The sequence below is a fragment of the Streptomyces sp. NPDC048514 genome, from assembly GCF_043199955.1.
Lineage (GTDB): Bacteria > Actinomycetota > Actinomycetes > Streptomycetales > Streptomycetaceae > Streptomyces.
The window spans coordinates 341,200-397,374 of record NZ_JBICWT010000001.1 but is presented as its reverse complement, the minus strand read 5'-3'; the positions used below and the strand labels follow the sequence as shown (position 1 = coordinate 397,374).

Sequence of the window (56,175 nt, the reverse complement as noted above, 5' to 3'; positions counted from 1 at the left end):
GTGCCGTCGACAGGCGCCGGGTCCTGCGCAGTTGGCTCGATACCGCCAGCAGCGATCTTGTCGAGCGTCTCCAGGCCGGCGGCACCGACCGTGCCGAACACCGTGTAGTTCGGTCGCAGCGCGGAGTCGCCGTAGACGACGAAGAATTGCGAACCGTTCGTGTTCGGTCCGGCGTTGGCCATCGCCAGCAAGCCGCGCCCGTAAAGGCGACGGACGCCGGTCGGATCGCTCGGTGCCGGCGGCAGGTCCACCGGCAGCTCGTCCTTGTACTTGTATCCCGGCCCTCCTTCGCCAGTGCTGGTCGGGTCGCCACACTGCAGGACCTTCAGCGTCGGATACGCCGTCAGCCGATGGCACACCGTACGGTCGTAGAACCGGTGTCGCGCCAGGTGCACGAAGCTCTGGACCGTGCACGGCGCCTTCGCCCGGTCCAGACGCAGCGGGAGCGGTCCCTGGCTGGTCGGGACAGCCATATCGACGGTGCCGTGACTGGGGGTGTGCCGCGGGTCGGGCGGCAGGGGAACCGGCCGCGCCGCCGGCTCGTCCGGCGTCTGGGTGTACTGGCAGGGACCGTGCGTGGTTCGCGGCGAGGCATCGGAAGCGGAGGCGGTGGTGCTGCCCCAGGACACGACCAGCACTGCTGCCGCCAGTGCGGTCATGAGAGTTCGGTTCATCCTGCGCACCCTCCAAAAGATCGTCAGATTTCGGAGCGGTCGGAGTCTAAAGCGCGGCCCGGCGCGCGAGAACACGTCCGCAAGCCACATCCGCCCCCCGCCTTCGGGCCGCGTCCGCAGACCACTTCGTTCGGATGCGGCACAGCGCCGGCTGGCCGATCAGGGCGTCCACCCGGTGCACGAAGGATGCTCCCCGCACCCGGTCGAGCGGCCTCCCCGGTCCGCGTGGAGGCCCCGACCGAACTCTGTCGTTGCATGAGGTGATCTCGCGAGGTGGGATCCGGGCTTTGCCAGAGAAGCTCGTGAAGCGCGCCTCCGCGAGTCGACATAGTGGCCACACGCATAGCCAACCCCCAAACTATGTTGCCCCACCACATGTGCCCCTGACCTGCATTTTCCTACGGTGTGCCGACACGTACCCGTCCCCACCGCACACGAGGAAGTGGCGCACATGGCCTCCGGAACCACCGCTCCCCCACCCCCCGCCAGCCTCCCCAGAATCGTCGCCGCCAGCCTCATCGGCACCACCATCGAGTGGTACGACTTCTTTCTCTACGGCTCCGCCGCCGCGCTCGTGTTCAACAAGCTGTTCTTCCCGGGCTCCGATCCGCTCGTCGGGACGCTGCTGTCGTTCCTGACGTACGCCGTCGGGTTCGCGGCGCGCCCGTTGGGCGCGCTGGTGTTCGGGCACTACGGAGACCGGCTGGGGCGCAAGCGGCTTCTGGTGCTCAGCCTGGTGCTGATGGGCGGCGCGACCTTCGCCATCGGGCTGCTGCCCACGCACGCGACCGTAGGCTCCGCCGCGCCCGTACTGCTCACCGCCCTGCGGCTCGTACAGGGCTTCGCGCTCGGTGGCGAGTGGGGTGGTGCCGTGCTGCTGGTGTCGGAGCACGGCGACGCCCGGCGGCGTGGTTTCTGGGCCTCGTGGCCGCAGACCGGAGCACCGGCGGGGCAGTTGCTCGCGACCGGCGTCCTCTCGCTGCTCACCGCCGTCCTGTCCGACGACGCCTTCGGCACCTGGGGCTGGCGCGTTCCGTTCCTGCTCTCCGGGGTGCTCGTGCTCGTCGGTCTGTGGATCCGGCTGTCCGTCGACGAGTCCCCGGTGTTCAAGGAGGCGCTGGCGCGGGCCGAGTCCCGGAAGGCCGACGAGACGGAGACGCTGCCGCTCGTCGCCGTGCTGCGGCACCACTGGCGGGACGTGCTGGTGGCGATGGGAGCGCGGATGGCGGAGAACATCGGCTACTACGTCATCACCGCCTTCATCCTCGTCTACGCCACCACCTCGGCCGGCGTCTCCAAGCAGACCGCGCTCAACGCCGTTCTCATCGGATCCGCCGTGCACTTCGCGGTGATCCCCGCCTGGGGTGCGCTCTCCGACCGGGTCGGACGGCGGCCGGTGTACCTGTTCGGCGCGGCCGGTATCGGCCTGTGGATGTTCCCGTTCTTCCGGCTCGTGGACACGGGGTCCTTCGGCCGGCTCGTGCTGGCCGTGACCGTGGGGCTCGTGTTCCACGGCGCCATGTACGCGCCCCAGGCCGCCTTCTTCGCGGAGATGTTCGCCACCCGGATGCGCTACTCGGGCGCTTCCATCGGGGCACAGTTCGCCTCCGTGGCGGCCGGTGCGCCCGCCCCGCTCATCGCGACCGCGCTGCTGTCCGGCTACGGCACCGCCACCCCGATCGCCCTGTACGTGATCGCCGCGGCCGTGCTGACCCTGATAGCGGTGGGCGTCTCCCGGGAGACGCGGCACCGGGACCTCGCCCGGGTCGAGGGCGGAGAGGGCGAACCCCTGGCCGCGCCCGCGCCCACGGCCGCCGAGACGCGTACGCTCTGAGAGCCGCGCGGCGGCCCCTGCTGCGGCACCTCGCCGGAGCGGGCCGGTCGTCCGGACAGGACCGGCCCGGAGCGGGCCGGTCGTCCGGACAGGGCCGGTCACCGCAGTGGCCCGGGCCGGAGAAGACCCTTGTCATCGTCTGTCCGGGGTCGCCAACCCGTGCAGCCGCAGGGCCAGTTGGATCTCCAGGGCGCGGGTGGGGGTCTGCCAGTCCTCGCCGAGCAGCCGGCCGACGCGCTCCAGCCGTTGGGCGACGGTGTTCACGTGCACATGGAGGGCGTCCTTGGTGCGGGCCGGGCTCATCCCGCAGGCGAAGTACGCGTCCATGGTGCGCAGCAGTTCCGTACCGCGCCGTTCGTCGTAGGAGGTGACCGGGCCGATGGTGCGGTCGACGAAACCGGTCACGTCCCGTTCGCCAGCGAGGAGCAGGCCCAGGAAGCCGAAGTCCTCGGCGGCGGCACCGTCTCCGGGCCGGCCCAGCAGGTGCAGCGCGTCCAGACAGCGGCGGCCCTCGGCGTAGGCCTCGGCGACCGTCTCCGGATGCGCGGCCAGGCCGGTGACGGGGGCGGAAGCACCGACCGTGACCGGCTGACGGACGGCCGTGCCCAGCTGGCGGGCGGCGCGGCGGGCCGCCTCGGTGGCGGTGCCGCCGCCCAGTGGCAGCAGCAGGACGGTGCCGCCGTCGCGGGCGGCGGCGAGTCCGTGCCGGGTGGCGGCGAGGTGGGAGGCGGCGGACCACAGACGGCGGCGGGCCGCCGCCTCCTCGTCCGCGTCGGCCGCCGGGCCGTCGAGCCGTGCGGCGAGCACGACATGGGTGGCGTCCAGATCGGCGTGGAGCCGGGCGGCGCGTTCGCGCAGCAGCCGCGGGTCCCGGTCGCGGGCGTCGAGCAGGTCGTCCAGCAGTTCGCCGCGTACGCGCCCTTCGGCCTCGGCCGCGGAACGGCGGGCGAGCAGGAGCAGCGAGGTCACCATGGCGGCGCGTTCCAGGGTGCGCTGGTCGACGGGGTCCAGGGCCGGATGCCCGCGCAGGACGAGGGCACCGAGGAGTTCGCCGCCCCCGGTGACCGCGGCGATCCAGTCGCCGTCGTGCCGTACGGCGTGTCCTTCGGCGCGTGACGACTCCAGCGGTTCGGCCGGTGCCGCCCCCGCCTCCGTGAACTCGACGGTGCCCGCCAGCACTTCGGAGACGGCGCCGGCCACGTCGTGGACCCCGCCGCCGCGCAGGACGAGTTCGGCGAGCCGGTCGTGGACCTCGGAGGCGCGCTCGATGACGGCACTGCGGTCCCGGATGATCTCGTTGGCCCGCTCGAGCCCGGACAGCGCCTCGCGCGTCTCGGTGAGCAGGTTGGCGGCGTCGATGGCCGCCGCGGCGAGCGCGGCGAAGGAGCCCAGCAGGGCGATCTGCTCGCGCTCGAAGACACGGGCCCGACGGTCGGCCGCGAAGAGCACGCCGATGACGTGCGGGCCCAGCATCAGGGGTACGCCGAGGATGGCGACGAGACCCTCGTCGCGGACGCCGGAGTCGATGGTGAGCGTGTGCTGGAACCGGGCGTCCTTGAAGTAGTCGTCGGTGACGTACGGCCGTGTCGTCTGGGCGACCAGTCCGCCGAGCCCCTCCCCCATGCCGAGGCGCAGTTGCTGGAAGCGGGCGGAGACGGATCCCTCCGTCACCCGCATGTAGGTGTCGCCGCGAGCCGGGTCGTTCAGGGTGAGGTAGGCGACGTCCGTGCCGAGCAGGGAGCGGGCCCGCTGCACGATGGCCTGCAGGACGGCGTCCACGTCCCGGAGGCCCGCCAGGTCGTGGGCGGTCTCGAAGAGCGCGGACAGCTCCGCCTCGCGGCGTCTGCGGCCCTCCAGCTCCGCGCGGACGCGCAGGGCGAGCAGCTTGGCCTGCTCCAGCGCCGCTATCCGTTCGGCGGGCCGGCCCTCGGCGCGGGCGAGCAGCACGGGCTGCTCGTAGGCCTCCACGGAGGCGTCGCGGGCCAGCAGACCGAGGTACTCGGCCTCGGCGCCGCCACCGGGTGACGGCTGAACATGATCGCGGGACATGCTCACAGGATTCCGTATCGGCCGCCCGGCCCGTCAGGCCTGTGGAAAACTTCCGCGGCCGGTGCCGCCGGATGCCGGCCGGGCGCGGTCCGGCCGGTCAATGGGCCGTCCATCCGCCGTCGAGGGCCAGCGAGGCACCGGTGACGAAGGACGCCTGCGGGCTGCACAGGTAGGCCACGGCCTCGGCGACCTCCTCCGGTTCGATGAGGCGCCGGAGCGCGCTGTCCTTGAGCAGCACCTCGGAGAGCACCCGCTCCTCGGGGATGCCGTGTGCCTGTGCCTGGTCGGCGATCTGCTTCTCGACCAGGGGGGTGCGCACATAGGCCGGGCTCACACAGTTCGACGTCACTCCATGGGCCGCGCCTTCGAGGGCCGCCGTCTTGGAGAGGCCCTCCAGACCATGTTTGGCCGCCACATAAGCGGACTTGAAGGCCGAGGCCCGCAGACCATGGACGGAGGACACGTTGACGATCCGGCCCCAGCCTTGGGCGTACATGTGCGGGAGGGCACCGCGGATGAGGCGGAACGGTGCCTCCAGCATGACGGTCAGCACGGTGTGGAAGACCTCGGGCGGGAACTCCTCGATGGGACGCACGAGTTGCAGCCCGGCGTTGTTGACCAGCACATCGGCGCCGGCGGCGACGCGCTCGGCGGCGTCGAGATCGGTGAGGTCCACGACGTGCGGTACGACGGCACCCGCCGGATCGCCGACCCGTTCCGCCGCCCGGGCGAGCTCGGCGAGGCCCGCCGCGTCCCGGTCGACGGCCCGTACCTCGGCGCCCGCGGCGGCCAGCCGCAGCGCGCAGGCGCGGCCGATGCCGCCGGCGGCACCGGTGACGAGGGCGGTGCGGCCGCCGAGGTCGAGGGCGAGGGGCTGGACGTCGGGGCCGGTGCCGGGCCGGGGGGTGGACGAGGTCATGTGCTGACCCTAAGCGGAGCCCATCCCTCACCACATGTGGTGACTGCCCATACTTCAGCTGTCAGTCATAGGGTCGAACCATGTGGGTGCCTCAGACATGGCCTGCTTGATCCGAAAGAGGGCGAACTCGTCCAGCAGCGGCAGGGCATCGATCGCGAACCAACCCACCTCCAGCGACTCGTCGTCGTTGACCCGGGCCTCGCCGCCCACCGCTCGGCAGCGGATGGTGATGTCCATGTACTGGCAGGTGTCCCCGTTGGGGTAGGTCGTCGGCCTCAGGGCCTGGACGAGGACGATCCGCTCGGCGACACAGTGCACCGCCGTCTCCTCGAAGACCTCCCGCACCGCGCAGGCGGCGGGCTGCTCGCCCGGCTCGGGAATCCCGCCGATGACCGACCACCTGCACGTGTCGGTCCGCCGCCCCAGCAGCACCCTGCCCTCGTCGTCGAAGACGATCGCGGTGACCCCGGGGAGCCAGAGCAGCTCGTGGCCGATGGAGGACCGGAGCGTGCGGATGAATTCGGGAGTAGCCATGGGCCCGACCCTAACCGGCGAGCCCGCACCACCCCGGCCGGTTCGAGCGGCGTACGGCGGTCGTACGGTCACCCGTCACCCTCACCCGTCACCGGCGCGCCGGCCGCGCAGACCGGAGCCGACCGCCCAGCCGATGCCGCCGACGGCGACCAGCACCAAGGCGATCTCCGGCGCGATGCCCAGCCGCGTCGCCGGGGTCTCGGATGTGCGCAGCGGCACCTTCTGGACGAGGTAGGCGGGCACGAACATGCCGGTCTTCTGGGTGATCTTCCCGTCGGGCATGATGAACGCGCTGACGCCGCTGGTCACCGGCACGGTCACGGTGCGACTGTGCTCGACGGCGCGGACCCGGGACATGGCGAGCTGCTGATAGGTCATCTCGCTGCGGTCGAAGGTCGCGTTGTTGCTCGGTACGGAGATCATCTCCGCTCCGTGCGTGACCGTGTCCCGCACGGCCCAGTCGAAGGCCGCCTCGTAGCAGGTGGCGAGGCCGACCTTGACGCCCGCGAAGTCGAACACCCCGGGCCTGTCGCCCCGGCTGAAGTCCTGGCGGACCATGCCGGTCCAGTCCTTGTTGATCGCGCCGACGAGGCCGCGCAGCGGAAGGTACTCGCCGAAGGGCTGGATCTGCCGCTTGTCGTACGTCTGTGTGGGCCCCTTGACCGGGTCCCACAGGACCTGCTCGTTGAGCAGTCTGCCGTCCCTCTCGACGACCGCGCCGACCGAGACGGGCACGCCGACGGCCTTGGCGGCACCGCCGATGACGGCGGCCGCGTCCGGGTTGGTGAACGGGTCGATGTCGGAGGAGTTCTCCGGCCACAGCACGTAGTCGGGCTTCGCGGCCTTCCCCGCCTTGATGTCGGCGGCGAGTTCGAGCGTCTCGCGCACGTGGTGGTCGAGGACCGCGCGCCGCTGGGCGCTGAACTCCAGCCCGGCTCGGGGCACGTTGCCCTGGATGACCGCCACCGTCGCGGTGCCGTCCTCGGCGTCGTCGCTGACCAGCGCGCGGGCCGCGAGTGCGCCCGCCACCGGCACGGTCACGCTGAGCAGCGCGGCCGCGGCCGCCCCGCGCCGCACGGCCCGGGTACGGCGCCCCTCGACGATCCGACGCCCGGTCTCGTACAGGCCGAGACCACACAGCACGACCGCGAAGCCGAGCACCGGAGTGCCGCCCACCGCGGCGAGGGGCAGGAAGACGCCGTCCGCCTGACCGAACGCGATCTTGCCCCAGGGGAAGCCGCTGAAGGGCATGCGGGCGCGTACCGCTTCACCCGCGATCCACACGGCGGCCGCCCACACCGGCCAGGCCGGCAATCTGGAGACGGCGGCGACGCCCACCCCGACCAGGGCGACGAAGATCGCCTCGATGGCGACCAGGGCGAGCCAGGGGCCCGGACCGACCTCCACACCGGTCCACACCAGCAGCGGCAGCAGGAAGCCGAGCCCGAAGAGATAGCCGAGTCCGAGCGCCGCCTTCCAGCCACGGCCCCGCAGCACCCAGCCGAAGCCGGCGAAGGCGGGCAGGGCCAGCCACCACAGGGTGCGCGGCGGGAAGCTGACGTAGAGCAGCACTCCACAGAGCGCGGAGGCGGCGGCCGGGACCAGGCGCAGCAGCCGGCCGCCGAGTGCGCCGGGCTCGCGAGACGGACGGAGCCGATCCGGCTGGTCCACGGACGTTGCGGTGACGGTCACCGGGCGAGTGTACGGCGTTCGGTCCGGGCGCCGACAGCTCGGCCGGGTGCCGGCACCGCAACGGCCGGGCACGGTTGTCGCTGGTCGGCGCCCCTGTCGACCGCCGCCGGTCCGCCTGCGTCGGCTGCTCGGCGGAGGCGCCACGCCACACGGAGGACCCCCGCCTGCCGCCCGCCCCGGGCCGACCGCGTGGGGCGGCACCACCCCTCGGAGCGGGCGGCCGAGAACTACGACGCACAGGCCCGCACCTCGCGGGTGCGGCTGCACCTGGGCCGGTGGGCCAATCAGGGCCACACGTCCAGGCAAGGCCCCGTGGGCGCCCACGGTCGCACGGACGGCGCCCCGCGCGGCGCCCACGGTCGTACCGGAGGCGCCTCACGCACCCTGCCCGGCCGGCACCACCGCCCCCGATGCCGGCGCGGGAAACGCGGAACCGCGGAAACGCGGGAAACGCGGGAAACGCGGGAAACATGGACGCAGTCGCGACGATCCTCCGCATCTTGTCCACAAACGGGTCATCAGCCGTTACGGTGTGCCCAGCCTCGGCAGTGCGGCCGGCTCCGGCGCGCGGCCTTGGGCTGCCACAGGTCGGGGGACCGGGTGCGAGGGGCGGCGGGTGGGGTCGACGGGGACGAGGTCCGCGACCGGTGCGGACGCGGAGAACGCCGGACGAAACGTTTCCGACGGTGCGGGCATGATCCTGCTCGGGGCGTGCGCGGGATGGTCGCTGATCACCGCGGCGGCCCATGACGGGCGGCCCGAGGGCGTGCTGCTCGCGGTGCTCGCCGTGGCCGCCGGCTATGCCGTGGGCCGGGTCTCCGGGACGCTGCTGCCGGTGGCCGCGCCCTGCGCCGGTGCGGCGGCCGGGCTGGCGCTCGCGGTGGCGCTGCCCGACCTCTCCCCCGGCGCCCGGTACGCAGCCCCGCTCGGGCACGCAGGGGCCACCGCCGCCGTGCTGGCGCTGGCCGCCGGTGCCGCGTGCTGTGCCGCCTGGGCGACGCCCGTGCCCGCGCTGCGCCTGGGCCTGCGGGCGCTGGCCGTCGCGATCGTGCTGGCCGGAGCGGTTCTGGGGTCGCCGGCCGGGTGTGCGGTCGGCGCGGCCGTCCTGCTGTGCTCGCTCGCCGCCGGCTCGGTGACCGGCCGGGGAGTGGGCCTCATGGCTCTGGCCGTCGTCGTGGTCCTGGTCGCGGGGACGGTCTGTGCGGTCGCCGCGGACGGGTTGCCGGACGCCCTCGCCGGGGCGATCGCGGGCCGGTTCACCCCGCAGCGGGTCCAGCTGTGGCAGGACGCCCTGCGGCAGGCCGGCCGGGACAGCGGTCTGGGCGTCGGCCCCGGCCGGTTCGGCGAGGTGAGCGGCACGCCGACGCACGCCTCGCCGACCGACGGCAAACCGCATTCGGCGCTGCTGCAGCAGGCGGTGGAGCAGGGCTTCGTCGGGGTGTGCCTGCTGGCCGCCGCGTTCTGCTGGGTGCTGCACGCGCTGTGGCGCGCCCCCGGCTCCACTCCGGTCGCCCTCACCGCCGGCGCGGCCCTGACGGCCCTGGCCGTCCTCGGCATGCTGGGCGACGCGCTGAGTTTCACCGTGGTGACCGTGGGCGCAGGTCTGCTGGCCGGATGGGCGACGGCACGGCCGTGGACGAGCGCGGGCACACGAGCGGAATCGTGAGCGGCGCCCCGCACCCGCTCGCGGCCCCACGACGCCAGCCCCGCCGACGCCCCGCACCCGCTAGCGGCCCCACGACGCCAGCCCCGCCAGCGCCCCGCACCCGCTCGCGGCCTCACGACGCCAGCCCCGCCGACGCCCCGCACCCGCTCGCGGCCCCACGACGCCAGCCCCGCTGCCAGGGTTGGCTGGCCCTCTTCACGCCACCCGGACCGAGCCCGGCACGCACATGGACCACGGCTCTCGCACCACCCTGCCTCGGCCCGGCCCCAGCACTGTCCAGGCCGCGCCCGACAGGAGAACCCGACAGGAGAAGGGGACGGCGGACGTCTGCTTCACCGGGCCGATGCGCCGGGAGTCAGCGGCCCGACCCCGGTGTGACCGTCCGCAGCCGGTCCCGGATGACGTGGACCGCGGTCTCCGCGTTGTCCACGGTGATCGTGAAGGTGTGGCCGTCCCACAGGCGCAGGACGACGCCCTCGCCCCGGCGCACGACGACCGCCGTGCCCTTCTCAGGGCGCCAGCGGTATCCCCACCCACCCCAGTGCCTGGGGGTGACGAGGGCGGTGAAGTCGGCGCCGGCCACGTGGGAGAGCGGGATGCGGCGGCGGGGCAGCCCCATGTGGCCGCAGCGCACCTCGAGGCACTCCCTGTCGAGTCTGAGGTCGACGTGCACGAAGGCGAGCGTGCCGAAGATGACCAGCAGGCCGGCCGCGATGCAGCCGACGACCGACATCGCGAGGGCGGCGACACCGTTGGTCCAGGCCGAGTCCACGGCCAGCTCGATGCCGAGCGCCAAGCAGGCCGCGCCCACCAGTGCCAGCAGCCACTGGACCCGGTTGGTGGCGCGTCCGGTCCAGACGTCCGGGTACGGGGTGTCGTCGGCGTGGGGGTGGTCCCTCATGTTCACGAGGTTACTCAGGTTTGGCCCCGTGGGTACCCGCGCGTGGACGTGACTGCTCCGTGCGGCCCAGGCGGCCACCGGCTCGGGTGGCGGGTGGCCCGTACGGCGCCCCGCGCACGCCGGCGAGCGGTCCGGGCCGGGGCGAGGCGAGCGGCGCCCGTCGTCCGCGTACGGCGGCCGGCGCGGCCGGCGGCCGGCACTGCCAGTCACGGCCGGCGGCCGGATCCGTCGCCCTGGGCGGCGAACGGCCCGGTCGTCCCCGGCCGGCGGCCGCCCCTGTCAGCTGTGGTCGGCGAGTGGGCCGGTGGCGGGCAGCAGCCGGCCTTCGGCGTAGTGCAGCGCGGGCGCGGGCAGGTCGCCCTCGCGGCCGCTCAGCAGCACCGTGAGGGTCCCCTCCGCGGGGGCGTCGGGTGCCGGCAGCTCGCCGATGCGGCGCAAGGCCTGCGCGGCCACCGCTCCCGCCGAGCCGTGCAGGACGAGCGGGGCGGCGCCGGGGCGCTGGAGGACGGCGCGGATACGTTCCGCCACCAGCTCGTAGTGGGTACAGCCCAGGACGACGGTGGTCACGTCGTCCGGTGTCAGTCCGGCCGCCGCGCGGAGGGCCGCGTCGATGGCCGCCTCGTTGGCGTGCTCGATCGCCTCGGCGAGACCCCAGCAGGGCACCTCGGTCACCGGCACACCGCCGGCGAAGTCGTCGATGAGACCGCGCTGATAGGCACTGCCGGTGGTGGCGGGGGTCGCCCAGATGGCGATCGGGACGCCCCGCGCCGCGGCCGGCTTGATCGCCGGGACGGTGCCGATGACGGGGATGCCGGGCTCCAGACGGGCACGCAGGGCGGGCAGGGCGTGCACGGTGGCCGTGTTGCAGCCGACGATCAGGGCTTCGGGCCGGTGCGCCGCGGCGGCCTCGGCGACGGCCAGGGCCCGCCGGGTGAGATCCTCGGGGGTACGCGGCCCCCAGGGCATGCCGTCCGGGTCCAGGGAGAGCACGAGATCCGCGTCGGGCCGCATGCGCCGCACCGCGTCGGTTGCCGCCAGCAGGCCGATTCCGGAGTCCATGAGCGCGATCTTCACCCGGCCACGATAGACGATGCGCTCTTGCGAGCCGCTCGGGTGGGGCAGACTGCGGCCGTGAGCGCCTTCATGTGGATCACCGCCGTATCCCTTGCCGCCTGGTGCTGGCTGGTGCTGTGTCAGGGCTTCTACTGGCGTACGGACGTCCGGCTGCCGCCCCGCCGCGAACCGCGGGAGTGGCCGTCCGTCTGCGTGGTCGTGCCTGCGCGCGACGAGGCCGCCGTGCTGGCGGCCGGTCTGCCCTCGCTGCTGGCGCAGGACTATCCGGGGCGGGCTGAGGTCTTCCTCGTGGACGACGGGTCCACGGACGGCACCGGGGAGCTGGCCCGCGAACTGTCCCGGCGCCACGGCGGGCTGCCGTTGACGGTGGGCTCGCCCGGGGAACCGCCGGCGGGCTGGACGGGCAAACTGTGGGCCGTGCGATACGGCATCGGCCTGGCACGCGCGCGTGAGCCCGAGTATCTGCTGCTGACGGACGCGGACATCGCGCACGCGCCGGACAGCCTGCGCGAGCTGGTGGCGGCGGCCGGCACCGGGGGCTTCGACGTGGTGTCGCAGATGGCGCGGCTGCGGGTGGAGAGCCGGTGGGAACGGCTCGTGGTTCCGGCGTTCGTGTACTTCTTCGCGCAGCTCTATCCGTTCCGCCGGATCGGCAGAAGGGGGTCGCGTACGGCGGCCGCGGCGGGCGGCTGTGTCCTGCTGCGCTCCGGGATGGCGGAGCAGGCCGGCATCCCCGACTCCATCCGGCACGCCGTCATCGACGACGTGGCGCTCGCGCGCGCGGTGAAGGGTTCGGGCGGCCGGGTGTGGCTGGGGCTGGCCGACCGGGTGGACAGCGTGCGGCCGTACCCGCGGCTGCACGACCTGTGGCGGATGGTCTCGCGCAGCGCCTACGCCCAGCTGCGGCACAACCCACTGGTGCTCCTCGGTACGGTCGCCGGGCTCGCGCTGGTGTATCTGGTGCCGCCCGCCGCGCTGGCCGTGGGCGCGGCCGGGGGCAGCGCGCCGACGGCCGTCCTCGGTGGGCTGGCGTGGGCGGTGATGGCGGGCACGTATCTGCCGATGCTCCGTTATTACGGCCAGCCGGCGTGGCTCGCCCTGCTGCTGCCGTGCACGGCGTTCCTGTACCTGCTGATGACGGTCGATTCTGCCGTGCAGCACTACCGGGGGCGCGGCGCGGCCTGGAAGGGCCGCACCTACGCCCGTCCCGGCGCCGTGCCGGAGGAGGGCTGAGCCGGGTCACTTGCGGCCCGGCGTCCAGTTCATGCCCCAGCCGTAGGCGCGGTCCATGGTCCGCTGCGGGCTCACTCCGCGCTCCGTCACCAGATACCGCGCCTCGCGCTGGACCACGAGGTCGCCGCCCGTGTTCGTGATGAGGGCGAGTGCGCACACCGTGGAGGGCACGGTGCACTCGTCGAGCGAGAAGTCGACGGGGGCGCCGTACTGCGGCTGCAGAGTGACGGTGGCGTGCAGGTCGGCGAAGGAGCGGGCGCCTTCGTAGACGGTGACGAAGACGAGGATGCGGCGGAAGTCCCGGGCGTGGTCGAGGTTGACGGTCAGGTTCTCGCCGGTCGCGACGGCGCCGGTGCGGTCGTCGCCGTCGAGGTGGATGTACGGCGGCCGGTCCAGCGATCCGAAGGCGTTGCCGAGGGCCTGTACGACTCCCTTGCGGCCGTCGGCGAGTTCGTACAGGGCGCACAGGTCGAGGTCGACGACGCTCTGCCGGGCGCCCCACAGGCCGGTCCTGCCGGAGGACTGCTTGCGCGTCCGCCAGTTGAGGTTCACCCGCATGATGCCTGAGGTGCCGCCCTGCTTGGCCAGCGAGACGGAGGGAGCCGCCTTGGTGAGGGTCACCTTGGACAGCCGGACCGGCTGGGCGTCGGGGGCGGCGGCGGGAGGGGCCGCGGGTGGCGGTGACGCCGTCACGGCCGGCGGCACCGGGGCGGCGACCGGAGGCGGCGGCACGTTCGCCCGGGTGTTCGCGGTGGGCGGTGGCGGGTTCACGGGCGCGGTCGCGGTGGGCGGTGGCACGTTCGCCGGGGCTGCCGTCGTGGGCGGCGCGGTGTGCTGCGGTTCGTCCACGGTGATACCGAAGTCCGTGGCCAGTCCCTCGAGTCCGCTGCCGTAGCCCTGGCCGACCGCGCGGAACTTCCAGCCGCCCTGGCGGCGGTAGAGCTCGCCGAGCACGAAAGCCGTCTCCACGGTCGCGCCGGGTTCGTCGAAGCGGGCGACCCTTCGGCCGGTCGCGGGGTCGGTCACCTCGATGTAGAGGCCGGGGATCTGTCCGAACGTGCCGCCGTCCGCGGAGGCGGCGAGGACGATCCGTTCGATCGCGCCCTCCACGCGCGCGAGGTCGACGAGAAGGGTGTCGGTGACGCGCCCGCCGGCTGTGTGCTTGCCCTCGTGCCGGATCGCGCCAGAGGGGTGGGCAGGCTGGTTGTAGAAGACGAAGTCCCCGTCGGAGCGGACCTTTCCGGCGGCGAGGAGCAGCGCCGAGGCGTCGGCGTCGGGCACGCCGGGTCCCGGCTGCCAGCCCAATTCGACGCGCAGCGCCGTGGTCGGCACCGGCACGTTCGATCCCTTCGACATTGTCATGTCCGCCCCAAACTGGTCGCTTTCCCGGTGTCCCGGTGGTCCCGTCGATCCCTACCCGGCACAACGTATTCCCGGGCGCGGAGAACTCCCATGACCGGCACCGGAAGATCACCGGTCAACCGCCGGTAACCGCTGGGAACTCGCCCTTTACACGATCCAAACGCCGATCGGCGTCCTTTTTTGCCAAGTTCGCTCGGATTAGGGGTCCCAGGTCACTGCCGACACGGAAAAGAACCCTCTTATCGGTCTCCCCAACCAGCACATCGTGGGCTTAACTTATGTGCCATGACCTCCCCCCGCTCCACTTATGGTGGCGGCTACTACTCCGCCTCCTTCCCGGACACCCCGATCTACGACTCCCTCGTGGCCGAGCGAGGCACTCCGCAGATCGCCCCGATCCGGGTCCCCGCCGCCTACGACACGGGCAGCAGCCTGCCCGCCCTGCCGTCGGCACTGCCCGCCCTCCCGGCGGCCCCGTCCCCGCAGGCCCCCGCCTACGGCTATCCGCAGATGCAGCAGCCCGCACCGCTGCAGCACGCGCCCACGGCGTACATCCCGCAGCAGGCGAGCGCCCCGCGCGGATACCCCGGTCCGCACGCTCCGCAGCAGCAGCGCCCGATGGCGGCGGGTACGGGGTACGAGGCCATGCGCCCGGCCGCCCCGCGGCCCGCACAGCCCTCCTACCAGGACCCGTACAACAACCAGCAGTACCGGGGGTACTGACCGGCGCCGCCCGCGTCGTCGTCGCCCCCTGGCACGATGGCGTCCATGGGAAACGCCGAAGTGCAGTCGATCCACGTCCACCCGGTCAAGGCGTTCCGGGGCCTGTCGCCCCGGGCAGCCGTGGTGGAGCCCTGGGGCCTGGCCGGCGACCGGCGCTGGGCACTGATCGACGACGGGGGAAAGGTCGTCACACAGCGGGAGCAGCCGCGTCTCGCGCTGGCCGCCGCCGAGCCTCTGCCCGGCGGCGGTGTTCGTCTGTCCGCGCCCGGCCGGGCGTCGCTGACGGTCGCGGTGCCCGACCCGGTGACGACGGTGCCGGCCGACGTCTTCGGTACGAAGGTCGAGACGATCCCGGCAGCGGCGGCCGCACACGAGTGGTGCAGCGGCTACCTGCAGGCCGAGGTCCGCCTGGTGCACATGGACGATCCGGCCAACCGCCGCCCTGTCGATCCCCGGTACGCGCTGCCCGGCGAGACGGTGAGCCTCGCCGACGGCTACCCCCTGCTGGCCACCACGGTGGCCTCCCTGGCCGCGCTGAACTCCCTGATCGCCGCGGGCGACCACGCCCACGAGGGCCCGCTGCCCATGAACCGCTTCCGGCCCAACGTCGTCGTGGCGGGCGCCGATGCCTGGGCCGAGGACCACTGGTCGCGGATCTCCGTCGGGGACGTGGTCTTCCGCGCCGCGAAGCCCAGCGGGCGGTGTGTGGTGACCACCACCGACCAGGGCACCGCCGTACGCGGCCGGGAACCGCTGCGCACCCTGGCCCGGCACCGCAGGATCAACGGCAAGCTGGTCTTCGGCCAGAACCTGGTGCCCCTGTCGACCGGCACGATCAGGGTCGGGGACCCGGTCCGGCTGCTGGACTAGCCCACCCCGGGCGCTTCCCCGGCGCTCACCGGCGCGCCCCGGCACCTCCGGGCGGGAGCCGTGGGGGGAACCCGCGGGCGGGTCCCGGTCGTTGGGAGGGCGTGAGAATTTCGTGAGAGGCCGCGTACGTCACCGGCCGCGGCGGACGTGATGTCGCTCTCTCTTGGTTCCGGACCGGGGGCGAGCGTCCGCGGCCGGGGCTATGACGGTGTGAACAGGGGGTGGGGAGATGCGGGCAGTGCGGGGTTTGTGGCGCTGGCGGCGCAATCCGCTGCGCCGTGCGACCGATCTGGCCGAGGCGTGGCTCGCCCTCGTGGCGCTGGTGCTGATCACCCTGGCGGCGCCGGTGACCGGCTGTCTGGTGGGTGCCGCCGCTCAGGACTCGCTGCAGCGGGCCGTGCGGGAGCAGCAGCACACGCGCCACCTCGTCACGGCCGCCGTGGTGCGCGACCTGGGCGAGGCCCCGCTGGAGACCGACCCCGACACCACCTCCGGACGCGAGGTCCGCAGCCGCGTCCTGGCCGGCTGGACCGCCCCGAACGGCACCCGCCGCTACGGCATGGCGCTCGCCGGCCTCAAGTCCCCCCACCCCGGAGACCACTTCAGGATCTGGACCGACCCGTACGGCCGAATAACGACCCGGCCGCTGGACTCCCCCACGGCGACGACGCACGCGGTGCTCGCCGGGGTCGGTGCGGCCCTCGTGATCGTGGCCCTGGTCGAGAGCACTCGGCGGCTGGCCGTGTGGCGCATGGTCCGGCGCCGGTATGCGCGCTGGGACCAGGCCTGGGAGCGGGCCGGCCCGGACTGGGGCAAGGCGGGCACCGGCTGCTGACGGCCTTTCCGGCTCTGGTCAACCCACCGCGCACGCACACGCTACGGTGGACCGGCCCAAGCGCTTTCGGCGACGACCCGCGGGTGAGCGAGACCCAGGGGCGTGCGGCTTGCCGAGAACGCGAACACGCTCAGGTCCGGGAGACCGGGCACGCTCACGGGCACCGGGGCCACGCTCCGACGGCAGCGAGCCATCAGTACGACAAGGTGGGGGCACGGCAACACCATGGCACAGGGCACGGTCCAGGTGACGCACACCGGTACGTCGCGGTGGCGGCGCCGCACGGGTGAGTACGCTTCGCTCGCCGCCGCCCTGGAGGCCGCCGCGGACGGTGACGTCCTCACCGTCGCCCCCGGTACCTACCGGGAGAACCTCGTCGTCCAGCGGGCGGTGACGCTGCGCGGGCCCGAGGGCTCCCCAGGCTCCGTGCGGATCGCGCCCGTGGACGGGGTGCCGCTGACGGTGCGGGCCTCGGCGGTGGTGCAGGACCTGCACGTGGAGGGCCAGGACGCGGCCGCGCCGGCCCTGCTGGTCGAGCAGGGTGCGCCCGAGCTGATGGACGTGCGGATCGTCACGCGCTCCGCCAGCGGCATCGAGGTGCGCGGCGGCGCCCGCCCGACCGTGCGCCGCTGCACCGTGGACAACCCGGCCGGCATCGGCATCGCCGTACTCGACGGCGCGGGCGGGGTGTTCGAGGAGTGCGAGGTCGTCGCGGCCGGGCAGGCGGGCGTCGCGGTCCGTGGCGGGGCCCATCCGCGCCTGGAGCGGTGCCGCGTGCACCACGCCTCCGGCACCGGCCTCACCGCGACCGGCGAGAACTCCGCGCTGGAGGCCGTGGGTTGCGAGATCTACGAGGTGCGCGGCTCCGGGGTCCAGGTCACCCAGCGGGCCACGGCGCACCTGACGGACTGCGATGTGCACCGCACCACCGCCGACGGCGTCACGCTGGACACCGACGCGGTGCTCACGCTGGCCGACTGCCGCATCCACGACATCCCCGAGAACGCGGTCGACCTGAGGTCCCGGTCGGTGCTCACGCTGACCCGGACGTCGGTCCGGCAGTTCGGGCGCAACGGCCTGTCGGTGTGGGACCCGGGCACCCGGGTGGACGCCAACCAGTGCGAGATCTTCGACAGCACCGGCGACTACCCGGCGGTGTGGGTGAGCGACGGCGCCACCGCCGTCCTCGACTCCTGCCGGGTGCACGACGTGCCGGACGCGCTGTTCGTGCTGGACCGGGGTTCCCGCGCGGACGTGGTGGACAGCGACCTGTTCCAGGTGCGCAACACGGCCGTGTCGGTGAGCGACGGGGCGACCGCGCAGCTCGACGACTGCCGGATCAGGGAGGCGGCCACCGGCGCGTGGTTCCGCGACCACGGCAGCGGCGGCACGCTCGCCAACTGCACGCTGGACACCACCCAGACCGGTGTGATCGTCACCAAGGGCGCCGACCCGACCATCGAGCGCTGCACGGTCGACTCCCCCACGGAGGCCGGTTTCTACGTATCGGCGGGCGGCCGCGGCAGCTTCCTGAACTGCCGGGTCAGCGGCAGCGGCGGCTACGGCTTCCATGTGATCGACGGCTGCCGCACGACGCTGCGCAAGTGCCGTACGGAGCGGTGTGCGCGCGGTGGTTTCGAGTTCGCCGACGCGGGACCGGACGCCGGGACGACGGCCGGCCCGGTCGTGGAGGACTGCACCAGTGACGAGAGCGGCGGTCCGCGGCAGCCGGCGGTCCGCGAGACGGCCGTGCAGACGGCGCCGCACTCGCCCGGCCTGCCGGGTTCGATCCCCGGACAGCGCTTCGCCGAGCAGGAGCCGCCGGCCGCCGATGTGGAGCCGGCACCGGTGCGGACCTCGAAGGACGTGCTCGGGGAACTCGACGCGCTGGTGGGTCTGGAGAGCGTCAAGCGCGAGGTGCGGGCCCTCACCGACATGATCGAGGTGGGCCGGCGCCGGCAGCGGGCGGGGCTGAAGGCGGCCTCCGTCAAGCGGCATCTGGTCTTCACCGGTTCGCCCGGCACCGGAAAGACGACGGTCGCCCGGCTCTACGGCGAGATCCTCGCCTCGCTCGGCGTGCTGGAGAAGGGTCATCTGGTCGAGGTCTCCCGGGTCGACCTGGTCGGTGAGCACATCGGTTCCACCGCGATCCGCACCCAGGAGGCCTTCGAACGGGCACGGGGCGGTGTGCTGTTCATCGACGAGGCGTACGCGCTGTCCCCGGAGGACGCCGGGCGCGACTTCGGCAAGGAGGCCATCGACACGCTGGTGAAGCTGATGGAGGACCACCGGGACGCGGTGGTGGTGATCGTCGCCGGCTACACCGCGGAGATGGAACGCTTTCTCTCCGTCAACCCCGGTGTCGCCTCCCGCTTCTCCCGCACCATCACCTTCGGCGACTACGGTCCCGAGCAGTTGCTGCGGATCGTGGAGCAGCAGGCCGAGGAGCACGAGTACCGGCTGACTCCGGGCGCGTCCGAGGCGCTGCTGAAGTACTTCACCGAGATCCCGAAGGGCGCCGCGTTCGGCAACGGCCGCACCGCCCGGCAGACGTTCGAGGCGATGGTGGAGCGGCACGCGAGCCGGGTCGCCCAGGTCGCCGACCCGACCACCGACGAACTGACCCTGCTGTACGGGGAGGACCTGCCCGAGCTGCCGTGAGCGGGCCGGCGGCCCTGTCCGCCCCGGTGCGAGCGAAGGGCCAGGGCCTATCCCGGGCCACCCGGTTCCGGTCGCTGTCCCGGCAGCTCCGGATCCGGGCACAGGCGGGCCAGCAGCCGGGCCCGTTCCCGGGTGAAGACCGGGTCCGCCTGGTAGTCGGAGTGGCCGAGGATCGGGGCCGGCAGCGGGTGGTCGGCGGTGCGGCCGTAGGCGAGCGGATCACGCAGGGGCTCGTGGTCCACGTGCGGGGTGGCGTCGTCGGGAACGTGGACGGGACCGCCGATCGGGTCGGTCGGCCGGTACAGGTTGCGCCAGCAGGCGACGTCGCGGTGCAGCGCGGCGAGCGCCGGCGGGCCGAAGTGTGCGGGGAACCAGCGGCCGTAGAGGCGCTCCAGCGGGGAGCCGTAGGTCAGCAGCGCGACGCGTCCGCGCACCGGCGGCGGCAGCTGCCAGGCCGCGGCGGCGGCGAGGACGCTGCCCTGGGAATGCCCGGAGAGCACCAGGCGGCCCCCGGTGCGCTGGGTCCAGGTCGCCATCCGCCAGGTCAGGTCCGGTACCGCGCGCTCGGCGTAGCAGGGCGGCGCGAAGGGGTGGGCGGCGCGCGGCCAGAAGGTGCCGACGTCCCAGAGGATGCCGATGGTGCGGCGGGCCGAGGGGTCCTTGTAGGCGCGCCGGCCCCAGGTGACGAAGAGCAGGAAGCCGAGCCCGATCAACCAGGAGCCGACCGCCTGCGAGGTCTCGGCCACGGCCTGTACGGCGTCGTAGGTGCGGTGGGCCGCGCCGTCGGGTGTCTTCCCGGTGCCGAGCGCACCGGCCAGTGCCGCGGTTCCCAGCACCAGCGTGGCGGCGGTGAGCACGGTGAGGACCAGCGGGGCCCGGTCGGTGAGGGTGGCCACGGCACGGGCGTGGGCGACGGCCCGGGTACGGGTCGGGTCCTCGGGCTCGCCGGGGTGCTCGTGGCGGACCCGCTCGCGCTCGGCGCGGGCGAGCCGGGAGGTGCTCAGGGCGAGCCGGGCGGCCAGCAGCAGCAGGACGGTGAGCAGGGGAGGGATGGCGGACGCCTGCCAGGTGAGCAGGACGGGCGGCCCCGGCAGCAGCGCGCGGGTGCCGTCCAGCCAGTCGGCGACGCGCTGCGCGACCCCGCCGGAGATCACCCCGCCCAGCGCGCAGGCGAGCAACGCGACGGCCGGGCCCCCGCGGCCACGCATCCCGGAGCGCGGGTCGGGGCGACGGCGGTGGAGGTCACCTGCCACGGCGGCGAGGGCGAGCACGAGCAGCCCCTGGCCCAGCATCAGGGCGCCGAAGGCCGGGTCCCCGGGCAGCCGGCCGGCGGACCGCCAGCCGGGCCGGGCCCAGCCGGCGTACAGCAGGGTGAGGAGCAGCAGGGCCAGCGCGCCGAGCGGCAGACGCCGTACCAGGAGCCGGTCCAGCCGCCGGTCGAGGCGGTTCTCGCTGCGGCCCCGGCGGCAGACCACGCCGGTCACCGCCGCCGCGCAGGCCGTCAGGGCCGCGGTCAGCAGCCAGCCCGCGGCGTCCAGGGCGGCGGGGCCGCCGGGGCGGTGGTCGAAGCGGACGGCGGGGGTGGCGACGGCGCCGGCCACGGTGAGCAGGCCGGCCGCCGTGTGCGCGGCGCGCAGCCGGGCCACCAGGCGGCGCCCGTACCAGAACCCGGGCCGGGCGAGGGCGCTGTCGTCGGTGGCCGGCTCGGGCTCGGGGGACATCGGACGGTGGGACTCGTACGCGCTCCAGGTGCGGTGGGAGAGGTACCACAGCAGGCCGGTGAGTGCGGCCGGGACCAGGGCGGCGAGGGCGAGCCGGCGACCGGGCGCGGTCCACCAGCCGCCCTGGGCCGGGCCGGGCGCAAGGAAGCCGAGCCAGGTGTGGCGGCGGGCGCAGGAGCGCACACCGGCGCACTGCCAGGCCACCAGGTCCATGGCCACCTCGCAGGCCGCGGCGACGAGTAGGACGGTCAGGGTGAGGGCGGCCAGGCGCACGAGGAGGCCGTAGAGCCGGACGGTGCGCTGCCGGCCCGGAGCTGCGGGACGCATCCAGTGGGCGAGGTTGACGACCATGAAAGGCAGCAGCAACAGCCAGAGGGCACGGCTGCCGTCGCCGGAGGTCAGGTTGCACCAGACGTACGCCTCCTGGACGGGCCCCTGCCCGGGGCGGCTCCCGGCCTGGGTGTCCTCGGCGTCCTCGGTGCGCCGGAACACGGCGGCGATGTCGTCGCCGGTGATCCGGGTCGTGCGCGGGTCACCGAGCATCTTCTCTGGCGTGCTGCCGCCGACTCCGTGTACGAGAAGTTCCAGGTCGCTCTCGGGCTCGTTCCCCGGCCGGACCGGTTCCCGGCCGGCCGGGCGTTCCTGTGCACGTTCCACTGTTCTCGCACTTCCCCGTGACACTCCGAAGGCCTGAGCCGGTGCGCGCTCCAGGATCTCCGGTTCCGTGCGGGCGTGCACCGGTCCTCACGGAATCTCCCCGATCCGGGTGACGGCGCACGGGCCGCGCCCGCGGTGGCATGTGCGCGTCGTGTCAGGCGGTGGCGCAACCGGTGGCGACCCGTGAAAAGATGGAACGCCCGCGCATCTCCTGAGGCAGGAACATCCTGGTCGGAGCAGGTGCGCCGAGCGTGTCGGACGGCGGCGAAAGGACCGGAGCGTACGTGAGCGAGAATCAGAACCTCCTCGCGGAGCAGCGCCGCGCCCTGATCGTGGACGAGGTCCGGCGCCGGGGCGGTGTGCGGGTCAACGAACTGACCCGCAAGCTCGGTGTGTCGGACATGACCGTGCGCCGCGATCTGGACGCGCTCGCCCGCCAGGGGGTACTGGAGAAGGTCCACGGCGGCGCGGTGCCGGTGGTCGAGCCCAGTACCCACGAACCGGGGTTCGAGGCGAAGTCGGGGCTCGAGCCGACCGCCAAGGAGGAGATCGCGCGCGCCGCCGCACGGCTGGTCACCCCTGGTACGGCGATCGCCCTGTCCGGCGGCACGACGACGTACGTCCTCGCCCAGCATCTGCTGGAGGTGCCCGATCTGACCGTGGTGACGAACTCGGTGCGGGTCGCGGACGTCTTCCACGCGGCGCAGCGGAGTTCGGGGCAGCGGCAGGGCGCGGCCACGGTCGTGCTGACCGGAGGGGTGCGCACGCCGTCCGACTCGCTGGTGGGTCCGGTGGCCGACCAGGCGATCGCCGCGCTCCACTTCGACCTGCTCTTCCTCGGGGTGCACGGCATATCCGCCGAGGCCGGTCTGTCCACGCCGAACCTCGCCGAGGCGGAGACCAACCGGCGGCTGGTGCACTCGGCGCGCCGGGTCGTGGTGGTCGCCGACCACACCAAGTGGGGCACCGTGGGACTGAGTTCCTTCGCCGCGCTGGAGCAGGTGGACACGCTCGTCACCGACGGGGGTCTGCCCGCAGAGGCCCGCTCGGAGATCTCCGAGCACCTGCCGCGGCTGATCGTGGCGGGCGAGCCGGAACCGGAACCGGAACCGCTTTCGGACGAGGACATCTGACGGGGCGTCATCTACGCTGACGGGCAACGCCCCGCTTCCGCGGGGGACTTCACGAGGAGTTCGTCGTCATGGCTCAGCGTCTACGCCCGGTCGGTCCGGAGTTCGTCGAGACCGCGCCCGTACGGCTGGTGTTCGCCCGGGACATGGCCGCCGCCCCGGAGGCGGTCTTCCGTGCCCTGGCCGAGGACGTGACGGGCTGGCCGGAGTGGTTCTCTGCCGTGACCTCGGTTCGGCCGACGGAGGGCGGGCGCGAGGTAAGGCTGCGGGGCGGCACCCGCTTCCGGGAGACGGTACTGGCGGGCAAGGCTCCCGAGCTGTACGCCTACCGGGTCGACGTGACGAACGTGCCGGGAGCGCGCGCCTGGGTCGAGGAGTGGCGGCTGACGCCGGCGGGTACCGGGACCCGGGTGCGGATGACCTTCGCGCTCGACGGTACGGCCGCGTTCCGCCTGGTGTGCCGCCTGATCCGGCCGGGTGTCGGCCGCGCCTTCCGGGACGCGGTCACGGCCCTGGACCGGCGCCTGCGGTAGCCGCACGTTCGTCACCGGTCGCCGGGGCTCAGTCGGGCCAGGCGCCCGTCGTCAGCAGGGTCTCGATCGCCGTCGTGTACGGCGCGATGTCCAGGCCCTGTTCCGCGAGCCACGTGTCCGAGTAGTACTTGTCCAGGTACCGGTCGCCGGGGTCGCACAGCAGGGTGACCACACTGCCCCGGCGCTCCTCGGCCACCATCTCCGACACGATCTTGAGCGCGCTCCACAGCCCGGTGCCCGTCGAGCCGCCCGCCTTGCGGCCGATGGCCCGCTCCAGCGCGCGTACGCCGGCCACGCTGGCCGCGTCCGGGACCTTCATCATCCGGTCGATCGCGCCGGGCACGAAGCTCGGCTCCATGCGCGGCCGGCCGATGCCCTCGATCCGGGACCCGCAGTCACAGGTGACGTCGGGGTCCCCGGTGGTCCAGCCCTCGTAGAAGCAGGAGTTCTCCGGGTCGGCCACACAGATCCGGGTGTCGTACTGCATGTAGTGGACGTAGCGCGCGAGCGTCGCCGAGGTGCCGCCGGTGCCGGCCGTGGCGACGATCCACGCCGGCTCCGGGAACCGTTCCAACTCCAGCTGGCGGAAGATCGATTCGGCGATGTTGTTGTTGCCGCGCCAGTCGGTCGCCCGCTCGGCGTAGGTGAACTGGTCCATGTAGTGGCCGCCGGTCTCCACCGCGAGGCGGGCCGACTCCTCGTACATCTTCCGGGAGTCGTCCACGAAGTGACATCGACCGCCGTGGAACTCGATGAGGCGGCACTTCTCGGCGCTCGTCGTGCGCGGCATGACGGCGATGAAGGGCACGCCGATCAGCTTCGCGAAGTAGGCCTCGGAGACGGCTGTCGAGCCGCTGGACGCCTCGATCACGGGCCGGTCCGGGCGGATCCAGCCATTGCAGAGACCGTAGAGGAACAGGGACCGGGCGAGCCGGTGCTTGAGGCTGCCGGTGGGATGCGTCGACTCGTCCTTCAGGTAGAGGTCGATGCCCCATCGCTCGGGCAGCGGAAAGCGCAGCAGGTGCGTGTCCGCCGAGCGGTTGGCGTCGGCCTGCACCTTGCGGACGGCTTCTTTCAGCCAGTTGCGGTAGTGGGCGTCGCTGCGGTCGACATCGAGGGTGGCGCCGGTCCGGGCCTGAGGGATGGTGCTCACGGCGGTGCTCCTAACGCTGGACGCCGACGCGCTGCGCGCGCCCGACACCTTGAGCATAGGCATCTTTCGTACCGCTTCCCACCTGCATAAACGCATCTTTGAGCCACCCAAAGGCGCCCTGGGGAACGGGCGTACGAGGCACTCGGGGGGCGCATTGGCGGGAGTGCCCCGGGCGTCCGTCGCAGTAGCCCCTCGCGTACTGGTGCTCCACGCCGCATCGGGGCAGACTGCACGGGTCGGGACGGTCGTCCCGGACGGGGGCACACACGGGACCACGAACCGCGAGAACGCGGGAACACGGACCACGGGGCCTCGGAACACGCACCACAGGGACGTCGGGAACACGGGACCTCGGGAAACACGCGCAAGGGGGCGGCGAAGGATGGCGGAGCCGGAGTTCACGGCCACGGGCGTGCGGATCGGCAAGCGGCTGCGTTCACTCACCCGCGCCGGGCAGGTCCGGATCAACGACGGCAGGCTGGAGTTGCTCACCAGCTACGGGAGCGAGATCGACAGCGCGCCCGTGCAGGCGGTACGGGCTTCCAAACCGTGGTTCGCGCCGGACGACCGGGCGCTGGCCGACCTCAACGGCGAGCGGTACCTGCTGACCCTGGGCGAGCACGACCCCGCACCGGGGGAGCCGGGGCCGCCCGCGGCGCGGCGGTTCATCGAGGCGGTGCGGCGGGCGGCCGGACGCGGCGGCTGACGCACGCCGGACACGGCTGCCGGTGTCCCTGGGTCACCGACCGGACGGCGGCCCGTCGCGGCGAGTTGCACGAGTGCATCCGCTGCGTCACGCTGGTCTCACGTCACTCTGGGTTTACCGGCGATAACGCTGCGAACCAGCCCGCCGGCCACGACAGCAGGCGGCCGTTTGGACGCAAGCACCCTGCTGGATCCGTTGTTCTCCGTGTTCCTCCGGTTCCTCCGGACCTCACATCGGGGAGTCGCAGCCGTGATCAGTCACCCAAGCAGGCACTGCACGGTGGAGCTCCAAGCCCTGCCGTCGCGGATCGGCCAGGTCCGCAGAATCGTATCTGCGCAGTTGCGCTACTGGCATATGGACCCCTTGATCGACCGGGCCGCGCTCGGTGTGACAGAGCTGCTGAGCAACGTCCACCGGCACGCCAGACCCGACAAGTCGTGCACCGTCGAACTCGAACTGCTGCCGGACCGCCTCACCGTGTCGGTGCGCGATCACGATCCGCGCCTTCCGGTGCCGGCCGACGCCGTGGCGGTACCGGCCGGTGACGTGACGGTACCCGGCGAGACCATGGCGGTACCGGCCGGTGCCCTGACGGGACCGGGCGACGCCATGGCTGTACCGGCCGGCGCCGTGGCCACGCCGGACGCCGGCCCGCTGGCCACCTGCGGCCGAGGACTGGCGATGGTCGCCGCGGTGAGCGAGAGCTGGGGCGCGCGGCCGGACGGCGAGAACGGCAAGGTCGTCTGGTTCACGCTGCCCGCCCCGCCGGCGGGGCGCGGCCACGCGGCCGGCGCACCGCGCGGAGCGGCGGAACGACAGCCGACGGCAACCCGCCCCGCCGAGTCCCGCCCTACACGGACACCGACACCGACATCCACACGGACATCTGCACCGGTCGGGGCACCGACTCCGGCGGGGACAGGTGCCCCGGTGGGGGCGGGCGCGCCGATTCCGGTCGGGGCAGGCACTCCGGTCGGGGCAGGCACTCCGGTCGGGGCAGGCACTCCGGTCGGGGCAGGCACTCCGGTCGGGGCAGGCACTCCGGTCGGGGCAGGGGCTCCGGTCGGGGCAGGGGCTCCGGCTCCGGCTCCGGCTCCGGTCTATGCCGCGGCTCCGGTCGGGGCAGGGAATGCGGTCGGCCCGGGGAGTGTGGTCGGCGCGGGGAGCGCGGCCGGCGCCGGGGCCTCGGGCGGTGCGGCGGCACCCGCTTCGGCCGCAGCCACGGCAGTCGCCGTGCCGCAGTCCGTGGCAGGACCCTCGACGCCCGCCGTCGCGGCAGCAGCTGCGGCAGCCGCCGCTTCGGCCGCGGCGAGGGCATCGGTTCCCGTCCGGCCGGCCGTTCGCGGCTGACCGGGCCCGGCCCGTGGCGTCGCCCGCCGGTCGCCGCTCCTTCGTGCCGCCGATCGTCACTCCCTCGTGCCGCCGATCGTCACTCCCTCGTGCCGCCGATCGTCACTCCTTCATGCCGCCGATCGTCACTCCGTCGCGATCGCCCGCAGGACGTCCAGGCGGGCGGCACGGCGGGCCGGGCGAAGGCCGGCGAGGGCGCCGGCCGTGATGCCGACCAGCGCGACCAGCGCGAGCCGCGTCGGCGGGAGCGCGAACGCGAACGCCGTGTCGCTCGCGCCCTCGGAGGCCTTCACCAGCACCCAGCCGAGGAAGGCTCCGAGTCCGAGTCCGCCCGCCGTGCCGAAGGCGGCGACCAGGACCGACTCCCAGCGGACCATGGCCCGCAGCTGGGCCCGGGTCTGGCCGACGGCCCGGAGCAGTCCCAGTTCCCGCGTGCGCTCGTGCAGGGCGAGGGTCAGCGTGTTGGCGATGCCGAGCAGGGCGATGACGACCGCGAGGGCGAGCAGCGCGTAGACGAGGGTCAGCATCATGTCGATGCCGGCCGCCGACGACCGCGCGTACTCGTCACGCGTCTGCACCTCGGGGTTGCCGTATCGCGCGGCGGTGTTGCGCACGGCCGCCCGGCCCGCGTCCGCGCTCACGCCGGGATCGAAGGTGACGGCGATCAGCCTGTCGGAGTCCTGGGTGCGGTGCGGGGCCCAGGCGGCCCGGCTGATGACGTAGTCGCCGGCGAGTTCGGAACGGTCGTAGACGGCCCGGACGGTGAAGTTCTCGCTCTTGCCGTCGGTGAAGGTCAGCCGGGCGGTGTCGCCGGTCCGCAGGTGCAGCCGGCCGGCCTCCTTCCGGGCGAGCGCGATGCCGTCACGACCGAGGTCGTGCAGCGAGCCGTCGACCGTGCCCAGGTCGAAGGTGCGGGCCAGCCCGGCCGGATCGGTGACCGTCAAGGCCCGTCCACCGCCGTCGACTTGGGCTACTCCGCGGCCGAGTCCGACGGCGGTGTCGACCTGCGGCAGCCGTTGCAGGGCGGGGGCGAGACGGGGGCTGACTCCGCTGCCGCCGGCGCCGAAGGAGGGGGTGCTCACGGCGAGGTCGCCCGCGAAGGACCGGGACACCGTCCGGTCCATGGTGGCCTTCAGAGAGGCGCCGAAGACGGTGAACAGCGACACCACGGCCACACCGATCATCAGCGCGCTCGCGGTCGCGGCCGTCCGCCTCGGGGTGCGCAGGGCGTTGCGGCGGGCCAGCCCGCCGGTGACACCGCGCAGCCGGCCCAGCGGTCCGCCGAGCAGTCGTACGGCCGTGGTGGCGGAGACCGGGCCCAGGACCACGAAGGCCGCGAGAGCGAGCAGTGCGCCGGCTCCGGCGAGCCAGAGGGACGGGGTGACGAGGACACCGGTGAGGGCGGTGGCGAGGGCCGACGCGCCGAGGACCGCTCCGGCGATCGTGCGGAACCGGGAAGCACCGGAGGTGTCGGCGGCCGTCTCGCGCAGCGCCGCCAGCGGGGCGGTGCGTCCGGCGCGCCGGGCGGGCTGCAGCGCGGAGCCGAGGCAGACCAGGACGCCCACCGCGAGGGGCAGCACCATCGACGGCGTCCTGATCACCAACTCGCCGTCGGGAAACGGGAATCCGAGCGCCGGGAACAGCGCCTGCAGCCCCGCGGCGATGCCGACACCGCCCGCGAGTCCGGTGGCGGATGCGGTGAGCGCGACCACGCTCGCCTCCATGAGGGCGGCGGCGGTGACCTGGCGGCGGGAAGCGCCCAGGGCACGCAACAGCGCGTGCTCGCGGACGCGTTGGGCGACCACGATCGCGAAGGTGTTGTGGATGGAGAAGGTGGCGACGAGCAGGGCGACGCCGCTGAAGACGAGCAGGAAGGTCGTGAAGAGGGTCAGGAACCGGCTGGAGATCATGTCGGTGTTCTCCTGCGCCGACCGCCGGCCCGTGATCGCCTCGACACCCTCGGGCAGGACGGGAGCCAGCCGGCGCACCAGCTCTTGCTGGCCGGTTCCGGGGCCGGCCCGAACGGCGATGCTCGCCGCCCGCCCCGGCCGGGCCGTCAGGTACTTCTCGGCGTCGGCACGGGTCATGCCCGTGAAGGTCACCTGGGCCATGCCGTCCTGACCGCCGAACGTGGCGAGACCGACGACGGTCACCCGGACCGGGTCCGGTGTGCGCAGCGTGGTGGTGTCACCGATCTTCAGGCCGCCCTTCTTCGCGGCGCCCCGGTTCACCACGACCTCGCCGGACCGGGCGGGGGCACGGCCCTCGGCGATGCCGTACGGGTTGAGCCCGGCGTCGGTGATCCAGTTGCCGGCGAGGGTGGGCGGTCCCTGCCCGCCGACGGGTTCTCCGTCGGCGCCGACGAGTTGACCGGCGCCCTGGATCTGCGGAGCGGCCGCCGCCACGCCGGGGACGCGCTCGATGGCCTCGACCAGCGAGGTGTCCACCGGCCGCCGTACGCCCTGGGCCTCGCCGGGTGCGGTGATGGCGTCGGCGCCGCGTACGACGGCGTCGGTGCCGCTGGTGGCCTCGCCGAACATGCTGTCGAAACCTGCCCGCAGGGTGTCGCCCATGACGAGCGTGCCCGCCAGGAAGGCGACCCCGAGGAAGACGGCGAGGAACGTTCCGGCGAAGCGGCGCCGGTGGGTACGCAGCGAGGTGAGGCTGAGCCGGAGAGATGCGCTCACGCCGGCACCTCGAAGGCTTTCATGCGGTCCAGGACCTTGCCGGCGGACGGTGCCGGCATCCGGTCGACCAGGCGTCCGTCGGCGAGGAAGAGGACCTCGTCGGCGTGGGCGGCGGCCACCGGGTCGTGGGTGACCATGACGACCGTGCGCCCGGTCCGGCGCACGGCCCGGCCGAGGAGCCCGAGGACCTCCGCTCCGGAGCGGGAGTCCAGGTTGCCGGTCGGTTCGTCGGCGAAGACGATGTCGGGCCGGCCGGCGAACGCCCGTGCCACGGCGACGCGTTGCTGCTGGCCGCCGGACAGCTCGGCGGGGCGGTGGTGCAGCCAGCCGCGCAGCCCGACGACGTCGACGAGCGTGTCGATCCAGTCCCGGTCGCCGCGCCGGCCTGCCAGGTCCAGGGGCAGGGTGATGTTCTCGGCGACGGTCAGCGTGGGCACCAGGTTGAACGCCTGGAACACGAAGCCGACCCGGTCGCGGCGCAGCAGCGTCAGCCGGCGGTCGTCCAGCGCGCCCAGCTCGGTGTCGCCGATGTAGGCCGCGCCCGAGGTGAGTGTGTCGAGGCCGGCCGCGCAGTGCATGAGGGTGGACTTGCCGGAGCCCGAGGGACCCATGATCGCCGTGAAGCGTCCGGCCGGGAAGGTGACGTCGACGCGGTCCAGGGCGCGTACGGCGGTGTCGCCGCCGCCGTACACCTTCACCGCGTCGACGACACGGGCCGCGATCCGCGGTGCGGCCGTCGCGGTCATGCCGCGCCGCCCTTGCCGAGGCGGCCGAACTGCTCCTCCAGGACGGACAGGCGGCGCCGGTACTCGTCCTCGTCGATCTCACCGGAGGCGAAGCGGCGGCCGAGGACCGCGAGCGGGGAGTCGCCCGCCGGGCGGCCACCGTCCATGTGCGGCCAGGGCCCGCCGGGGCCGCGCCGTCCGGTGCGGCGCAGGAAGGTGACGGCGCCGATCACGACGGCCGCCCAGATCAGTGGGAGGAACAGGATCCAGGGGCCGGGTCCGCCGTCCCAGTCGGCCAGGGTCTGCATCTCGGATCATCTCCGTCATCGGTTCGGGTCTTCGGGTGATGTCCTGAGCCTGCCGCCGGCCGGGGGTCCGGGTCGTCGTGCGGCCGGCGGCGGTGCGCGTACGTCCCCCGGAGTACGCGAGGCACGCCGGCCTGCTTCCCGCGGCTCGGCCGGCACCTTCGAACCGGCCTGGCGAAATGTAACTACTGGTATGTACAGTGACGGCATGAGCACCTCGGAACGGCTGATCGAGTCCACCCGTGAGCTGCTGTGGGAGCGCGGGTACGTGGGGACCAGCCCCAAGGCGATCCTCGAGCGCGCGGGCGCCGGACAGGGCAGCATGTACCACCACTTCAAGGGCAAGCCGGACCTCGCGCTGGCGGCGATCCGGCGGACGGCCGAGGAACTGCGGGCCACCGCCGAGCACGTCCTGAGCGGGCCGGGCACGCCGTACGAGCGGATCGAGTCGTATCTGCGGCGCGAGCGTGACGTGCTGCGCGGCTGCCCGGTCGGCAGACTGACCATGGACCCGGACGTGATCGCGAGCGACGAGCTGCGGGCGCCGGTGGACGAGACGATCGCACGGATCCGGCAGCTGATCGCAGGCATCGTCGAAGAGGGCAAACTTCAGGGGCAGTTCGCCCGCAGGCTGGACGGCGAGGAGATCGCCGCGGCGGTCCTCGCGACGCTGCAGGGCGGCTATGTCCTCGCCCGGGCGTCGGGCTCACCCGCCGCTTTCGACGCCGGTGTCCGCGGCCTGCTCTCCCTGCTCGCACCTCCAACTCCCGGACAGGACGACTGAGTCACGTACACCGGCACCGGCTCGGTGCGGGGCCGCGCGCCTTCATGCCCGCTCTCGCGGTCACGGAGACCGCCGAGGACGGCACGGCCACCGAGCGGCACGCCCATGTACCGACCCCCGAGCACCCGGCCGGCAATCATCGACCTGAGGTCTTTGGTCTCCGGTCTCCGGCCTCCAAGGAAGGACCGCCTCATGCACGCCATGCAGTACGAGATGACCCTCCCCGCCGACTACGACATGAGCGTCATCCGTGCGCGGGTGGCCCGCGTCGGGCATCTGCTCGACGACTGGGAGGGCCTCGGCTTCAAGTCGTACCTGGTGCGCGAACGCGGCCGGCACGGCTCCGAGGTCAACCAGTACGCCCCGTTCTACCTGTGGAACACCGTGGAGGGCATGAACCGCTTCCTGTGGGGTGGCGCCTTCCAGGGGCTGGTGGACGACTTCGGCAGGCCCGCGGTGCTGCAGTGGACCGGACTCGCCTACGCCGAGGGCACGGCGTCGCGCGCCGCGTTCGCCGTACGACGGAGGGAACCACTGCCGGCCGGGACCGAACTGTCCGCGCTGATGGCGGAAGCGGTCGGTGAGACGGAGCGGCTGGCCGGTGCGGACGGGGCCGTGCTCGCCGCGGCGGCCGTGGACCCGCACCGCTGGGAACTGGTCCGGTTCTCCCTCTGGGAGGACGACGCGCCCGAGACCGCGGGAGAGGTCTTCGAGGTGCTGCACCTGTCCGCTCCGGGCCGCGAGCTGATCCCCCGGGGCCGGCAGTGGTGAGCCGCATCCGTGCCTGCGCGGACCCGCGCCCGACGGACCCCGCGGGTCCGCGCAGGTCCGTCAGCGCAGGGCGCCCAGCGGGTCGTCCAGTACCGGCTGCCAGGCCAGCTCCGCCGCTCCGACCAGGCTGTTGTGGTTCAGGGTGCACGGCAGGATCGGTACGCCGCCGCTCTGACCCCACAGACTGCGGTCGGCGACGACGGCCCGCAGGCGGGCGGGGTCGGAGTCCAGGAGGGTGCGGTGCAGGCCGCCGAGGATGATCCGGTCGGGGTTCAGGATGTTGACGAGCCCGGCGAGACCGAGGCCGAGGCGGTCGATCAGGGCTTCGGCGGCGAGACGGACGGACGGGTCGGCGTACTGCGTGCGCAGCAGGTCGTTGGCCTGCTGGAGGAGGGACATCTCGGGACCCGGCGCGCGGCCCGCCTCGACCAGCAGGGCGAGCGGATCGGCCTCGACGTCCAGGCAGCCCCGGCTTCCGCAGTGGCAGGGGCGGCCCTCCGGGTTCACGGTGAGATGGCCGACCTCCAGGGCGAGGCCCGAACTGCCGGTGTGCAGGCGGCCGTCCAGCACCAGTGCGCCGCCGACGCCACGGTGCCCGGTGGCCACGCAGAGCAGGTCCCGGGCGCCCCGGCCGGCGCCGTGCCGGTGTTCGGCGAGCGCGGCGAGGTTGACGTCGTTGGCCGCGAAGGCCGGGCCGGTGATGCCCGCCGCGCGCACACACTCCGCGAAGATCCGCCGCACCTGGGCGCCGACGGGCCAGGCCAGGTGCAGGGGGTTGAGGGCCAGGCCGTCGGGTTCGGCGACGGCGGACGGTACGGCCAGGCCGGCGCCCACACAGCTGCGGCCGGTCGTGCGCAGCAGGTCGGCGCCCGCCTCGACGACCGATCCGAGCACCTTCGCCGGGTCGGCGTCGACGGTCTGGCAGCCGGGCGCAGTCGCCACGATCCGCCCGCCGAGGCCGACCAGCGCGGCCCGGAAGCCGTCGGCGTGCACCTGCGCCGCCAGGGCCACCGGTCCGTCCTCGGCGATCTCCAGCCGGTGCGAGGGGCGGCCCTGGGAGCCGGCGGCGGCTCCGGGCCGGGCGTCCACCCGGATCAGGCCCAGCGCCTCCAGCTCGGCGGCCACCGCGCCGGCCGTGGCACGGGTGACGCCGAGTTCGGCGGTGAGCACGGCCCGGGTCGGTGCCCGGCCGGTGTGCACCAGCTCCAGCGCGGGGCCCAGCGCACCGCGCCCCCGGTCCAGCCGGGCCCTCGAAGTGGTCCTCTCCCCCGCCGTCCGGGGATCCGCGTCGCCGCTCATGAGGGCGAGTCTCCCATGATCCGCACCAGTGGTGGCCGGCGCCGCCGGCTACAGGCCGCTCACCCGAAGCGTGATGTTCAGCCGGCCGGCGAGGCCCAGCCAGGACGGGGCCGTGCCCGGGTACACGCGCGGCACGCCGTGGTAGGCGAGCCGGGAGGGTCCGCCGAAGACGAACAGGTCCCCGCTGCGCAGTTCCACGTCGGTGTACGGCTTCGCGCGGGTCTCGGTGTTGCCGAAGCGGAACACACAGCGGTCGCCGAGGGACAGCGAGACGACCGGGGCGTCGGCCTGCTCGTCGGCGTCGCGGTGCATGCCCATGCGGGCGTCCCCGTCGTAGAAGTTGATCAGCGCGATGTCGTACGCGCCGGCCGGGAGGGCCCGCGGGTCGAGCGCGTCGGCCACCGCGGTCCGTCCCAGCTCGTCGAGCCAGGCCGGGAACGGCTTCACGGGCGCTCCGTCGCCGTCGACGGCCGTGGGGGCATAGCCGTACGGGTACCAGTGCCGGCCCAGGCAGACCTGGCGCGCGGTCATCGTGCCGCCGCCCGGGGTGCGGACCGTGCGCAGGCCCGCCGGTGGCAGCGCCCATTCCCGGCAGGCTGCGACCAGCTCGCGCTGCCGTTCGGGGGCTAGCCAGTCCGGGACGTGCACGGCGCCCGGCGCGGCCTCCGCACGCTCCCTGGGAAACAGCTCCACATCCACGCCCCTATCCTCCCCCACCGCCCCTGATCTGCGGCTCCGCTAGCCTGGACACACGATGAGCGACCGTATGACGACACCGTGGGGCGAGGTCGAGCTGACCCGCTTCCCCGAGGATCCGCGCGACCGGCTGCGAGCCTGGGACGCCTCCGACGCGTATCTGCTGCGGCATCTGGCCGAGGAGCAGGTGCCGATCGAGGGGACGGTCGTGGTGCTCGGGGACCGGTGGGGCGCGCTGGTCACGGCGCTCGCGAAGCACTCGCCGGCGCAGATCACCGACTCCTTCCTGACCCAGGAGGCGACGCGGGCCAACCTGGCGCGGGCCGGCGTCGAGCCGGGTGCCGTACGGCTTCTGACCACGCAGGATCCGCCCCCGGAGCGCGTGGACGTGCTGCTCGTGCGGGTGCCCAAGAGCCTCGCCCTGCTGGAGGACCAGCTGCTGCGGCTGGCGCCCGCCGTACACGCCGGGACGGTCGTCGTCGGCACCGGGATGGTGAAGGAGATCCACACCTCCACGCTCCGGCTGTTCGAGCGGATCCTCGGCCCGACCCGGACCTCGCTCGCTCGGCAGAAGGCCCGGCTGATCTTCTGCACCCCCGACCCGGCGCTGGAGCGGCCCGCCCACGGGTGGCCGTACGGCTACACCCTCCCGGAGGGCGTAGGGGCGGTGTCGGGGAGCACGGTCGTCAATCACGCGGGGGTCTTCTGCGCCGACCGGCTCGACATCGGCACCCGCTTCTTCCTGCGGCACCTGCCCGGGCCTGGCGCGGGCCGCGTGGTGGACCTCGGGTGCGGCAACGGCGTGGTCGGTACGGCGGTGGCGCTGGCCGATCCGGCGGCCGAGGTGCTGTTCGTGGACGAGTCGTTCCAGGCGGTGGCCTCGGCGGAGGCGACGTACAAGGCGAACGGGGTGCCCGGGCATGCCGAGTTCCGGGTCGGCGACGGGCTCGCCGGAGTGGCGCCGGGCAGTGTGGACCTCGTCCTGAACAACCCGCCGTTCCACTCCCACCAGGCGACGACCGACGCGACCGCCTGGCGGATGTTCACCGGGGCGAAGCGGGCGCTGCGGCCGGGCGGCGAATTGTGGGTGATCGGCAACCGGCACCTCGGCTACCACGTCAGGCTCAAGCGGTTGTTCGGCAACTGCGAACTGGTCGCCGGCGACCCGAAGTTCGTGGTGCTGAAGGCCGTGAAGAAGAGCTAGCGCCCAAGGCCCGGCGCGGCGGCCCGAGTTCGCGCGTGCGGCCTCGCCGAAGGCCGAGGGGACTTGCCGAAGCCGAGGGGACTTGCCGAAGCCGAGGGAACTTGCCGAAGGCCGGCAGGCCTCACCGAAGGCCCCCCGGCCGGGGACTCCTACACGGGCCTCGATCCCAGATGTGGACGGATCGGCCCGACGGGCGTGAGTGTGTGCGCGCATGGGACCCGCCCCACCGGCGCCGTGGCAGGTGCGTGCCGAGGCGGGGCCACGGATCGGCCGGACGGGCGTGAGTGCGTGCGTGGGACCCGCCCCACCGGCGCCGGCGGCAGGTGCGTGCCGACGCGGGAACCCGTGCGCACCGACGCCGGCGGCGACGGTGTCCGGCGGCTCCCCCGAGGTGGAGGTGGTCCGCCGCGTGATCAGCCGGGGGTGCGGGAGAGGACGCGGATGATGCGGGCGACCTCACGGGCCATCGCCTCCCGGCCCACACTGAGGTACTTCCGGGAGTCGACGGCCTCCGGGTGGGCGGCGAGGAACTCGCGGATCGCCGCGGTCATGGCGACGTTGAGAGCGGTGCCGACGTTGACCTTGGCGATGCCGCCGCCGACCGCCGCCACCAGCCCGTCGTCCGGCACGCCCGAGGAGCCGTGCAGCACCAGCGGCACGGCGAGGGCGGCGGACAGCCGGTCGAGCAAGCCGTGGTCGAGGATGGCCGTGCGGGCGGTCATGGCGTGCACACTGCCGACCGCGACGGCGAGGGCGTCGGCTCCGGTACCGGCGACGAAGTCCCGTGCCTGGTAGGGGTCGGTCCGGGCGCCGGGCGCGTGCGCGTCCAGCGGCCGTCGTCCGTCCTTGCCGCCGACCTGCCCCAACTCGGCCTCGATCCAGAGCCCTTGGGAATGCGCCCAGTCGGCGGCGGACCGGGTCGCGGCGAGGTTGTCGGCGTACGGGAGACGGGCCGCGTCGTACATCACCGAGCTGAAGCCCGCGCCGGGCGCCTGCCGCAGCAGGTCGTCGCTCTGCACGTGGTCCAGGTGCAACGCGACGGGGACGGTGGCCCGTTCGGCGGAGGCGACGGCGGCGCGGGCCAGCGGCAGCAGTCGTCCGTAACGGAACTTGACGGCGTTCTCACTGACTTGGAGGACGACCGGGGCACCGGCCGATTCGGCTCCGGCGATGACGGCTTCGATGTGTTCCAGGGTGATGACGTTGAACGCGGCGACGGCCGAGCGGGCCTCGGCGGCGCGGGTGACCAGCTCGCCGGTTGACGCGAGAGGCACGGGAGTGTCCTTCCGGGACGCGGGGCGGTGGACTCAGGGGGCCAGGATCACCGAGCGGGTCAGGTGGCGCGGCCGGTCGGGGTCGAGGCCACGGGCGGCGGCGACGGCGACGGCCAGCCGCTGGGCCCGGACGAGTTCGGCGAGCGGGTCGAGTGCGCCCTCGACCCACAGGGCGCCGGTGGCCCGTACCTGCTCGGCGAGGCCTTCGGGAGCCTCCCCGAGCATCCAGGTGGCCGTGCCCTCGGTGGTGACGCTGATCGGGCCGTGCCGGTACTCCATCGCCGGGTAGGCCTCGGTCCAGGACAGGGAGGCCTCGCGCATCTTCAGTCCGGCCTCGTTCGCCAGCCCGACGGTCCAGCCGCGCCCGAGAAAGGTGAACTGGGTGCAGTCGACCAGCCTTTGGGACAGAGGAGTGGACAGGGCGGTGCGCGCGTCGGCGACGACGGTGTCGGCGTGCAGGCCGAGGTGGGCGCGCAGGAGGGTGAGTGCCGTGGTCGCGAACCGGGTCTGGACGACGGAGCGTTCGTCGGCGAAGTCCAGTACGACGAGGTCGTCGGCGGCCGCCATGACGGGCGTCCGCGGATCGGCGGTGACCGCCGTGGTGCGGGTACGCCCCTTCAACCCGCCCAGCAGCTCCAGCACTTCGGTGGTGGTGCCGGAGCGGGTGAGGGCGATCACCCGGTCGTACGACCGCCCGCGCGGGAACTCGGAGGCGGCGAACGCGTCGGTCTCGCCCTGTCCGGCGCCCTCCCGCAGTGCGGCCACGGCCTGCGCCATGAAGTACGAGGTCCCGCACCCGACGACGGCGACCCGCTCCCCGGACCCCGGCAGCACGTCGCGGTGGCGCCCCGCCTCCTCGGCCACCCGTATCCAGCACTCCGGCTGGCTGTTCAGCTCGTCCTCGACATGGGTCATGCCCACACCCTCCCCTTGCTGATTGTTCCTGCAAGATATAGCGAGCTTTCGAGCACAATCAAGCATCTGGAGCCCAAGGCCGGGTGCGCTAAGGTCACCGAGAGAGACGGAGAAGGACCGGGGAACGCTCGGGGAACGACCGGCGAGCGATCGGCGGCCGATCGGGGAACGGAGGCCGTGGATGTCGCGGGACGCCCGCTGGAAGGCGCTGCTGGAACTGCTCGTCGAGCGCGGCCGGCTGGAGGTCGAGGAGGCCGCGGGCGAGCTGCTCGTGTCGGCGGCGACGATCCGCCGGGACTTCGACCAGCTCGCCGAACAGCAGATGCTGGTGCGCACGCGGGGCGGAGCGGTGGTGCACGGGGTGTCGTACGAACTCCCCCTGCGCTACAAGACGGCCCGCCGCGCCTCCGAGAAGCAGCGCATCGCCAAGGCCGTCGCCGATCTCGTGGCACCCGGCGAGGCGGTGGGGCTGACCGGCGGTACGACCACCACGGAGGTGGCCCGCGCCCTCGCCGTACGCGGTGACCTGTCCACCGGCTCGCCGGCACTCACCGTCGTCACCAATGCGCTGAACATCGCCAACGAGCTTGCCGTGCGGCCGCAGTTCAAGATCGTGGTGACGGGCGGGGTGGCGCGCCCGCAGTCGTACGAACTCATCGGCCCGCTCGCGGACGGAGTGCTCGGCCAGATCACCCTCGACGTGGCGGTGCTCGGCGTGGTCGCCTTCGACGCCCTCCACGGAGCGGCGGCGCACGACGAGGCGGAGGCCGCGATCAACCGGGTGCTCTGCGAGCGCGCCGAACGCGTGGTGGTGGCCGCCGACTCCAGCAAGCTCGGGCAGCGGGCCTTCGCCCGTATCTGCGGGGCGGACCTGGTGAACACGCTCGTGACGGACACGGCGGTGAGCCAGGAGACGGTCCGCCGGTTCGAGGAGGCGGGCGTCAAGGTCCTGGCGGTGTGAGGGACCGACGGGCCACCGGCATCCGGGATTTCGCGGGGCCGGGACCGGTACCCGTCCGGACCGCGCGGTGAACGAGCCGTGAACTCAGAACGAGCCGTGAACTCACAACGAGCCGTGAACTCACAACGAGCCGTGGACTCACAACTCAGGTGAACCCAGCACCCCGTGAACCCAGCGCCCCGTGAACCCAGCGTCCCGTGGGCTCCGAACGCGAGGAGAACTCAGAACGCGCTCAGTACGGCCGTCACGAAACCCGCGCCCCGCTGGTCGTTGCAGCCGAATACGGGCCGGTCGGCGGGGTCGGGCCACGCCTGGTGGGCCTGGAGCGCCACGCTCACCAGGGTCAGCAGCAGGTCGACGTCGCTGGCGGCGTCGAGGCGCAGTGTCACCCACTGCGAGCCGGGCACGACCCTGATCGCCCCGGCGTCCTTGAAATCCTTGGCGAACCGGCGGACGGCCCGGTCGGTCAGTCTGAGGTCGACGTCCCGGTCCGAGTGGAAGTGGGCGATCTCGCCCTGGACCGAAGTCACCGCCTCTCCCACTCCGCAGCTCGGGACGGCCTGTCTCAGGTCCGGCCAGGTCGCCAGTTGCGCGAGCGCGCGTGAGGCCAACGTCATGGGCCCATCATGGCGCGCTCACCCGCCCGCAACCAGCTCGTGAGCAAGTATTAACCGTCCGGTATCCGCCAGGGGGTTTCCACCCGCACACACGCACCCTCTTCGAACAGGCCGCCTTCGGAAGCGTGTTGCCCGGACCCACCGGGAGAAGTCCGGAAAGCCGTCACCCGCCGGCCGGCCCAAGAGGCCTGCCGGACCGGCCACGTCCGCAGCGCGCCCGCGCGAGGCCCGCACAACGACCCCATCCTCGACGGCACTCCCTCGCCGCCGCTCCCTCGCCGCCACTCCCTCAAGGCACCCCCCCTCGCCACCGCTCCCTCGCCGCCACTCCCTCAAGGCACCCCCACCCCCAAGGCCCTCCCCTCGACGGCACTCCCTCAAGGCCCCGCTCGCCGGCACCCCCTCGCCGGTTCGGCACCACGACCGGTGACGACGGTTCACGCGCGCACCTCCCCTTGCCCGCCTGCGCGCCTCCCCCTTACGCTGAGTTTGTGCCGCTAATGAACAAAACCCGACCGCACAGCGTCGTGCCGGGCCGGAACCTTGCCGGGCTGCGCGCGGCGATCACCGCTTTCTTCGCACTGGACGGCTTCATCTTCGCCGGATGGGTCGTCCGCATCCCCGACGTCAAGCACCAGACGCACGCCTCCGCCGGTGGGCTCGGGCTCGCTCTGCTCGGGGTGTCCGCGGGCGCCGTTCTCACCATGACGCTGACCGGCCGGCTGTGCCGCCGCTACGGCAGTCATCCGGTGACCGTCGTGTGCATGGTGGTGCTCGCGCTCAGCGTCGCGCTGCCCCCGCTCACGCACTCGGCAGCGGCGCTCGGCACGGTCCTGCTCCTCTTCGGCGCCGCGTACGGCGGGGTGAACGTCGCTTTCAACAGCGCCGCCGTCGATCTGGTCGCCGCCGTGCGCCGGCCGATCATGCCGAGCTTCCACGCCGCCTTCAGTCTGGGCGGGATGATCGGCGCGAGCCTCGGCGGACTGGTTGCCGGTGCCCTCTCCCCCGCCCGCCATCTGCTCGGTCTCACCCTGATCGGGCTCCTCGTCACGGCGATCGCGGGCCGGACCCTGCTCCGGCACGAACCTCCGGCGCCGGCGGACCCCGGGCCCGCCTCGGGAGCGGCGGGGGGCGGCGCCGGGGCGCGGCGGCCGGGGTCGCGCGGCCTGGTCGTCGTCTTCGGGCTGGTCGCCCTGTGCACCGCCTACGGCGAAGGCGCCATGGCCGACTGGGGTGCGCTCCACCTCCAGCAGGACCTGGCCGCCTCCGCGGGCACGGCGGCCGCCGGGTACGCGTGCTTCGCGCTGGCCATGACGGCAGGGCGGCTGACGGGATCCGTCCTGCTGGCCCGCCTCGGCCGGGCCCGGACCGTGATCATGGGGGGCACGGTCGGGGCGGCCGGCATGCTGCTCGGCTCGCTCGCCCCGTCGGTGTGGGCCGCGCTGATCGGCTTCGCCGTCACCGGGATCGGCCTGGCCAACCTCTTCCCGGTCGCCGTGGAGCGGGCCGGCGCCCTGGCCGGCCCGTCCGGCGTCGCCGTCGCCTCCACACTGGGCTACGGCGGCATGCTCCTCGGGCCGCCCGCCATCGGTTTCATGGCCGACTGGTTCTCCCTGCCCACCGCCCTCACCAGCGTGGCCGCCCTAGCTGCGGTGGCCGCGGCCGTGGGAGTGTCGACGCGGCGAGCCATGGGCGGCTGACCTCGGAGTTCCGTAACCGGGCGAGCCCGGCTGCCGTTTCGGCGACCGGCGGGCCGGCGCGGGGTGCCACCTCGCCCACGACCGGCCTCCCGGCGCCGATCCCTCCACCGGACTCACCGCGGCCCCTCCCGCGACGCGATCCATCCGGCACACTCAGCGCATGGAGACTGCCGAGAACCCCGAGAACCCCGAGAACCCCGCGGACACCGGGACTGCCGAGTTCCTTCGGACGCTCGACCGGGAGGGGCGATTGCTGGCCGCGGCCGCCGCGGAGGCGGGGCCCGATGCCAAGGTGCCGACGTGTCCTGAATGGCAGGTGCGCGATCTGCTGCGGCACACCGGGGCGGTGCACCGATGGGCCGCCGCGCTGGTCGCCGACGCGCACACCACGCCCCGGCCCATCGTCGATCCGCCGGACCTGGACGGTGCGGAGCTGGTGGCCTGGTACCGGGACAGCCACCGTCTGCTGGTCGACACGCTCGCCGGCGCGCCGGCCGAGGTGGAGTGCTGGACCTTCCTTCCGGCGCCCAGCCCTTCGCCGCTCGCGTTCTGGACCCGGCGGCAGGCGCACGAGACGACCGTGCACCGGTACGACGCCGAGGCGGCGTGCGGCGCGGCGGCCTCTCCCATCGCCCCGGGCTTCGCGGCGGACGGCATAGACGAGTTGCTGCGCGGCTTCCACGCCCGGTCCAGGAGCCGGGTCCGATCCGAGGAGCCGCGCGTACTGCGGGTGCGCGCGGTGGACGCGGGGGCCGACGCGGTGTGGACCGTGCGGATCACGTCCGGGCCGCCGGTGACCGTACGGGACGCGGCCGGCGAGGCCGAGGCCGAACTGTCCGGTTGCGCCGACCAGTTGTATCTGGCGCTGTGGAATCGCGCACCGGTGCCGAGCGTCACCGGCGATCGCTCGCTCGCCGAGCTCTGGCGGGCCTCGTCCGGGATCTGACGCCCGGTCAGCCCACCTCGTCGAGCATCCGGGTCAGCACGGCGCGCTGCACCGGCCGTACCTCGCCGTGCAGCGCGCGCCCCTTTCCGGTGAGCGCCACGCGCACCCCGCGCCGGTCCTCGGAACACATGGCCCGCTCGACGAGGCCGTCCTTCTCCAGACGGCCGATGAGCCGGGACAGCGCACTCTGGCTGAGGTGGACCCGGTCGGAGATCTCCTGCACCCGGTAGGCGCAGCCGCCGTCCGCCGCCGCACCCTCGGCCAGCAGGTCGAGCACCTCGAAGTCACTGGCGCACAGGCCGTGTCCGTGCAGTGCCCGGTCCAGCTCGCACTGGGTACGGGCATGGAGAGCCAGGATGTCGCGCCACTGCTCCACGAGCGCCTGCTCGGCCTTCTTCGCCGCCATGCACGCACCGTAGCAGAGGAACGGATTTGTTGCACTGGAATTAAATGCTTTTGCATTCAATGCACGCGCATGTAGTGTCCTCGGCATGACCTCTCCGCTCACCACCCCCGCCGGCCCGTTTTCGGCGGTTCGCTGGACTCCCCGGCTGTGGGGCACGCTCCTCGTGCTGTGCGCCGCGATGTTCCTGGACGCGCTGGACGTGTCGATGGTCGGCGTCGCGCTGCCGTCCATCGGCTCCGACCTCCACCTGTCGACGTCGACACTGCAATGGATCGTCAGCGGCTACATCCTGGGATACGGCGGTCTGCTCCTGCTCGGCGGCCGCACGGCCGACCTGCTCGGCCGACGCCAGGTCTTCCTGGTGGCGCTCGGCGTCTTCGCGCTGGCCTCCCTGCTCGGCGGGCTCGTGGACTCCGGGCCGCTGCTGATCGCCAGCCGCTTCATCAAGGGCCTGAGTGCCGCCTTCACCGCACCGGCCGGCCTGTCGATCATCACCACGACGTTCCCGGAGGGCCCGCTGCGCAACCGGGCCCTGTCCATCTACACCACCTGCGCCGCCACCGGTTTCTCTATGGGCTTGGTGCTGTCCGGTCTGCTCACCGAGGCCAGCTGGCGCCTCACCATGCTGCTGCCCGCCCCGATCGCCCTGCTCGCCCTCGTCGCCGGCCTGAGGCTGCTGCCGCGCAGCGCCCGCGAGGAGAACCACGGCGGCTACGACGTCCCCGGCGCCGTCCTCGGCACGGCCTCGATGCTGTTGCTGGTGTTCACCGTCGTCCAGGCACCCGACACCGGCTGGGCCTCCGCCCGGACCCTGCTCTCCTTCCTGGCCGCCGCCGTCCTGCTGACCTCCTTCGTCCTGGTCGAACGGCGCTCGCCGAGCCCGCTGATCCGGCTGGGCGTGCTGCGCGCGGGCGGTCAAGTGCGCGCCCAGCTGGGCGCGGTCGCCTTCTTCGGCTCCTACGTCGGCTTCCAGTTCCTGACCACCCTGTACATGCAGTCCCTGCTCGGCTGGTCGGCGCTGCACACGGCGCTCGCCTTCCTGCCCGCGGGGGCGCTGGTGGCGGTGTCGTCCACCAAGGTCGGCGCGTTCGTCGACCGGTTCGGCACTCCGAGGCTCATCACGGCCGGCTTCGCGTTCATGGTCGTCGGGTACGCGCTGTTCCTGCGCGTCGACCTCGACCCGTCGTACGCGGCGGTCATCCTGCCGTCCATGCTGCTGATCGGCGCCGCCTGCGCGCTGGTCTTCCCCTCGCTCAACATCCAGGCCACCAACGGGGTCGAGGATCACGAGCAGGGCATGGTCTCCGGTCTGCTCAACACGTCGGTGCAGGTGGGCGGGGCGATCTTCCTGGCGGTGGTGACGGCCGTGGTGACCGCGGGGGCTCCCGCGCACGCCACCCCGCAGGCCGTCCTCGACAGCTACCGGCCGGGTTTCATGGTCGTCACGGGCGTCGCACTGGCCGGGTTGCTCATCACCCTCACCGGTGTGCGCAGCCGTCGAGTCCGGCCGTCGGTCGTGGTCGTCAGGTCCACCGTGACGGAGGCGGAGGCGGAGCGCGTGGCGGTCCGCGACTAGGGGGAACGCCTCCCAGCGTGCGCCCGGCGGCAGTTGGCCTGTCCGCCGGGCGCACCTCTGTGGGGCTGACGCCCGCCTGCCAGGCCACCTCCGGGAGACCGACGCCCGCCTGCCGGGCCACGTCTGGGACACCGACGCCCGCCTGCCGGGCGCACGTCCGGAAGACCGGCCGCCGGGACACGCGGTGGGCGGCCCCGGGATCAGCCCAGCCAGCCCGGCCGCACCAGCCCCGACTCGTAGGCCAGCACGACGAGTTGAGCGCGGTCACGGGCGCCCAGCTTCACCATCGTCCGGCTCACGTGGGTCTTGGCCGTGAGCGGGCTGACGACCAGGCGGCGGGCGATCTCCTCGTTGGACAGGCCGATGCCCACCAGTGCCATCACCTCCCGCTCCCGCTCGGTGAGCCGGCCCAGCACGTCGGCGGCCGCCGGTTCCTTGGAACGGGCCGCGAACTCGGCGATCAGGCGGCGGGTGACGCCCGGGGACAGCAGTGCGTCGCCGTCGACCACCGCCCGCACGGCACGCAGGAGTTCGTCCGGCTCGGTGTCCTTCACCAGGAAGCCGGAGGCACCCGCGCGGATCGCCTCGAAGACGTACTCGTCGAGTTCGAAGGTGGTCAGCATGATCACCTTCACCTTCCGCAGTTCCGGGGCCCCGGTGATGCGCCGGGTCGCGGCCAGCCCGTCCAGCAGAGGCATGCGGATGTCCATCAAAACGACGTCCGGTGCCAGTTCGCCCGCCAGCCGCAGCGTCTCCTCGCCGTCGGCCGCCTCTCCGGCCACCTCGATGTCCGGCTGGGCGTCGAGCAGGGCCCTGAACCCGGCCCGTACCAGCGACTGGTCGTCGGCGAGCAGTACCCGGATCACTGATCCTCCCTGAGGCGCGTCGGCAGTACGGCGAGCACCCGGAATCCCCCGTCGGGGCGTGGGCCCGCCTCGATGCTGCCACTCAGCGCCGCCGCCCGCTCCCGCATGCCGGCCAGCCCGTTGCCGCTGCCCCCGGCGTCCGTGCCGGTCGCCGGCCCGTCGTCGTCGATCCGCAGCCGCAGCGCGCCGTCCTCGTGCACGAGCCGCACCCGGGCCTGCCGTGATCCTGAGTGCCGTACGACGTTGGTCAGGGCCTCCTGCACGATGCGGAAGGCGGCCAGGTCGGCGCCGGGCGGCAGCCGCGGCAACTCGCCCTCCACCTCCACGGTCAGGCCCGCGGTCGCGGCCTGTTCCACCAGTTCGGGGAGCCGGTCGAGGCCGGGGGCGGGGGTGCGCGGGGCGGCTCCGGGCGCGCGCAGGGTGTCGAGGACCTGGCGCACTTCTCCCAGCGCCTCCTTGCTGGCGGCCTTGATGGTGGTCAGCGCCGTTCGGGCCTGCTCGGGGTCGCTGTCGAGGAGGGCGAGGCCCACGCCCGCCTGGACGTTGATGACGGAGATGCTGTGCGCGAGTACGTCGTGCAGTTCGCGGGCTATCCGCAGCCGTTCCTCGTCGGCTCGCCGTGCCGCCGCCTGGGCGCGGTCCGCCCGCTCCCGTGCCCACTGCTCGCGCCGCACCCTGGCCAGTTCGGACAGCGCGACGATCGCCAGCACCCAGGTGCCGATGACGATCTCCTGGGTGACGCTCCCCCGCTCGTCGCCCGCGGGCGGAAGCGAGCGGTACAGCCGGAGCGCGACCAGCGCGTGCCCGGCCCAGAGCAGGCCGATGGCCGCCCAGGCGGCCCGGCGGCGGCCGGCGACGACCGCGCTGAAGCAGGCGACGGCGACCGTGAGGAAGACCGGGCCATAGGGATAACCGAGGGCCAGATAGACGAGGGCCGCCGCCGCCGTGCCGAAGACCACGGGCACCGGGTGCCGCTGCCGCCACAGCAGCAGGACCGAGGCGGCCAGCAGCAACGCGATCCCGTAGCCGTCCAGCCGGACACGGTGCTGGCCCTGCGCGGCGAAGTGGGTGCCGATCAGCACGAACGCGGTGACGAGGAGGGTGCTGCGCCAGGGCAGCGGGGCGCCCCCGGCCTCGGGGTCGTCCGGGCGGTTCCACCACGGGGGCCCGTACCGCCACCAGTGCGAGGGTCCGCCCCCGTGCTCCTCTTCCATGCACGCCACGCTAGACGGCGCCGGGCCACCGGGGCGTCAGCCGGGCGTGGTGGCCGCCGGTACTCCCCGGGGAGTACGCGGCTCAGGCCGGTCCCAGGCCGACCCCGTGCGCCGGCCGGAGCACCGCGTGCCGGAAGAAGGCCTCGCGGTCCCCCACGACGCGGTGGAACCGCCCGAACGGCTCGAACCCGATCAGCCCGAACTTCTGTGTCCAGGCGGCCACCGACGCCGCCGTCGCCCCGGGCGGCAGGCCGGGGGCGAGGTCGGCCGCCATCCGCTCGGCCTCCGGGCGCAGATCGGCCGGGAGCGGCGCCTTGGCGCGGCCGGGCCGCTGGTGCGCGCCACGGACGATGCCGATGAGGGCGGGACGCCGGGAAGCTCCCCGTCCTGTGGACCTGCCTGGAGAAGTGGGGCTGGGAGGTCGACCGGTACTTCGCCGGGGTGACGGCCAGGTCCTCCGACGAGGAGATCATCGCCTGCGCCGGTGACCACCCCGTCTTCCGGATCACCGTCACGGACCGGCGGGCTCCTCCGTGGCCGCGGCCGGACCCCGGTCCATCGCGGTCAGGGCGCGCTGGGCGAGCGGGTGGGCGCGGACCATCTCGCCCAGCGAGGACGAGCCCCGGGTGATGTCCTTGAACGCCTTCCATGCCGGACGGAAGCCGGTGAGGGCCGCGTGGAAGAGACCGGGGCGCTTCTCGAACACGCCGAGCAGCCGCTTGCCGACGCTCATCTCGACACCGAGGCCGGCCTTGATCGCGAACGCGTAGTTCAGCGCCTGGCGGCGGGTGTCGACCGCGTCGTGGGCCTCGGCGATGCGGACCGCCCACTCACCCGCCAGCCGGCCCGAGCGCAGCGCGAAGGAGATACCCTCCCGGGTCCACGGCTCCAGCAGGCCGGCCGCGTCACCGCAGACCAGCACCCGGCCGCGGGAGAGCGGCGAGTCGTCGGCGCGGCAGCGGGTCAAGTGGCCGGAGGAGACGGACGGTTCGAAGCCCGACAGGCCGAGGCGGGCGACGAAGTCCTCCAAGTAGCGCTTGGTGGCGGCGCCTTCGCCCCGCGCGGAGATCACACCGACCGTCAGGGTGTCCCCCTTCGGGAACACCCAGCCGTAGCTGCCGGGGATCGGGCCCCAGTCGATGAGGACCCGCCCCTGCCAGTCCTCGGCGACCGGCTCCGGCACCGGGATCTCCGCTTCGAGACCGAGGTCCACCTGGTCGAGCTTCACACCGACATGGGCTCCTATGCGGCTGGCGCTGCCGTCGGCGCCGACGACCGCGCGGGCCAGCACCGTCTCCCCGCCCTGCAGGACCACCGCGACCGTGCGCCGGTCCGGCACGGCCGAGCCGTGCTGCTCGACGCGCTGCACCGTCACGCCCGTACGCAGCTCGGCGCCCGCCTTCTGGGCGTGCTCGACCAGCTGCTGGTCGAACTCGGGCCGGTTGATCAGCCCGAACAGCATCTGCCGGGAGCGGCGGGTGCGGGTGAAGCGGCCGTTGTTCGAGAAGGTGACCGCGTGCACCCGGTCCCGCAGTGGCAGCTCGAAGCCGGGCGGAAGCGCGTCGCGCGAGGGGCCGATGATGCCCCCGCCACAGGTTTTGTAGCGGGGCAGGTCGGCCTTCTCCAGCAACAGCACGCGTCGCCCCGCGACCGCTGCCGCGTAGGCCGCGGAGGCCCCCGCGGGTCCCGCGCCCACCACGACGACGTCCCACACCCGCTGCACGTCGTCCGCCGAAGAATTCTCGCCGCTCACGATGGTCTACCGCTCCGATCAAGCCGCCGCCGAAGTGTCCCCCCGCATCCTACGGCGGCCGTCGTCGCAGGCCACTGTGGGAGTATCGGGGGTACCCACCCTGTTCAACGTCGCACCCACGAGGAGCGTGCCCATGTCGTCGAATCCGGTCGCCGAGACCGTCGCCTCGCTCATGCCCCGGGCCAAGGCGGAGCTGACCGAGCTGGTCGCCTTCAAGTCGGTGGCGGACTTCGCGCAGTTCCCGAAGAGCGAGAGCGACGCCGCCGCGAACTGGATCGCCGACGCGCTGCGCACCGAGGGCTTCACCGACGTGGCCCTGCTGGACACTCCCGACGGCACACGGTCGGTGTACGGGAGGCTGCCGGGCCCCGAAGGCGCCAAAACGGTTCTGCTCTACGCGCACTACGACGTGCAGCCCCCGCTGGACGAGGCCGGCTGGACCACCCCGCCGTTCGAGCTGACCGACCGCGACGGACGCTGGTACGGCCGCGGGACCGCCGACTGCAAGGGCGGCCTGATCATGCACCTGCTCGCGCTGCGCGCCCTGAAGGCGAACGGCGGCGTCCCGGTGAACGTGAAGGTGATCGTGGAGGGCTCGGAGGAGCAGGGCACCGGCGGCCTGGAGCGGTACGCCGAGGAGCACCCCGAACTGCTGGCGGCGGACACCATCGTCATCGGCGACGCGGGGAACTTCCGGGCCGGCCTGCCCACGGTCACCACCACCCTGCGCGGCATGACCCTGGTCCGGGTACGGATCGACACCCTGGCCGGCAACCTGCACTCGGGCCAGTTCGGCGGCGCCGCGCCGGATGCCCTCGCCGCGCTGATCCGGGTCCTGGACTCACTGCGCGCCGAGGACGGCTCGACCACGGTCGAGGGCCTGGACGCCACGGCGCAGTGGGACGGTCTGGACTACACCGAGGAGCAGTTCCGTACGGACGCCAGGGTGCTGGACGGCGTCGAGCTGGTCGGTGACGGCTCGGTCGCCGACCGGATCTGGGCCCGTCCGGCCGTCACCGTGCTCGGCATCGACTGCCCGCCGGTCGTCGGCGCCACCCCGTCGGTGCAGGCCGGCGCCCGTGCGCTGGTCAGCCTGCGGGTGCCGCCGGGCGTCGACGCCGCGGAGGCCACCAAGCTCCTCCAGGCGCACCTCGAGGCGCACACCCCCTGGGGCGCCCGCGTCACCACCGAGCAGATCGGCCAGGGCCAGGCGTTCCGCGCCGACACCTCCAGCCCGGCCTACCAGGCGATGGCCGACGCGATGGCGGTGGCCTACCCGGGCGAGTCGATGCAGTACGCCGGGCAGGGCGGCTCCATCCCGCTGTGCAACACCCTCGCCGGCCTGTACCCGCAGGCGGAGATCCTGCTCATCGGGCTGAGCGAGCCGGAGGCCCGGATCCACGCGGTCAACGAGAGCGTGTCGCCCGAGGAACTGGAGCGTCTGTCGGTCGCCGAGGCGCTCTTCCTGCGCAACTACGCGAGCTGACGCGCCCCATCCGCGGCCGTCCCCACCCATACCGGGGACGGCCGGCCCCGGCGGCACGCCGGCCCTGCGCCGGGCCGCGGCCACGTCCTGAGCGGCGAAGCACCTGCCGCTGCCGCCTCGAAGGAGCCGCTCGGTCGTCGCGTGGCGGCCCCTCGTCCGCAGCCGCCCCTGCCGCAGCCTCGCGGCCGCAGGTCAGCCGACCGGCACGCCGGCCTCCAGGTAGAGCGCGGTCCCGCGCTCCCGCGCCCGCAGGGCCCAGTGCAGCCGCTCGTAGCGGACCGGTGGGAGCATGCCGGCGGCCTCCTGTTCGGTGGCGAAGCGCCAGGCCCGCAGTTCCGGCCCGGGCAGCAGTACCCGGGACGCCTCGCCGGACTCCAGCCGGCCGCCGTCGAAGAGCAGCCGGAGTCCGCCGAAGCCGGGCGGTGCGGGCCGTTCCCAGTCCACGACGAGCAGTCTGGGCACCTCGCGCAGCCGTATCCCGGTCTCCTCGGCGACCTCGCGCATACCGGCCCGGGCCGGGGCCTCGCCGCGCTCGACCACACCGCCCGGGAACTCCCAGCCCGGTTTGTAGGTGGGGTCGACGAGCAGCACCCGGTCCTGGTCGTCGAAGAGCAGTACCCCGGCGGCGAGCGTCTCGGCGGTCGGCTCCGGAGTCTGCACGATGTCGCAGGCGGGTACGGCACCGCTGCCGACGGACTCGGCGATGTGCACGGCCGTCTCGTGCGGGGTGAGGCCGCTGGTGTCCACGAGGTGGGCGTCGGCGGTGAGCCAGGAGGCGAGGGCCGCGCGGTAGGGCTCTATGTGGTCGTACGACCACTGCCGTATCCGCATCTCGCCGTCGGGCGGATCCGGCGGCACCTCACGCGCGGCCACACGCTCGCGCAGGATCGTTTCGGCCGGGGCGAGCAGGAGATGGTGCACGGGAATTCGGCGGGCGGCGAGGCCGCCGAAGATCTCGTCGCGGTAGTCCTGACGGAGCAGGGTCATCGGCACCACGAGGGTTCCGCCCAACTCCGCCAGCATCCCGGCCGCCGTGTCGACCACGAGCCGGCGCCAGATCGGCAGATCCTGGAAGTCACCGACCTCGGCCAGCCGCTTGGCCGGCAGCAGATGCGTGAGCGCCGCGCCGACGACCTCGGGGTCGAAGAGCGTGCTGTTCGGGATCAGTTCGATCAGCTCCCGTGCGGTGGTGGTCTTCCCCGCACCGAACGCGCCGTTGATCCAGACGACGGTCACGGACTCCCCCTCTTCTGTTGGCCCCCTGTGGCTTGCCCGCTCCACCCTGCCACGGAAACCCCGTCCCGGTGAGGGCGCCTGTGCCGGTGTCCCCCGCCGCGGGGACACCGGCACACACGCCGTGGGCCGGCGGGTCTACTCCTGCCCGAGGGGGCCGTCGTCGATGGCGAAACTGTCGTGGCTGACGAGCTGGTCGGCGCTGCCGAGGGTGTCCGAGACCTTGATGTCGGAGAGGGATCCGTCGTCCGCGGCGGGGGACGGGGTGATGGCGGCCACGACGAATCCGGTGGCGAGGGTGGCGAGGGCGAGCATGCTGCGCTTCTTCATGCGCTGATCAACTGCGGAAGCGATCCGGGGTCACGCGGATCACCACGGCCGGGCGTCCGAGGCCGACGTCCAGGACCCACGGAGCCGTCTCCGGTCCGCGAGCCGGAGTGCGGCCGGGGTCGAACAGCCGAAGCGAACACATCCGAACGTCTGATGAGGACCACGAGGCGCGACAGGTGCTCTGCCGACGGAATCGACGGGCCGTCAGGCAACCACGGCACCCCTCTTCCAACATACTCCGACAGGTTCTACCGTGAACGCCCATCGATGACGCGTGCATGCCGTCCTGGGCGACCGCATGCCGTCATCCACCTTTCGCGAGTCGGAGGAACGTCGACCATGCGTCACCCTCACACCCGCACGAACCCTTACAGAGTGACCGGAGCACTGGTTGCGGGACTGCTCTGCGCGAGCGGTCTCGCCGCCCCCGCGCTGGCGGCTCCCGCGGCTGCTCCCGCGGCGGTGCCGGCCGCGCCGGCCCCGGCCGACGGCCTCGCCCTGACACCGCCGATGGGCTTCAACAACTGGAACTCCACGCACTGCCGAGCCGACTTCGACGAGGCGATGGTCAAGGGGATCGCGGACCTCTTCGTCACCAAGGGCCTGAAGGACGCGGGCTATCGGTACGTCAACCTGGACGACTGCTGGGCACTGCCCGCCCGCGACGCGAACGGCAGGCTGGTCCCCGACCCGGCCCGCTTCCCGAACGGCATCAGGGCCGTCGCCGACTACGTGCACGCCAAGGGCCTGGACCTCGGCATCTACACCAGCGCAGGCACCAAGACCTGCAACAGCGCCGGCTTCCCGGGCGCGTTGGGCCACGAGTACAGCGACGCCCGGCAGTTCGCCGACTGGGGCGTGGACTACCTCAAGTACGACAACTGCAACAACCAGGGTGCCGACGCCAGGACGCGGTACCGGACCATGCGCGACGCGCTGAGGGCCGCCTCCGCCGGGACCGGCCGGCCCATCGTCTACAGCATCTGCGAATGGGGCGAGAACAGACCCTGGGAATGGGCGGCCGACGTCGGTCAACTGTGGCGAACCACCGGTGACATCAGTGACAGCTGGGGCTCGATGCTGTCCATCCTCAAGCAGAACCTGCCACTCGCGCCGTACGCCGGCCCGGGCCACTGGAACGACCCCGACATGCTGGAGGTCGGCAACGGCGGCATGACGGACACCGAGTACCGCTCGCACTTCTCGCTCTGGTCGGTCATGGCCGCGCCGCTGCTCATCGGCACCGACCTGCGCAAGGCCTCCCGGGCGACCTTCGACATCCTGGGCGACAAGGAGGTCATCGCCGTCGACCAGGACCCGCTCGGCAAGCAGGGCACCGTCGTCTCCTCCGCCGGCGGACGCTGGGTCGTCGCCAAGGAGATGAAGGACGGCAGCCGCGCGGTGGCCCTCTTCAACGAGTCGGCCGCTCCCCAGCGGATCGCCACCAGCGCCGAGGCCGTGGGCCTGCCCGATGCCGCCGCCTACACACTGCGTGACCTGTGGCGGCACCGCAGTTACAACACGGCCGGCACCCTCGCCGCCACCGTTCCGGCCCATGGCACGGTACTGCTGCGCGTCTCGGCCGACCCGCACTGGGCCACCCGGCCTCCGGCCGCCGAACTCGGCCTGGACGGGAACCCGCTGCTGGAGGCGGGCTCCCCCGCCACGCTGACGGGCACCGTCACCGACCTCGGCCGGACGCCCGCACGTCAGGTGTCCGTGTCACTGGCCGGCCCCGAGGGCTGGACGGTACGGCCCACGTCGGCGACCACGGCCGCCACCCTCACCACGGGCGGGACACTGCGCACCGGCTGGCGGGTGACCGCCCCGGCCGGGACACCCACGGGCTCCAACGACCTCACGCTCCGTGCGCGTTACCGTTCACCCTCGGGACAGCGGGTGAGCGGCGCGCTGGAGATGACCGCCGCCGTCGTCCTGCCGCCGCCCCGGGGGACGTCGTACCTCAGCGACCTGCCGCTGCTGTCGGCGACCAGCGGCTGGGGACCGGTGGAGCGCGACACCAGCAACGGGGAGAGCGCAGCGGGCGACGGGAACCCGCTCACCGTCGGCGGGGCGGTGTACGCCAAGGGACTCGGCGTGCACGCCCTCAGCGACCTCTCCTTCTACACCGGCAAGGCCTGCGAGAAGGTCACCGCGGACGTCGGCGTGGACGACGAGAAGGGCGCCAAGGGCACGGTCGCCTTCGAGATCCGGGCGGACGGCACCACGGTCGCCTCGACCGGGGTGCTGACCAACGCCCTGCCCGCGCAACCGGTCACCGCCGACGTCAGCGGCGCCCAGGTGGTCCGGCTCGTCGTCACGGACGGCGGGGACGGCGACGACTCGGACCACGCGGACTGGGCGGACGCCCGGCTGAGCTGCTGACCCCGGCAGTCGGGTACCCGGCCACCGCCACAGGCCGGCCCCGGCCGCGGTCAGACGCTCGCCGCGGTGGGGTCCGGCCGGCGGGCCAGCGCGGCCGCGGCGGCGCCGACCAGTCCCGCGTCGGTGCCCGTCTGTGCGGGCACGACCGTCAGCCGCCGCACGAACGACAGGGTCGCGTAGTCGGTGAGCGCCTTGCGCAGAGGCGTGAAGAGGATGTCGCCGGCCTTGCCCACGCCCCCGCCGATCACCGCGATGTCGATCTCGACCAGGGTGGCGGTGGCCGCGATGCCGGCGGCCAGCGCCTGCGCGGCCCGCTCGAAGGAGGCCACGGCGACCGGATCGCCCGCACGAGCGGCGTCGGCCACCGCGGCGGCCGAGGTGTCGCCGTCCGGCCCCGGCCGCCAGCCCTCCTCCAGGGCACGGCGGGCGATGTTCGGCCCGCTGGCGATGCGCTCCACACAGCCGCGCGCGCCGCACGGGCACGGGTCGCCGTCGAGATCGACGCTGATGTGCCCGATGTGCCCGGCGTTGCCGGTCGGCCCGGGATGCAGCCGGCCGTCGAGGACCAGGCCACCGCCGACGCCCGTCGAGACCACCATGCACAGCGCGTTGTCGTGGCCGCGGGCGGCACCCTGCCAGTGCTCGGCCGCCGTGATCGCCACGCCGTCGCCGATCAGCTCGACCGGAAGGCCCCCGGCGGCCGCGCGCACCCGGTCGACCAGCGGGAAGTCACGCCAGCCCGGTACGTTCACCGGACTGACGGTGCCCGTCGAAGCGTCCACCGGGCCCGCGCTGCCGATGCCGATCGCATCGGCGCGGCCCCACAAGGGTGATCCCACGAGCTCGCCGAGCACCTCCTCGACAGCCCGCATGACCGTTTCGCCATCCTGTCGAGCGGGCGTGGCACGCTGGGCGCGCGCCAGGATCCGGCCATCGCCGTCCACCAGCCCGCCGGCGATCTTGGTGCCGCCGATGTCCAGGGCCGCCACGAGGTCGGTGTGCATCAGAGTCAGATCTCCCCGTCGAAAGCTCGAGAACCATACAGAGTCAGGCCGGTCAAACGGTGGGGGCGCAGGCCGGAGACAGCGGTGGACAGTCTCTCTCGCATCTGACAACGTTGTCCAGGCTCTATGCTCGACGCCACATCCTCATACAAGCCCATGGTTCGCCCCGCACCACCCCCATGGGAGACCACGGACGACAGGACAGGACAGCGCATCGTGCCCGAGACCACCCACCGCGCAGACCGTCACGCGGGGACCCGCTACGGCAACCGTCCGACGATGAAGGACGTGGCCGCACGCGCCGGGGTCGGCCTGAAGACGGTGTCCCGCGTGGTCAACGGCGAGCCCGGCGTCACCCCGGACACCGAGCGGCGCGTGCAGGAGGCGATCGACGCCCTGGGCTTCCGCCGCAACGACAGCGCCCGGGTGCTGCGCAAGGGGCGCACGGCGAGCATCGGCCTGGTCCTGGAGGACCTCGCCGACCCCTTCTACGGCCCGCTCAGCCGCGCGGTGGAGGAGGTGGCCCGCGCCCACGGCGCCCTGCTGATCAACGGCTCCAGCGCGGAGGACCCCGAGCGCGAGCAGGAGCTGGCGCTGGCCCTGTGCGCGCGGCGGGTGGACGGTCTGGTGGTGATCCCGGCCGGCGACGACCACCGCTATCTGGAGCCGGAGATCAGGGCCGGCGTGGCGACCGTGTTCGTGGACCGGCCGGCCGGCCGGATCGACGCCGACGTGGTGCTGTCCGACAACTACGGCGGCGCCCGCGACGGCGTCACCCATCTGATCGGGCACGGACACCGGCGGATCGGGTTCATCGGCGACATGCCGCGCATCCACACCGCGGCCGAGCGGCTGCGGGGCTACCGGACGGCCATGGAGGACGCGGGGATACCGGTCGATGAGCGCTGGATGTCCCTCGGGACGACCAGTCCGGAGCGGGTACGCCGGGCGGCGCAGGAGATGCTGGGCGGACCCGACCCCGTCACCGCGATCTTCACCGGCAACAACCGGGTGACGGTCACCGTGATCCGGGTCCTCGCCGAGCAGACCCGCCGGGTCTCCCTCGTCGGGTTCGACGACATCGAGCTGGCCGATCTGCTCCAGCCGGGTGTCACCGTCGTCGCGCAGGACGCGGCGGCCCTCGGCCGGACCGCCGCCGAGCGCCTCTTCCGGCAACTGGACGGCAGCCTCGTCGCGCCGGAGCGCATCGAGCTGCCGACCCGGCTGATCACGCGCGGCTCGGGCGAGCTGCCGCCGGCCGACTGAGCCGCGTATGGCCGGCCGCACCCTGGAGGAACTCGGCCTCGCCGAGGCACCCCGCGACCATCCGCTGGCCTATCCCGGCACCTGGCCGGCCGACTCCGGACTGCTCGACGGCGACCTCATGCTGCCGCTGGAGCGCCTGGTGCACGCCGACCGGAGGCCGGTGCTGGCCGTCGGCTCCAACGCCTCCCCCGGGCAACTGCGGCACAAGATGACCCAGTTCGGGGTCTACGGCTCCATCCCGATGGTGCGGGCACGGGTGACCGGGGTCGACGTCGGCGTCTCCGCGCACGTCAGCCGCATGGGCTATGTGTCCGCGTCTCCCGTCAAGTCCCGTCACGGCTCACGGGAGTTGTTCGTCATCTGGCTCGATCGCCGTCAGCTGGACGTGATCGACGCCAGCGAGGGCGTACCGCTGCCCGACGGGAACTTCCGGCGGCTGTGGCTGCCCGCGCCGGACGTACGCGTCGAACTGGCCGACGGCCGGGCTCTGCCCGGGGTGTACTCGTACGTCAACCGGCACGGGGTGCTGCGCGACGACAGCGGTGCCCCGCGCGGCCATCCCGGCCAGCACGCACTCCTCACCGAACTCCTCGCCCGGTCCGCCCCGTTGAGGGGACTGTTCGGGGTGACACCGGAGGAGTTCAGCGCCCGGGCACGCGATGACGTCCGGCGGTGCGCCCAGGGCACGCGGCTGTTCGCCGCGCACAAGTGGGTCACGGAGTCCGGGCTCGAGTCCTACGCCGCCGGTCCGGCGGACGGGACGGCCGGGTAGCCGCCCCGTCCGCCGGACCGTCCACCCCACGGGTGAGTGGCGTCCGCAGGACGGGACGGCGGCGAGGTGGCGGCCGCCCGCTGGGCGACGGTGGCGGAAGGTGGCGGCCGCCGGAGGCGGTGACCGACCGGCTACTTGGCGGACGCGGTCAGGTCGCCGCGCCGAGGTGCCGCGAAACCTTCGAGGTCGGCGCGGGTCAGGCCGGTGAGGCGGGCGACCTCGGCGATGTCGAGGGCTCCGCAGTCCAGCCCGCGCAGCAGGTATCCGCCGAGTGCCTTGGCGGTGGCGGGCTCGTCCATGACGTCGCCGCCGGTGTGGCTGGCGTAGCGGGCGAGGCGGCCGGCGGCCTGCTCGAAGCCCTCGCGGTAGAAGGCGAAGACGGCCGCGTAGCGGGTGGGGATGTGTCCCGGGTGCATGTCCCAGCCCTGGTAGTAGGCGCGGGCGAGGGCGCGGCGGGTGAGGCCGTAGTGGAGGCGCCAGGCGTCGTGGACCTTCTCGGCCGGGCCGACCGGGAGGACGTTCGTCGAGCCGTCCGAGACGCGTACGCCGGTGCCCGCCGCGGCGACCTGCATGATCGCCTTGGCGTGGTCGGCGGCCGGGTGGTCGCTGGCCTGGTAGGCGGCGGAGACGCCGAGACAGGCGCTGTAGTCGAAGGTGCCGTAGTGCAGGCCGGTGGCGCGGCCCTCGGCGGCCTGGATCATACGGGCGACGGTGGCGGTGCCG

48 protein-coding genes and 2 pseudogenes (2 of these 50 cut by a window edge) are annotated in these 56,175 nt (G+C 73.4%); 23 read left to right on the top strand and 27 right to left on the bottom strand.

Features of this window, described 5'->3' with window-relative positions:
* On the bottom strand, positions 1-659 hold the 5' portion of the coding sequence (locus tag ACGFT2_RS01700; RefSeq protein ID WP_393272426.1) for a peptidylprolyl isomerase. 52 nt of this gene lie to the left of the window's left edge; the window shows 659 of its 711 coding nt (coding positions 1-659); it begins with the start codon at positions 657-659; its stop codon lies off the left edge, out of view.
* Positions 660-1,125: 466 nt separating this feature from the next.
* On the opposite strand from ACGFT2_RS01700, the gene ACGFT2_RS01695 reads away from it, so the two are divergent.
* Positions 1,126-2,508, top strand: a complete 1,383-nt coding sequence (locus tag ACGFT2_RS01695; protein ID WP_393272424.1) for an MFS transporter — start codon at positions 1,126-1,128, stop codon at positions 2,506-2,508.
* 132 nt (positions 2,509-2,640) lie between these two features.
* On the opposite strand, the gene ACGFT2_RS01690 is transcribed toward ACGFT2_RS01695, so the two are convergent.
* The 4 genes from ACGFT2_RS01690 to lnt form a co-directional block, all read right to left on the bottom strand.
* Entirely contained in the window at positions 2,641-4,557 is a 1,917-nt protein-coding gene (locus tag ACGFT2_RS01690; RefSeq protein ID WP_393272422.1) for a helix-turn-helix domain-containing protein, read from the bottom strand.
* Positions 4,558-4,654: 97 nt separating this feature from the next.
* On the bottom strand, positions 4,655-5,476 hold the full coding sequence (locus ACGFT2_RS01685; protein WP_393272420.1) for a 3-hydroxybutyrate dehydrogenase: 822 nt from the start codon (positions 5,474-5,476) through the stop codon (positions 4,655-4,657).
* 54 nt (positions 5,477-5,530) lie between these two features.
* Positions 5,531-6,010, bottom strand: coding sequence for an NUDIX domain-containing protein (locus ACGFT2_RS01680; protein ID WP_393272418.1), 480 nt, complete (start codon positions 6,008-6,010; stop codon positions 5,531-5,533).
* A gap of 81 nt (positions 6,011-6,091) precedes the next feature.
* Positions 6,092-7,702, bottom strand: a complete 1,611-nt coding sequence (gene lnt / locus ACGFT2_RS01675) for an apolipoprotein N-acyltransferase (RefSeq protein WP_393272416.1) — start codon at positions 7,700-7,702, stop codon at positions 6,092-6,094.
* 694 nt (positions 7,703-8,396) lie between these two features.
* On the opposite strand from lnt, the gene ACGFT2_RS01670 reads away from it, so the two are divergent.
* The gene (locus tag ACGFT2_RS01670) at positions 8,397-9,368 is read left to right on the top strand and encodes an O-antigen polymerase (RefSeq protein ID WP_393272414.1); all 972 of its coding nucleotides are present in this window, start codon (positions 8,397-8,399) and stop codon (positions 9,366-9,368) included.
* Positions 9,369-9,723: 355 nt separating this feature from the next.
* Here ACGFT2_RS01670 and ACGFT2_RS01665 read toward each other — a convergent pair whose 3' ends face one another.
* Positions 9,724-10,269: a hypothetical protein gene (locus tag ACGFT2_RS01665; protein ID WP_393272412.1), complete on the bottom strand. Its 546-nt coding sequence runs from the start codon at positions 10,267-10,269 to the stop codon at positions 9,724-9,726.
* Positions 10,270-10,548: 279 nt separating this feature from the next.
* On the bottom strand, positions 10,549-11,343 hold the full coding sequence (locus tag ACGFT2_RS01660; RefSeq protein WP_393272409.1) for a glutamate racemase: 795 nt from the start codon (positions 11,341-11,343) through the stop codon (positions 10,549-10,551).
* Between the two features lie 69 nt (positions 11,344-11,412).
* On the opposite strand from ACGFT2_RS01660, the gene ACGFT2_RS01655 reads away from it, so the two are divergent.
* Entirely contained in the window at positions 11,413-12,576 is a 1,164-nt protein-coding gene (locus ACGFT2_RS01655; protein WP_393272902.1) for a glycosyltransferase, read from the top strand.
* A gap of 6 nt (positions 12,577-12,582) precedes the next feature.
* Here ACGFT2_RS01655 and ACGFT2_RS01650 read toward each other — a convergent pair whose 3' ends face one another.
* Positions 12,583-13,932 carry a TerD family protein gene (locus ACGFT2_RS01650; protein ID WP_393272406.1) on the bottom strand — a complete coding sequence of 450 codons (1,350 nt, stop codon included), beginning with the start codon at positions 13,930-13,932 and terminating at the stop codon, positions 12,583-12,585.
* Between the two features lie 291 nt (positions 13,933-14,223).
* Here ACGFT2_RS01650 and ACGFT2_RS01645 point away from each other — a divergent pair, with 291 nt between their 5' ends.
* The 4 genes from ACGFT2_RS01645 (at position 14,224) to ACGFT2_RS01630 (ending at position 19,027) form a co-directional block, all read left to right on the top strand.
* The gene (locus ACGFT2_RS01645) at positions 14,224-14,661 is read left to right on the top strand and encodes a DUF6643 family protein (RefSeq protein WP_393272403.1); all 438 of its coding nucleotides are present in this window, start codon (positions 14,224-14,226) and stop codon (positions 14,659-14,661) included.
* A gap of 45 nt (positions 14,662-14,706) precedes the next feature.
* Entirely contained in the window at positions 14,707-15,531 is an 825-nt protein-coding gene (locus ACGFT2_RS01640; protein WP_393272400.1) for an MOSC domain-containing protein, read from the top strand.
* Between the two features lie 229 nt (positions 15,532-15,760).
* Positions 15,761-16,366 (top strand): hypothetical protein, encoded by a 606-nt coding sequence (locus tag ACGFT2_RS01635; RefSeq protein WP_393272397.1) that lies wholly within the window; start codon positions 15,761-15,763, stop codon positions 16,364-16,366.
* Between the two features lie 225 nt (positions 16,367-16,591).
* A complete protein-coding gene (locus ACGFT2_RS01630) occupies positions 16,592-19,027 on the top strand; it encodes a right-handed parallel beta-helix repeat-containing protein (RefSeq protein WP_393272394.1) in 2,436 nt (811 codons plus the stop codon).
* 47 nt (positions 19,028-19,074) lie between these two features.
* On the opposite strand, the gene ACGFT2_RS01625 is transcribed toward ACGFT2_RS01630, so the two are convergent.
* Positions 19,075-21,405, bottom strand: coding sequence for a hypothetical protein (locus ACGFT2_RS01625; protein ID WP_393272391.1), 2,331 nt, complete (start codon positions 21,403-21,405; stop codon positions 19,075-19,077).
* A gap of 284 nt (positions 21,406-21,689) precedes the next feature.
* On the opposite strand from ACGFT2_RS01625, the gene ACGFT2_RS01620 reads away from it, so the two are divergent.
* Both ACGFT2_RS01620 and ACGFT2_RS01615 read left to right on the top strand, forming a co-directional pair.
* Positions 21,690-22,538 carry a DeoR/GlpR family DNA-binding transcription regulator gene (locus tag ACGFT2_RS01620; protein ID WP_393272388.1) on the top strand — a complete coding sequence of 283 codons (849 nt, stop codon included), beginning with the start codon at positions 21,690-21,692 and terminating at the stop codon, positions 22,536-22,538.
* A gap of 68 nt (positions 22,539-22,606) precedes the next feature.
* Positions 22,607-23,068, top strand: a complete 462-nt coding sequence (locus tag ACGFT2_RS01615) for an SRPBCC family protein (RefSeq protein ID WP_393272385.1) — start codon at positions 22,607-22,609, stop codon at positions 23,066-23,068.
* A 28-nt stretch (positions 23,069-23,096) separates the two neighbouring features.
* Here the strand turns inward: ACGFT2_RS01615 and ACGFT2_RS01610 are convergent, their stop codons facing one another.
* Complete coding sequence (locus ACGFT2_RS01610) at positions 23,097-24,221, bottom strand: PLP-dependent cysteine synthase family protein (protein WP_393272382.1); 1,125 nt, start codon at positions 24,219-24,221, stop codon at positions 23,097-23,099.
* A 382-nt stretch (positions 24,222-24,603) separates the two neighbouring features.
* Here ACGFT2_RS01610 and ACGFT2_RS01605 point away from each other — a divergent pair, with 382 nt between their 5' ends.
* On the top strand, positions 24,604-24,927 hold the full coding sequence (locus tag ACGFT2_RS01605) for a hypothetical protein (RefSeq protein WP_393272379.1): 324 nt from the start codon (positions 24,604-24,606) through the stop codon (positions 24,925-24,927).
* 249 nt (positions 24,928-25,176) lie between these two features.
* Positions 25,177-25,690: pseudogene (locus ACGFT2_RS01600) on the top strand (ATP-binding protein); the annotation flags it as partial.
* A 712-nt stretch (positions 25,691-26,402) separates the two neighbouring features.
* Here ACGFT2_RS01600 and ACGFT2_RS01595 read toward each other — a convergent pair.
* The 3 genes from ACGFT2_RS01595 to ACGFT2_RS01585 are packed head-to-tail and all read right to left on the bottom strand — an operon-like array spanning position 26,403 to position 29,997.
* Positions 26,403-28,964 (bottom strand): ABC transporter permease, encoded by a 2,562-nt coding sequence (locus tag ACGFT2_RS01595; RefSeq protein ID WP_393272376.1) that lies wholly within the window; start codon positions 28,962-28,964, stop codon positions 26,403-26,405.
* Positions 28,961-29,710 carry an ABC transporter ATP-binding protein gene (locus tag ACGFT2_RS01590; protein WP_393272373.1) on the bottom strand — a complete coding sequence of 250 codons (750 nt, stop codon included), beginning with the start codon at positions 29,708-29,710 and terminating at the stop codon, positions 28,961-28,963. Before ACGFT2_RS01590 ends, ACGFT2_RS01595 begins: the two co-directional genes overlap by 4 nt.
* Complete coding sequence (locus ACGFT2_RS01585) at positions 29,707-29,997, bottom strand: SHOCT domain-containing protein (protein ID WP_393272370.1); 291 nt, start codon at positions 29,995-29,997, stop codon at positions 29,707-29,709. The genes ACGFT2_RS01590 and ACGFT2_RS01585 overlap by 4 nt, the downstream gene beginning before the upstream one ends.
* Positions 29,998-30,202: 205 nt before the next feature.
* Between ACGFT2_RS01585 and ACGFT2_RS01580 the strand changes: the two genes are divergently transcribed.
* Both ACGFT2_RS01580 and ACGFT2_RS01575 read left to right on the top strand, forming a co-directional pair.
* Positions 30,203-30,778, top strand: a complete 576-nt coding sequence (locus ACGFT2_RS01580; protein WP_393272367.1) for a TetR/AcrR family transcriptional regulator — start codon at positions 30,203-30,205, stop codon at positions 30,776-30,778.
* Positions 30,779-30,970: 192 nt separating this feature from the next.
* The gene (locus tag ACGFT2_RS01575) at positions 30,971-31,549 is read left to right on the top strand and encodes a DUF4865 family protein (RefSeq protein WP_393272364.1); all 579 of its coding nucleotides are present in this window, start codon (positions 30,971-30,973) and stop codon (positions 31,547-31,549) included.
* A gap of 60 nt (positions 31,550-31,609) precedes the next feature.
* Here the strand turns inward: ACGFT2_RS01575 and ACGFT2_RS01570 are convergent, their stop codons facing one another.
* Both ACGFT2_RS01570 and ACGFT2_RS01565 read right to left on the bottom strand, forming a co-directional pair.
* A complete protein-coding gene (locus ACGFT2_RS01570) occupies positions 31,610-32,848 on the bottom strand; it encodes an ROK family protein (RefSeq protein WP_393272361.1) in 1,239 nt (412 codons plus the stop codon).
* 48 nt (positions 32,849-32,896) lie between these two features.
* Positions 32,897-33,547, bottom strand: coding sequence for an alpha-ketoglutarate-dependent dioxygenase AlkB family protein (locus ACGFT2_RS01565; protein ID WP_393272358.1), 651 nt, complete (start codon positions 33,545-33,547; stop codon positions 32,897-32,899).
* A gap of 67 nt (positions 33,548-33,614) precedes the next feature.
* Here ACGFT2_RS01565 and ACGFT2_RS01560 point away from each other — a divergent pair, with 67 nt between their 5' ends.
* A complete protein-coding gene (locus ACGFT2_RS01560) occupies positions 33,615-34,748 on the top strand; it encodes a methyltransferase (RefSeq protein WP_393272355.1) in 1,134 nt (377 codons plus the stop codon).
* Positions 34,749-35,161: 413 nt separating this feature from the next.
* Here ACGFT2_RS01560 and ACGFT2_RS01555 read toward each other — a convergent pair whose 3' ends face one another.
* Both ACGFT2_RS01555 and ACGFT2_RS01550 read right to left on the bottom strand, forming a co-directional pair.
* Entirely contained in the window at positions 35,162-36,022 is an 861-nt protein-coding gene (locus tag ACGFT2_RS01555) for a class II fructose-bisphosphate aldolase (protein ID WP_393272353.1), read from the bottom strand.
* Positions 36,023-36,055: 33 nt separating this feature from the next.
* On the bottom strand, positions 36,056-36,937 hold the full coding sequence (locus ACGFT2_RS01550) for an SIS domain-containing protein (RefSeq protein ID WP_393272350.1): 882 nt from the start codon (positions 36,935-36,937) through the stop codon (positions 36,056-36,058).
* Between the two features lie 181 nt (positions 36,938-37,118).
* On the opposite strand from ACGFT2_RS01550, the gene ACGFT2_RS01545 reads away from it, so the two are divergent.
* Positions 37,119-37,898 carry a DeoR/GlpR family DNA-binding transcription regulator gene (locus ACGFT2_RS01545; RefSeq protein ID WP_393272347.1) on the top strand — a complete coding sequence of 260 codons (780 nt, stop codon included), beginning with the start codon at positions 37,119-37,121 and terminating at the stop codon, positions 37,896-37,898.
* A gap of 221 nt (positions 37,899-38,119) precedes the next feature.
* On the opposite strand, the gene ACGFT2_RS01540 is transcribed toward ACGFT2_RS01545, so the two are convergent.
* Positions 38,120-38,515, bottom strand: a complete 396-nt coding sequence (locus ACGFT2_RS01540) for a luciferase family protein (RefSeq protein WP_393272344.1) — start codon at positions 38,513-38,515, stop codon at positions 38,120-38,122.
* Positions 38,516-39,015: 500 nt separating this feature from the next.
* Between ACGFT2_RS01540 and ACGFT2_RS01535 the strand changes: the two genes are divergently transcribed.
* Positions 39,016-40,215: an MFS transporter gene (locus tag ACGFT2_RS01535; protein WP_393272341.1), complete on the top strand. Its 1,200-nt coding sequence runs from the start codon at positions 39,016-39,018 to the stop codon at positions 40,213-40,215.
* Positions 40,216-40,375: 160 nt separating this feature from the next.
* Entirely contained in the window at positions 40,376-41,161 is a 786-nt protein-coding gene (locus ACGFT2_RS01530; protein WP_393272339.1) for a maleylpyruvate isomerase family mycothiol-dependent enzyme, read from the top strand.
* Positions 41,162-41,168: 7 nt separating this feature from the next.
* Here the strand turns inward: ACGFT2_RS01530 and ACGFT2_RS01525 are convergent, their stop codons facing one another.
* On the bottom strand, positions 41,169-41,567 hold the full coding sequence (locus tag ACGFT2_RS01525; protein ID WP_393272336.1) for a MarR family winged helix-turn-helix transcriptional regulator: 399 nt from the start codon (positions 41,565-41,567) through the stop codon (positions 41,169-41,171).
* A gap of 85 nt (positions 41,568-41,652) precedes the next feature.
* On the opposite strand from ACGFT2_RS01525, the gene ACGFT2_RS01520 reads away from it, so the two are divergent.
* Entirely contained in the window at positions 41,653-43,143 is a 1,491-nt protein-coding gene (locus ACGFT2_RS01520) for an MFS transporter (protein WP_393272333.1), read from the top strand.
* 200 nt (positions 43,144-43,343) lie between these two features.
* On the opposite strand, the gene ACGFT2_RS01515 is transcribed toward ACGFT2_RS01520, so the two are convergent.
* The 3 genes from ACGFT2_RS01515 to ACGFT2_RS01505 all read right to left on the bottom strand — a co-directional run bounded on the left by ACGFT2_RS01515 (position 43,344) and on the right by ACGFT2_RS01505 (position 45,497).
* A complete protein-coding gene (locus tag ACGFT2_RS01515) occupies positions 43,344-44,009 on the bottom strand; it encodes a response regulator (protein WP_393272330.1) in 666 nt (221 codons plus the stop codon).
* Complete coding sequence (locus tag ACGFT2_RS01510) at positions 44,006-45,223, bottom strand: sensor histidine kinase (RefSeq protein ID WP_393272327.1); 1,218 nt, start codon at positions 45,221-45,223, stop codon at positions 44,006-44,008. The genes ACGFT2_RS01515 and ACGFT2_RS01510 overlap by 4 nt, the downstream gene beginning before the upstream one ends.
* 82 nt (positions 45,224-45,305) lie before the next feature.
* Positions 45,306-45,497 (bottom strand): WHG domain-containing protein, encoded by a 192-nt coding sequence (locus ACGFT2_RS01505; protein ID WP_393272324.1) that lies wholly within the window; start codon positions 45,495-45,497, stop codon positions 45,306-45,308.
* A 92-nt stretch (positions 45,498-45,589) separates the two neighbouring features.
* On the opposite strand from ACGFT2_RS01505, the pseudogene ACGFT2_RS01500 reads away from it, so the two are divergent.
* Positions 45,590-45,736, top strand: a pseudogene (locus ACGFT2_RS01500) (deazaflavin-dependent nitroreductase); the annotation flags it as partial.
* Here the strand turns inward: ACGFT2_RS01500 and ACGFT2_RS01495 are convergent.
* Positions 45,735-46,976, bottom strand: coding sequence for a geranylgeranyl reductase family protein (locus tag ACGFT2_RS01495; RefSeq protein WP_393272321.1), 1,242 nt, complete (start codon positions 46,974-46,976; stop codon positions 45,735-45,737). The pseudogene ACGFT2_RS01500 and the gene ACGFT2_RS01495 sit on opposite strands and share 2 nt — an antisense overlap.
* Positions 46,977-47,109: 133 nt before the next feature.
* Here ACGFT2_RS01495 and ACGFT2_RS01490 point away from each other — a divergent pair, with 133 nt between their 5' ends.
* Positions 47,110-48,462, top strand: a complete 1,353-nt coding sequence (locus ACGFT2_RS01490; RefSeq protein WP_393272318.1) for a dipeptidase — start codon at positions 47,110-47,112, stop codon at positions 48,460-48,462.
* Between the two features lie 192 nt (positions 48,463-48,654).
* Here ACGFT2_RS01490 and ACGFT2_RS01485 read toward each other — a convergent pair whose 3' ends face one another.
* Together ACGFT2_RS01485 and ACGFT2_RS01480 are read right to left on the bottom strand one after the other, a co-directional pair.
* Positions 48,655-49,698 (bottom strand): NUDIX domain-containing protein, encoded by a 1,044-nt coding sequence (locus ACGFT2_RS01485; protein ID WP_393272315.1) that lies wholly within the window; start codon positions 49,696-49,698, stop codon positions 48,655-48,657.
* A 135-nt stretch (positions 49,699-49,833) separates the two neighbouring features.
* Complete coding sequence (locus ACGFT2_RS01480; RefSeq protein WP_393272312.1) at positions 49,834-50,025, bottom strand: hypothetical protein; 192 nt, start codon at positions 50,023-50,025, stop codon at positions 49,834-49,836.
* Between the two features lie 339 nt (positions 50,026-50,364).
* Between ACGFT2_RS01480 and ACGFT2_RS01475 the strand changes: the two genes are divergently transcribed.
* Positions 50,365-52,410 (top strand): NPCBM/NEW2 domain-containing protein, encoded by a 2,046-nt coding sequence (locus ACGFT2_RS01475; protein WP_393272309.1) that lies wholly within the window; start codon positions 50,365-50,367, stop codon positions 52,408-52,410.
* Between the two features lie 50 nt (positions 52,411-52,460).
* Here ACGFT2_RS01475 and ACGFT2_RS01470 read toward each other — a convergent pair whose 3' ends face one another.
* Positions 52,461-53,414, bottom strand: a complete 954-nt coding sequence (locus ACGFT2_RS01470; protein WP_393272306.1) for an ROK family protein — start codon at positions 53,412-53,414, stop codon at positions 52,461-52,463.
* Between the two features lie 156 nt (positions 53,415-53,570).
* Here ACGFT2_RS01470 and ACGFT2_RS01465 point away from each other — a divergent pair, with 156 nt between their 5' ends.
* Together ACGFT2_RS01465 and ACGFT2_RS01460 are read left to right on the top strand one after the other, a co-directional pair.
* On the top strand, positions 53,571-54,680 hold the full coding sequence (locus ACGFT2_RS01465; RefSeq protein WP_393272303.1) for a LacI family DNA-binding transcriptional regulator: 1,110 nt from the start codon (positions 53,571-53,573) through the stop codon (positions 54,678-54,680).
* 7 nt (positions 54,681-54,687) lie between these two features.
* A complete protein-coding gene (locus ACGFT2_RS01460; protein ID WP_393272300.1) occupies positions 54,688-55,452 on the top strand; it encodes a hypothetical protein in 765 nt (254 codons plus the stop codon).
* 131 nt (positions 55,453-55,583) lie between these two features.
* On the opposite strand, the gene ACGFT2_RS01455 is transcribed toward ACGFT2_RS01460, so the two are convergent.
* A protein-coding gene (locus ACGFT2_RS01455) for a DUF6986 family protein (protein ID WP_393272298.1) crosses the window boundary here: on the bottom strand, positions 55,584-56,175 show its end. 707 nt of this gene lie beyond the right edge of the window; only the last 592 of its 1,299 coding nucleotides appear in the window; the start codon falls outside the window, past its right edge — the gene reads right to left on this strand; its stop codon occupies positions 55,584-55,586.

Excerpts from the sequence above, each read along its gene's own strand:
- ACGFT2_RS01505 (WP_393272324.1), bottom strand. The coding sequence starts at position 45,497 with ATGGCGGCCGACCTCGCCCCCGGCCTGCCGCCCGGGGCGACGGCGGCG.
- ACGFT2_RS01690 (WP_393272422.1), bottom strand. The coding sequence starts at position 4,557 with ATGTCCCGCGATCATGTTCAGCCGTCACCCGGTGGCGGCGCCGAGGCC.
- ACGFT2_RS01540 (WP_393272344.1), bottom strand. The coding sequence starts at position 38,515 with ATGACGTTGGCCTCACGCGCGCTCGCGCAACTGGCGACCTGGCCGGAC.
- ACGFT2_RS01585 (WP_393272370.1), bottom strand. The coding sequence starts at position 29,997 with ATGCAGACCCTGGCCGACTGGGACGGCGGACCCGGCCCCTGGATCCTG.
- ACGFT2_RS01665 (WP_393272412.1), bottom strand. The coding sequence starts at position 10,269 with ATGAGGGACCACCCCCACGCCGACGACACCCCGTACCCGGACGTCTGG.
- ACGFT2_RS01575 (WP_393272364.1), top strand. The coding sequence starts at position 30,971 with ATGCACGCCATGCAGTACGAGATGACCCTCCCCGCCGACTACGACATG.
- ACGFT2_RS01530 (WP_393272339.1), top strand. The coding sequence starts at position 40,376 with ATGGAGACTGCCGAGAACCCCGAGAACCCCGAGAACCCCGCGGACACC.
- ACGFT2_RS01695 (WP_393272424.1), top strand. The coding sequence starts at position 1,126 with ATGGCCTCCGGAACCACCGCTCCCCCACCCCCCGCCAGCCTCCCCAGA.
- ACGFT2_RS01615 (WP_393272385.1), top strand. The coding sequence starts at position 22,607 with ATGGCTCAGCGTCTACGCCCGGTCGGTCCGGAGTTCGTCGAGACCGCG.
- ACGFT2_RS01475 (WP_393272309.1), top strand. The coding sequence starts at position 50,365 with ATGCGTCACCCTCACACCCGCACGAACCCTTACAGAGTGACCGGAGCA.
- ACGFT2_RS01605 (WP_393272379.1), top strand. The coding sequence starts at position 24,604 with ATGGCGGAGCCGGAGTTCACGGCCACGGGCGTGCGGATCGGCAAGCGG.
- ACGFT2_RS01680 (WP_393272418.1), bottom strand. The coding sequence starts at position 6,010 with ATGGCTACTCCCGAATTCATCCGCACGCTCCGGTCCTCCATCGGCCAC.
- ACGFT2_RS01630 (WP_393272394.1), top strand. The coding sequence starts at position 16,592 with ATGGCACAGGGCACGGTCCAGGTGACGCACACCGGTACGTCGCGGTGG.
- ACGFT2_RS01535 (WP_393272341.1), top strand. The coding sequence starts at position 39,016 with ATGAACAAAACCCGACCGCACAGCGTCGTGCCGGGCCGGAACCTTGCC.
- ACGFT2_RS01545 (WP_393272347.1), top strand. The coding sequence starts at position 37,119 with ATGTCGCGGGACGCCCGCTGGAAGGCGCTGCTGGAACTGCTCGTCGAG.
- ACGFT2_RS01640 (WP_393272400.1), top strand. The coding sequence starts at position 14,707 with ATGGGAAACGCCGAAGTGCAGTCGATCCACGTCCACCCGGTCAAGGCG.
- ACGFT2_RS01560 (WP_393272355.1), top strand. The coding sequence starts at position 33,615 with ATGACGACACCGTGGGGCGAGGTCGAGCTGACCCGCTTCCCCGAGGAT.
- ACGFT2_RS01570 (WP_393272361.1), bottom strand. The coding sequence starts at position 32,848 with ATGAGCGGCGACGCGGATCCCCGGACGGCGGGGGAGAGGACCACTTCG.
- ACGFT2_RS01670 (WP_393272414.1), top strand. The coding sequence starts at position 8,397 with ATGATCCTGCTCGGGGCGTGCGCGGGATGGTCGCTGATCACCGCGGCG.
- ACGFT2_RS01550 (WP_393272350.1), bottom strand. The coding sequence starts at position 36,937 with ATGACCCATGTCGAGGACGAGCTGAACAGCCAGCCGGAGTGCTGGATA.
- ACGFT2_RS01460 (WP_393272300.1), top strand. The coding sequence starts at position 54,688 with ATGGCCGGCCGCACCCTGGAGGAACTCGGCCTCGCCGAGGCACCCCGC.
- ACGFT2_RS01685 (WP_393272420.1), bottom strand. The coding sequence starts at position 5,476 with ATGACCTCGTCCACCCCCCGGCCCGGCACCGGCCCCGACGTCCAGCCC.
- ACGFT2_RS01635 (WP_393272397.1), top strand. The coding sequence starts at position 15,761 with ATGCGGGCAGTGCGGGGTTTGTGGCGCTGGCGGCGCAATCCGCTGCGC.
- ACGFT2_RS01480 (WP_393272312.1), bottom strand. The coding sequence starts at position 50,025 with ATGAAGAAGCGCAGCATGCTCGCCCTCGCCACCCTCGCCACCGGATTC.
- ACGFT2_RS01655 (WP_393272902.1), top strand. The coding sequence starts at position 11,413 with ATGTGGATCACCGCCGTATCCCTTGCCGCCTGGTGCTGGCTGGTGCTG.
- ACGFT2_RS01650 (WP_393272406.1), bottom strand. The coding sequence starts at position 13,932 with ATGTCGAAGGGATCGAACGTGCCGGTGCCGACCACGGCGCTGCGCGTC.
- ACGFT2_RS01520 (WP_393272333.1), top strand. The coding sequence starts at position 41,653 with ATGACCTCTCCGCTCACCACCCCCGCCGGCCCGTTTTCGGCGGTTCGC.
- ACGFT2_RS01490 (WP_393272318.1), top strand. The coding sequence starts at position 47,110 with ATGTCGTCGAATCCGGTCGCCGAGACCGTCGCCTCGCTCATGCCCCGG.
- ACGFT2_RS01525 (WP_393272336.1), bottom strand. The coding sequence starts at position 41,567 with ATGGCGGCGAAGAAGGCCGAGCAGGCGCTCGTGGAGCAGTGGCGCGAC.
- ACGFT2_RS01510 (WP_393272327.1), bottom strand. The coding sequence starts at position 45,223 with ATGGAAGAGGAGCACGGGGGCGGACCCTCGCACTGGTGGCGGTACGGG.
- ACGFT2_RS01645 (WP_393272403.1), top strand. The coding sequence starts at position 14,224 with ATGACCTCCCCCCGCTCCACTTATGGTGGCGGCTACTACTCCGCCTCC.
- ACGFT2_RS01465 (WP_393272303.1), top strand. The coding sequence starts at position 53,571 with ATGGTTCGCCCCGCACCACCCCCATGGGAGACCACGGACGACAGGACA.
- ACGFT2_RS01580 (WP_393272367.1), top strand. The coding sequence starts at position 30,203 with ATGAGCACCTCGGAACGGCTGATCGAGTCCACCCGTGAGCTGCTGTGG.
- ACGFT2_RS01470 (WP_393272306.1), bottom strand. The coding sequence starts at position 53,414 with ATGCACACCGACCTCGTGGCGGCCCTGGACATCGGCGGCACCAAGATC.
- ACGFT2_RS01590 (WP_393272373.1), bottom strand. The coding sequence starts at position 29,710 with ATGACCGCGACGGCCGCACCGCGGATCGCGGCCCGTGTCGTCGACGCG.